Origin of the sequence: Micromonospora sp. WMMD736, from assembly GCF_049179015.1 — a bacterium.
Classification (GTDB): Bacteria; Actinomycetota; Actinomycetes; order Mycobacteriales; family Micromonosporaceae; genus Micromonospora.
Genome location: NZ_JBMHMI010000001.1, coordinates 4,135,650 through 4,190,942, shown reverse-complemented (window position 1 = coordinate 4,190,942; position 55,293 = coordinate 4,135,650). Strand labels below are relative to the sequence as shown.

Here is a 55,293-nt window from a genome sequence, read left to right as displayed (position 1 = left end):
CCAGACCGCCGACGACGACGGCGCGGCGACGCCGTCCGGCGGCACCCCGGGCCGGGTCGTCGCGCAGCCGGCGGCCAGCATCGGGGCGAGCAGCAACAGGATCGGGTACGCCGGACGCACGCGGCGACCGATCGTCGGCGAGGGCATTCGGTCATCCTGACAGACCGGTACCGTGGGGACGAGCGACGCGCGTGAGGGAGGGCAGCCGGTGAGCATCGCCCAACCCGACCCGAACCCGGGTGTGACGCGGCCGGTGTCGCGTACCCCGTCGGGGCTCTTTCCGGCCGGACCACCGACCAGGCCGACCTACCGCGAACCGCACCCGGTGACCGGCGGTGGTGTCGCCTCCGGCGGCGGTGCGGCCGCCGCCTGGCTGCTGCTGTTCGGGCTCCTCGGCACCGACGTGATCAGTTATGCGTGGTGGACGGTGGTGGCCGGGCTGCTCGCCTGGGCGACCGCCCTGGTGCTGGTGCGCTACGGCGATCGTGGAGTGGCCACCGGAGTGGCCATCGTGACCGCCGGCGGCTGGAGCATCGCCGCCGCCGTGGTGGCCGTGCGCTGGGCCACCAGCGGTGACTGGCCGCTGTGGTGAGCGAGACCAAACCGGCCCGGATCACGGCGTGGACGACTGCGCCGCGTGCCCGGTCGGCTGCGTAGCGAACGCCGTCTTGACGTGGCCGACGAGACTCGGCACTCTCGGCACTATGGCCTGGACCACCCCGCGGCAGGACCCGGATCGCAACCGCCGCCGCCTCCAGTTGCTCGCCGAGTTGGCGGGCGCACGGGCGGTACGCCAACGCAGCCGGCCGCAGCGACAGCGCACCGAGCGTCTACGCCAACTCATCGCCACCCGCCGTCGGGTAGCTGGCTGATCCCGACTTTGTCAGGTTTGGCCGGCGTCTCGGGGCGTTGACCGGTCGCCTGCCGACCCGACCGGCTAACGTGCACCCTTGACGAGTCGGCGCTGTGCCGAGGGCTTTTGGGGGAACCGTGTCGTACTTCGCTGCGGCCGTGGTGCGTGATGACAGTGGCTGGACCGCCGCCGAGGTCAACCTGCGGGGTGTCGCCGACGTCGACGAGGTCGCCGACCGGCTGCGCGACGTCGACCAGGAAGCCGACACCTCGCTGCTCTTCGTCGAGGCCGACGACGCGTACCTGGTGATCCTGCGTCTCGACGAGGGCGAGGACCTGCGGGTCTTCGGCTCGGACTCGGCGTACGCCGAGGAGTCCCAGCTGGGTCAACTGCTGGTCGGTGACCTGAAGACGTCGGTGACCGGGCTCGACGGCGACGACGAGCCGCGCCCCGCTGCCAGCGGCGACGAGGAGAGCGAGCAGCCCGCCGTCGACCCGGAGGCCGATCCGGTGGGCGACGCCGATCTGCTCGCCAACCTGGGCATCTCCGCGCAGAAGCTGCTGACGCTCTGCGGCCACGAGGGGATGTTGCCGGCGGACGTCACCGCCGAGATCTGCGAGGTGCTCGGCTGCGCCGACGAGGTCGAGGAGTTGCGTGAGGTCTGAGCCGGCCGACGCCACCGACCCCGCACTGGAGTTGATCCGGCCGGGTCAGCCGACGCCCGGCGCGGTGGGCCGAGCCGGACCGGGCGCACACGAGGGCCTGGCCGACCCCGGTGGGGTCGGGCGACGGCAGCGGCACGAGCTGTGGATGCGCCGAGCCCTGGAGGTGGCCGTCACCGACCCGGCTGTTCCCGGCGGTGGCGTCGACGACATCCCCGTGGGCGCGGTGCTCTACGGACCGGACGGCGGCGAGTTGGCGATCGGGCGCAACGAGCGGGAACTGACCGGCGACCCCACCGCCCACGCCGAGGTGCTGGCCCTGCGTCGGGGCGCCGAACGGACCGGCGAGTGGCGGCTGGACGGCTGCACGCTCGTGGTGACGCTGGAGCCGTGCACCATGTGCGCGGGAGCGCTGGTGCTGGCCCGGGTCTCCACCGTCGTCTTCGGCGCGTGGGAGCCCAAGACCGGTGCGGCCGGCTCGCTCTGGGACGTGCTGCGCGACCGCCGGCTCAACCACCGTCCCGAGGTGTACGGCGGTGTGCTGGAAGCCGAGACCGCCGCCGTGCTGCGCGCCTTCTTCCGCTGAGGCTGCCCCTTCTGCGGCTGCGGCTCAGGCCGCCGGCAGGGTGACCGTGACGACCAGGCCACCGCCCGGGCGGGGGTGCGCCTCGGCGGTGCCGCCGTGGGCCCGGGCCACCGCGCGGACGATCGACAGACCCAACCCGAAACCGCGCGTACCGGCCACCCGCTCGCGGGACAGCCGACGGAACGGCTGGAACATCGTCTCGACGTCGTAGCCGGCGATCAGCGGGCCGGTGTTGGTCACCGTGAGGGTGGGCCGCCCGTCGACCACGGCGGTGCGCACCTCGACCCATCCGTCGGCGGCCAGGTTGTGCCGCAACGCGTTCTCCACCAGGTTGAACGTCAGCCGCTCCAACAGCACCGGGTCGCCGTTCGTCGGGGCCGGCGCGAGCGACCGGTGTACGGGCAGGTCGGGCGCCTGCTTGCCGGCCTGGTCGATGACGTGCGCGCAGACCTCCGCCAGGTCGACCGCCGTACGCTCGGTCAGCTCGTTCTCCGAGTCGGCGAGGGTCAGCAACCCGTCGATGAGCCGTTCGTGCCGCTCGTTGACCGCCAGCAGCGACTCGCCCAACCGCCGGGTCTCCTCCGGCGCGTCCGGCCGGGTCACCGCCAACTCCACCAGCGCGCGGTTCAACGCCAACGGCGTACGCAGCTCGTGCGAGGCGTTCGCCACGAACCGGCGCTGCCCGTCGAAGGAACGGTCCAACCGTTCCAGCATCTCGTCGAAGGTGTCGGCGAGTTCGCGTACCTCGTCGCGGGGACCGGCGAGCGCGATCCGCTCGTGCAGCCCGCGACCGGCGGTGTCCGCCCCGGCGATCCGCCGGGCGGTGCCGGTGATCTGCTGTAGCGGCTGCAACGCCCGACCAGCGACCAACCAGCCGAACGCGATCGCCGCCGCCGACACCACGATCAGCGCGATCCCGCCCTGGGTGAGCAGTGACTCCAGCGCGTTGCGCTTCGCCTCGTCCTGCACCTCCTGTATCAAGGCGCGCAGGGTGTCGACGTTCTGCCCGCTGGGCGTGACAGGGCTGGCCTTGGGCAGGTCCCGCAGGCTCACCCCGAACGGCTGGGCCATCCGTTGGTCGACCAGCACGTACGTGACGGCGAGTAGGACCACGCCGGCCAGCAGGAAGAGCCCACCGTAGATGAGGGTGAGGCGGCCCCGGATCGTCAGCCGTTTCATCGGATCCGGTACCCCGCGCCCGGCACCGTCTCGATCACCGGTGGGTCGCCGAGCTTGCGGCGCAGCTTCACCATGGTCACCCGGACCACGTTGGTGAACGGGTCGATGTGCTCGTCCCACGCGCGTTCCAGCAGGTCCTCGGCGGAGACCACCGCGCCGTCGGCGCGCAGCAACTCGGCCAGCACCGCGAACTCCTTGCGGGACAGCGCGACGTGCCGGTCGTCGCGGCGTACCTCGTGCCGGGCCGGGTCGAGCTGGATCCCGGCCCGGCGCAACGTCGGCGGTGCGGCCGGCCGGGCGCGCCGGGTCAACGCGTGCACCCGCGCCGACAACTCCACCAGGGCGAACGGCTTGGTGAGGTAGTCGTCCGCGCCGATCGCCAGGCCCGCCACGCGCTCCCGTACCGCAGCGGCAGCGGTCAGCATCAACACCCGGGTCTCCCCGCCCGCGTCCACGATCGCCCGGCACACGTCGTCGCCGTGCACCACCGGCAGGTCCCGGTCCAGGACCACCACGGCGTACTCGTTGACGCCGAGCCGCTCCAGCGCGGCGTCCCCGTCGTACGCCACGTCGACCGCGAACGACTCGCGGCGCAGCCACTCGGCGATGGCGTCCGCCAGCACGTTCTCGTCCTCGACCACCAGCACTCTCACCCGTCCATGGTCCCCGCCCGCGGGTAACGGCGGCATAACCGTGCACGGTTACGCCCCGGATACGTCCGCTGCCGTGAACTGGGCGGCAACGTCCGGCGGTGCGCGCCGGAGGAGGAAACGGAGGCGGACACCATGCGGCGACAGATACTCGCGATCCCCGCCCTGCTCGTGCTGGCACTGGCCGGGTGCGGCCCGGCGGACGACGGCGGCGGGGTCGCGACCGCTGGCGGGGCGAAGGGCGGCGTCACGGCGAGCGCCACCCCGGCGGGCGACTCGGAACGGCGACTCGCGTTCGCCCGGTGCATGCGGGAGAACGGGGTGGACATGCCCGACCCGGAGGCGGGCGGCAAGCCGATGTTCCGGTTCGGCGAGGACGCCGACCCGCAGAAGGTCGAGGCGGCCATGGAGAAGTGCCGCGACAACCTGCCCAACGGCGGGCAGGGTCCGCAGCTCAACCCGGAGCAGGCCGAACAGATGCGCGCCATGGCGAAGTGCATGCGCGAGAACGGCGTGCCGAACTTCCCGGACCCGGACGCCGACGGGCGGATCCAGATCACCAAGGGCGACAACGGGCTCGACATCGGTGACCCGGCGCTGCGTGCCGCGATGGAGAAGTGCCGGCAGTACGCGCCGCAGTTCGGCGGTGGCCGGTGACCGGCACCGCTCGACGCGCCCGCCTACGGGCCGCCCTCGTCGGTGGAATCGTGCTGCTGGTCGCGGCCGTGGGCGTGGTCGCCGCGGTCGGCTTCGGCGGCGGGACCGGCAGGGACGCGGCCCAGGCCGGCCCCCCGGCGGCCACCGCCGCCATCACCCGGCAGACCCTCGCCGACTCCGAGACCGCCGATGGCGAACTGGGGTACGGCACGACGCGTACCGCCACGGCGAGGCTGAGCGGCACGGTCACCGGACTGCCGGCGACCGGGTCGACGGTACGCCGGGGCAAGGCGCTCTACCTGGTCGACAACGCGGAGGTGGTGCTCCTCTACGGCGGGCTGCCCGCGTACCGGACGCTCGCGCCCGGGGTGGAGGGCGCCGACGTCGCGCAGTTCGAGCGGAACCTCGCGGCGCTCGGCTACGACGGTTTCACGGTCGACGACGAGTACACGGGGGCGACCGCCGATGCCGTCAGCGAATGGCAGGACGACCTCGGCCTGGCGGAGACGGGCCGGGTCGAGCCCGGACGCGTCGTGTACGCCGACGGTGAGGTGCGGGTGGAGAGCCACCAGGTCGACGTCGGCGCGGTCACCCAGCCCGGTCAGGCGGTGCTCACCTACACCGGCACCAGCCGGGTGGTCACCGTCGAGTTGGACGTGGACGACCAGCGGCTGGCCAAGCGCGGCGCGAAGGTCAGGGTGAAGCTGCCGGACGGTCGGGCGGTGAACGGCACCGTCAGCACGGTCGAGACGGTCATCCAGACCGGTGCCGCCGGTGCCAACGGCCAGTCGTCGGAGGCGGAGACGAAGATCGAGGTGACCGTCGCCGTGGCCGACCCGAAAGCCCTCGCCGGCTTCGACCAGGCCAGCGTCGACGTCACCTTCACCGCCTCGGAACGCGCGGACGTGCTCACCGTGCCGGTGGCGGCGCTGTTGGCCCTCGCCGAGGGCGGCTACGGCGTCGAGGTCGTCGACGGCGACGCCCGCCGGATCGTGGCGGTGACCACCGGCCTGTTCGCCGACGGGCGGGTGGAGGTCACCGGTGCGGGGATCGCCGAGGGAACGACGGTGGTGGTGCCGGCGTGACCGACGACGTGATCGTGCTGGACCGGGTCAGCAAGCGGTACCCCGGCGGGGTCGTCGCGTTGGACGACGTGTCGTTGCGGATCGGCTCCGGCGAGCTGGTGGCGATCGTCGGCCCGTCCGGGTCGGGGAAGTCGACGATGCTGCACCTCATCGGCACCCTCGACCGGCCCTCCTCGGGCCGCGTCCGCATCGACGGGTACGACGCGGCGACGCTCACCGACCGGGAACTGTCCGCGCTGCGGGCCACCCGGATCGGCTTCGTCTTCCAGCAGTTCCACCTGGCCCCCGGCGTACCGGTGGTGGACAACGTGGCCGACGGGTTGCTCTACTCCGGCGTACCCCTGCGGAGGCGGCGCGACCGCGCGGAGGCCGCGCTGGTCCGGGTCGGCCTGGGCCACCGGCTCGGGCACCGGCCGCACGAACTCTCCGGCGGGGAGCGGCAGCGGGTGGCCGTGGCCCGGGCGGTGGTGGGTGAGCCGGCCGTGCTGCTCGCCGACGAGCCGACCGGCAACCTCGACTCGACGTCCGGTGCGGGAGTGCTGGACCTGCTGCACGAGCTGCACCGGGCCGGCACCACCGTCGTGGTGATCACCCATGATCGGGAGATCGCCGACAGCCTGCCCCGGCAGGTACGGATGCGGGACGGCGCGGTGCGGCACGACTCGGTCCTCGCGACGGGCGGGGTCGGCTGATGGCGGTGCTCACTCCGGCCCGGCTGGGCCCCGGGGACGTCCTGCGCGTCGGTGGCGTGGGCCTACGGACCCGACCGCTGCGGGCGTTCCTGTCGGCGCTGGGCATCGCGATCGGCATCGCCGCGATGATCGCGGTGGTCGGCATCTCGTCGTCGTCCCGGGCCGAACTGGACCGGGCGCTCGACGCGCTCGGTACCAACCTGCTCACCGTGGAGCCGGGCAACACCCTCTTCGGCGCGGATGCCCAGCTTCCCGAGGAGTCGGTGACCATGATCGGCCGAATCGGTCCGGTGACCGAGGTGTCCGCGACCGGGCAGGTCGCCGACGCCAAGGTCTACCGCTCGGACCGGATACCGGCCGCCGAGACGGGTGGGATCGGCACCCGAGCGGCCCGGCTGGACCTGCTGGGCACCGTCGGGGCGCAGGTGACCAGCGGAACGTGGCTCAACGAGGCCACCGCCCGCTACCCGGCGGTGGTCCTCGGCTCGACCGCCGCTGGTCGGCTGGGTGTCGCCGAGGCGGACCCGCAGGTGCAGGTGTGGTTGGGCGGGCGGTGGTTCACCGTGATCGGTGTCCTCGCTCCCGTGCCGCTCGCCCCGGAGCTGGACACGTCGGCGCTGGTCGGCTGGTCGGCGGCGACGGACTACCTGGGCTTCGACGGGCACCCGAGCACCGTCTACACCCGGGCCGAGGAGTCACAGGTCGAGACCGTCCGGTCGGTGCTCGGTGCGACCGCCAACCCGGAGGCGCCCAACGAGGTGGAGGTGTCCCGGCCCTCGGACGCGCTGGCCGCCGCCGAGGCGACCGACGCCGCCTTCACCGGGCTGCTGCTCGGCCTGGGCGCGGTCGCCCTGCTCGTCGGTGGCGTCGGCGTGGCCAACACGATGGTCATCTCGGTGCTGGAACGCCGGGCCGAGATCGGCCTGCGCCGGTCGCTGGGGGCCACCCGGGGTCAGGTACGCACCCAGTTCCTCGCCGAATCGCTGCTGCTCTCCGCGCTCGGCGGGGTCGGTGGAGTGCTACTGGGCATCCTGGTCACCAGTGGGTACGCGCTGTCCCAGGACTGGCCGACCGTGGTGCCGGCGTGGGCGATGCTCGGCGGGGTGGGCGCGACCCTGGTCATCGGCGGCTTCGCCGGCCTCTACCCGGCGGTCCGCGCCGCCCGGCTCTCCCCGACGGAGGCGCTCACCGCCGTCTGACCGGGCCGGCAGGCCGGCGCGGCGTGGCCCGTCTTGGGGCGGCCTGTCCCGGGCAGGCGTGGCGTGGCCCGGCGTGGCGTGGCCCGGCGTGGCGTGGCCCGGCGTGGCGTGGCCCGGCGTGGCGTGGCCCGGCGCCGCGTGGCGCGGTGCGGCGCGGTGCGGCGCGGCATGGTGCGGCGCGGCGTAAGCCGGGATAAGGCGAAAGAGCGTGATGACTGTGAGGCATCAAGATGCCTGTGAGTCATCACGCTCTTCGCGGTGTGCTGCCCCGGGAGGTCAGGCGATGATCGTGTCGAGCGCGATCTCCACCATCTGGCTGAAGGTCTGCTCCCGCTCCTCGGACGTGGTCTTCTCGCCGGTCTTGATGTGGTCGCTGACGGTCAGCACGGTCAGTGCCCGAGCCTTGAACCGGGCCGCGATCGTGTAGAGCGCCGCCGACTCCATCTCGACCGCCAGCACGCCGTAGTCGGCGAGCGTGTCGTAGAGGTCCGGCCGGTCGGTGTAGAAGGCGTCCGCCGCCAGGATCGGTCCGACGTGCATCGCGATGCCGCGCCGCTCGGCCACCTCGACCGAGGTACGCAGCAGGCCGAAGTCGGCAACCGGGGCGTAGTCGATCAGACCGTCGAAGCGCATCCGGTTCATGTTGGAGTCGGTGGACGACCCGATCGCCGCGACCACGTCACGCAGTTGCAGGTCGGTGCTGAGGGCGCCGCAGGAGCCGACCCGGATCAGCGTCTTCACGCCGTACTCGTTGATCAGCTCGTGGGCGTAGATGGAGGCGGACGGCATGCCCATGCCGGAGCCCTGGACGGAGACCTCGACGCCGTTCCAGCGGCCGGTGAAGCCCAGCATGCCCCGGACCGTCGAGTAGCAGGTCGCGCCCTCGAGGTAGGTCTCCGCGATCCACTTGGCCCGCAGGGGGTCGCCCGGCATCAGGACCCGCTCGGCGATCTCGCCCGGCTTCGCGCCGATGTGCGTACTCATGGCAAAGATCCTGCCAGGCCGGCTCGGGCGATACCGGTTCGGCGTCCGAACCGGCGGTCCTGTACCCTCGTCGGCGGTGGCGTGTCCGAGTGGCCTAAGGAGCACGCCTCGAAAGCGTGTGAGGGTTTACGCCCTCCGCGGGTTCAAATCCCGCCGCCACCGCTCGTAGCAAGCGAGGACGCCCGGTCGATCCGTGAGGATCGCACCGGGCGTTTCCGCGTCAGAGCTGCGTCTCGCCGCCGTCGACGAACAACTCGCTGCCGGTCATGAAGCTGCTCTGGTCCGAGGCGAGGAAGAGCACCGCGTTCGCGATCTCGTCGGGGTGGGCCAGTCGGCCCATCGGCACGGTGGACGCGATGCTCTTGAGCAGGGCGGGTGACTCCGCGGCGCTGGGAGCCAGGCCGGCGAGCCCGGGAGTCTCGGTGGAGCCGGGCACCAGGGTGTTGACCCGGATCTTGCGGTCCATCAGCTCGGCGGCCCAGCTGCGGCCGAACGAGCGGATGGCGGCCTTGGAGGCGGCGTAGACGCTGAACGCCGGGATGCCGCTGACGGCCGACGTCGAGCCGGTCAGCACGACCGAGGCACCCTCGTTGAGCAGGGGCAGGGCCTTCTGCACGGTGAAGATGGTGCCGTAGATGTTGGTGTCGAAGGTGTTGGCCACGTGCTCGACCGTGATCGCGTCGAGCGTCCGGAACTCGCCGCCGCCGGCGTTGGCGAACAGCACGTCGAGCCCCGCGCCGCGCTCCTCGATGGCCCGCATCACCCGGTCCAGGTCGTCGAGCTTCCCGGAATCGCTGACGATGCCTGTCGCGTTGGCGCCGATGCTGCTCACCGCTTCGTCCAGCGGGCCCTCGCGGCGACCGGTGACGAAGACGTAAGCGCCTTCGGCCGCGAAGCGGCGGGCGGCGGCCAGGCCGATGCCGGTGGTGCCCCCGGTGACGAGGGCGGTCTTGCCGTCGAGCTGTCCCACGATCGGTCTCCTTCGCAAATTGTGTACCGAGCGGTACTGATCCGACCGTAGCAACCCCTGAGCCGCGCGACAAATTTCTGTACCGATCGGTTCAACCGTGGCTAGGATGGGTGCCGGAGGTGGTGGACCGTGCCGGTACGAGGGCGCCCCCGCGGGTTCGACGTCGACGAGGCGCTGGAGCGCGCGCTTGAGGTGTTCTGGCGTCAGGGGTACGAGGGCGCCTCGATGACCGACCTCACCGCGGCGATGGGCATCAACAAGCCGAGCCTCTATGCCGCCTTCGGCAGCAAGGAGGAGCTGTTCCGCAAGGCCGTGGCCCGGTACGCCGAACAGGACATGGGGTACGCGCGGCACGCAATCGCCCAGACCACCGCGTACGAGGTCGTCGCCACTCTCCTGCGGGAGAACGTGCTCGCCGTCACCCGGCCCGACCGCCCGGCCGGCTGCCTCTCGATCCAGGGCGGCACCGCCTGCTCCAGCGAGAACGGGGGCGTCGCGGAGTTTCTCGCCGCCAGCCGGCTGGCCGGTGAGCGGGCCCTCGCCGACCGGTTCGCCCGTGCCGTCTCCGAGGGTGACCTGCCGGCCGGCGTCGACCCGGCCGCGCTCGCCCGATTCGTCATGAGCGTCACCGAGGGGCAGGCGATCCACGCCGCCGCAGGGGTTCCTCGCGAGGAGCTGCGGCAGACCGCTGAGATCGCGCTCGGTGGGTTCGCCGCCGTGTCCGGCGCGCGGCCGCCCGCGCACGTCCACGACTCAGCCTGAGCGCGCACCGCCCGAGAAGGAGCAGGCGGGCCGGCCCTCCGATCAGTGGAGGGCCGGCCCGCCTCGTGTCACGCGGTTGGGGCGTTGCCGTCCCGGTGGGTCAACCGGTACGAGGCGTCGACGGCATCCGTCTCCAGGATCACCGTGACCGGACCGGCGGGCAGGGTGCAGGTGACGGTCCGCTCGACGGCCGGGCTGGTCGGGCCGCAGTATCGGATGCCCTGGCTGTCGAAGACCGACAGGCGGGCGTCACCCGAGCCGGCGGTACGCGTCCAGGTGAAGCTCTCCCGGCTGGCGTGCTGATCGGCCGGGACGGTGTAACAGGCCGCGAAGTGGTCGGCCCCGGTGGTTGCCGTGGCACCCGCCGTGTCCGCCGGTAGGACCGGGCAGGCCGGCGGCCCGTCGGTCCGCGCGAAGGCCAGGGCGTACGAGGAGATCGGTTCCCCCTCGTCCGCGGTGAGCAGTACGGAGAAGGGCGCCTCGCCGGTCAGCTCGCAGCTGTACTGACGCAGCGAGGAGTAGTCACACACCTGATCGCCGGCGGCGTTCACCAAGCTGATCTCCGGTGAGTTCGTGTCTCCGGCCACCAACTCGGCGACGTGGGCCCCCGACGGGCTGGGCAACTGGAGGCAGTTGTGCTGCCCAGCGGCGGTGAAGCTGCCCCGGTGCGGGGCGTCCTGCCAGCCGGTGTCCGACACGGGCGTGCAGTCCGACGGCTTCCACGGCAGCAACGCGACGGCATACTGGAAGTCGTTGTCGATCACCGAGGTGCTGACGCCCCCGTTGAGGACCATCGTGTACCTACCCGCCGCAGGGACCTCGCACCGGGTTCCGTTGCAGACCTTGAGTCCGGCGGAGTCGTAGACGGTGGCGTACGCCCGGTAGTTCTCGTCGTCCACCGCCGTGACCCGGTACGCGCCGGCGCTGGGAAGGTCCAGGGTCCGGCAGCGGATGCCACCGAGGCCACCGCTCGGCGTCGAGTTGTACGTGCCCGGGGTGATGGTCGGGCAGCCCACCGCGTCGGAGAGACGACGGACCTGGACCTTGTAGGTGAGGTCCGTGGCGTCGGCGGGCCAGGTCCCCAGGTAGGAGACGACGCGGTAGGTCCCCGTGGCGGGCAGTACGCACCCGTCCTGCTCCGACCAGTCGGTACAGAGCACGGCACCCTGGGTGTCGACGATCGAGGAGAAGACGTCGTTGTACTGGTCCGGGGACCGGTAGACCATGATCCGCTCGCCGGCTTCGCCGTGGAACGGTTGGCAATTGGTCTGGACCGGCGAGGTCTGGTGCACCGTCAGAGCCGCCTGGTCCCAGTTGAGCCCGGTGGAGGCGGCACAACCTGCGGCGCGGTCGAGGCGCGTTGCCGCCACCCGATAGGTGACCGGCTCCCAGTTCCAGTTCTGCGCCAGGAGCGTGTACGCGCCGGTCGTCGGCACCGCACAGGACCGCCAGGAGTCGTACTCCGTGCACACCACCTGTCCGGCGGGGTCGTACAGCCGCCAGTCGAGGTACTGGTTCGCGTACTGGTCCATCCGGATGATCAGCCGACCCGGGTTGTTGACGCGCACCGACTGACAGCCGATTCCCTGGTACGGCTCCACGGTTCCGGTCCCGACCGCCGTGCCCGGGTCGCCGAACGTGCTCAGGGGCAGGGCCGGGCAGCCGGCCGACTGCGAGATCCGGGGCATCTTCAGGGTGTAGGTGGTCTTGTTGCCGTACATCTCCTGTAGGAAGAGCCGGTACGGTCCCGGCTCGCGGAGGGTGCACTCCGTCGTGTCCCCCACGGGGCAGATCGGCTGGAACTGGGCGTCCAGGATGTTGCCCCGGACGTCCCCGGCGCCGCCCGGGTCGGCGAGATGCAGGACCGCGCCGGTGGGCTGCGTGAAGGTGAAGCAGCGGGCGGCGAGGCCGGCGGGCAGGGTGCCGCTGCGCCCGGCGGAGGCGAAGGAGAAGAAGCCGGCGGGCAGGTTGACGCAGGCGGACGGGGTCCGCGTCGACTCCGCCGACAGCGAGTAGGCGCCCTTGCCGGTTCCGTAGTAGAGCTTCACCGTGATCGTGTAGGTGCCGGCCGCGCCGAGCTTGCACTCGTTGAGGTACGAGCTGACGTAGCAGAGGGTGCCGCCGTCGCTGCCCTTGACCTGTGCGCTGACTCCGTCACCGGAGACCTCGCGGAGTCGGACGAGCAGGGTGTCCTGGTCGACCGTCGAGGTGACCGTCCAGTTGTGCTGTGCGGCCCCGGTGATCGACGCGCAGTTCTTGACCGTGCCCGTCGGGAGGTCGCCGCCGCAGGCGGCGGCGAGGCCGACGACGGACTTCGTGTCCGAGGTGGCGCGGCCCGAGGCCGGAGTCGTGGTCGTCGACTTCGGGGGCGTGGTCGCGGTGGACGGTTGCTCGGTGGTCAGCGCCGGTCGCGGCGACGGCTCAGCCGTCGGGGCGGCGGTGGCGGGACCGGCCAGCAGGCCCGTACCCGTGAGGCTCAGGGCCGCTACCGCGGCCCATCTGGACAGATGTTTCCACAGTGGACTGAGCGCGGATGGACGCACGATGTCTTCCCCCGTTTCTGTCGCGCGATCTGCGCGGGCGACGGGATACTTTCACGGCGATCCATCCCGGACAATCAGCTTGCCGTCTCGACCGGGAAAGCCGGTCAGCAGGGGCCGGCGCCCTCGTCGAAGAGGCGGCGCGCCCACTCGGCGTACCCGGCGATGGTTTTCTGGACCGTGCGCCCGTCGTGCAGGAACAGGTACGCGCGGTCGCCGCTGCGGGCGAGCAGCCCGTCGAGCCGGTGTGTCCCCTGTGGAGCGGGTAGCCGGGTGACCGACGGGTAGCGGTCCCAGACCTCCTCGACCGGTGAGCCGGCCGTTATGCCCTCCGGTGTCCGCATCGGGTCGCCGACCCAGAGCAGCACCAATTTGTCCTCGACGAAGACGGGGCTGGTGGTGTCGTGGCCGGCGAGGACCGGTCCGCAGGCGTCCAGGTCGGTACGCAGGACGCCCCGGCGGCTCAGCTCGGTCTCGGTGTCGCCGAACTCGATGCCGCGCAGGCCGTTCAGGTCGACGATCTCGACGTTGCCGGCAGGCCGGTTCGCCGGCATCGGTCCGGCGGACGGCGGACCGCTGCCCGCGATCGAGGCAGCAGTCAGCAGCATGGCAATAAAAGCAAATTGTCGCAATTTCATGGAATCCCCCAGTCCCCAACGGACCGGAGCCGTTCAGGTTGCTGCCCGCTGGCGGATTACTGGTTTTCCCATTGTTCGATCAGGTCGTCCCAGTGGTCGGCGCTGAGTCGACGCCGCCCGTGCGCCAACCACCCAGCGGTGTTCCGTTCCAGATGCAACCCCAGCTCGGCGAACGGATCGATCCACGAACCCCGCTCCACGCCGAGGCGGCTGAGCGCCGCGTTGATCGGCCACTCCTCGCGTGGGGCTTCCAGGGCATCGTCGAAACGCGGACCCCAGGACAGTTCCCCGCCGAGCCACACCGCCGCCGACTGGTGGCCGACGCCGCCGCCGAACTCCGCCTCCAGGTACGCCACCGGTCCGGTACGCGACCACACGGCCAGCAGCTCGACCAGCGGCGGCGACAAAACGAGGTCGAACGGCTGGTCGGCGCTGCGGTCGTCCGCCGCGTAGTCCGGTAGCGACCCGGTCAGCTCCCCCACCAACTGCGGGGTGACCGGCAGTAGCGCGAAGTCCTGGCGCAGCTCGCCGAGGACGGCGTGGTCCAGCTCGGCGGTGTGCTCGCGGAGTAGATCCGCGTCCGCGACCACCGCGCTGAGCTGGTACGCCATTCCACCCTCCGCCGTCCACAACCTGTGGATAGAACATGTGTACGACGGTCCCGACCGCCGCTCGTGCCTGGCACGGTACGCGGCGCTCCGAGACCCAGCGACCCGGCGCTGCGTGGTCGGGGGAGTCAGGCTCGGTCGGCGAGGTGGGCGACGAACGCGCGCCAGGCCGTCGGCGTGAAGGCGAGCGCCGGGCCGGTCGGATCCTTGGAATCCCGTACGCCGACCACGCCGGGCAGGTTGTCGGCGACCTCGACACAGGCGCCGCCGTTGCCGCTGCTGCGGGTGCTCTTGCGCCACCGCGCGCCGTTCAACTCCATGATTCCGCCACTTCCGTCATCAGCTCGACCGACTGCGAGTGCGACAGCGCCTCGCCGCGCACGTTCTCCCATGCCGCCATCATGGCCGCGATGTCGTCCGGGTCGCTAGCCACTTGTCCCTGGAGTTGGTTGTCCAGATAACCGGCGACCCGATGGTCGTGGCTGTGCGCGATCACGAACGGCCCGTTCAGCCCGGCGTACGCGCCGACCGTCGCCGGCACCACGTGCACCCGGATGTGTGGCTCGGCGCAGGCTGCGACGAGGGCCAACATCTGCTCGCGCATGGTCGCCCGGCCGCCCACCGGCCGGCGCAGGATCGCCTCGTCGACGACAGCCGTGAACTGCGGCGGGTCGTCCCGCTTGAGCACGCCCTGCCGGTTGAGCCGGACGCTGAGGTGCCGCTCGATCTCGCTGCGGGGGATCAGGCCCGCGCCGCCGAGGACCGCGCGGGCGTACGCCTCGGTCTGAATAAGTCCCGGCAGAACGGTCGACTCGTACCAGCGCAGCGACATCGCCTCGCGCTCGATTTCCTGCCAGGGACGAAACCAAATGGGGTCACGACGTCTCGCAGTGTCCGGCCAGATGTCCGACACGTCCTTCTGGAGGGCTTCTGCTGCCGCCAGGCGGTGCCGAGGATGCGGGATGCGACCCTCGGTCAACCAGCGCGCAACGGTCTTCGGGTCGACGCCGACGGTCTCGGCGAGGGATTCGGTGGTGTGCCCGGTGTCGTTGAGCGCCACCCGCAACGCGTCGTTCACGGCCCCTCCATCGGATGTCTCGAATATCTGAAAACCATATAGCTACGCCCTGTATCTGCCCGATGACGCGCCGCACTGTGGTCCACAGAAGACGGCGTGGCCGGTGGAGGCGCAGCAGCCCGGCGGTCGGCGTCACTCGCGGGGTCACCCCGACGCGGAGGCGGGGTGACCCCCTTCCACCAGGAGAGGAGGCTCGCCCATGCCGCGCGGTCGCCACCGGAACCACCTGCCGACCCGACCCACCTGGCGATGTCAGGCGTGCGGCATCGCCTGGCCCTGCTCGGCGGCGAAGCTCCGATTACTCGGCGAGTACCGGGGCGATCGGGTGGCGTTGACCGTCTACCTGGCGACGCTCCTGACCGAGGCCAGCGAACACCTCCGGGACGTGGACCCGGCCCGACTCACCGACCGCTTCCTCTCCTGGGCCCGCGCCCGAGGATGAGGGGTTCTAGGCCGCGGTTGGGGGGTCCGGGCCCGTCCCGGAGGGCTGAGTGGTCCGCGCCGGTCGAGGCGATCGTCAGGGTCGCCAGATCACGATGCCCACGTCGCGCCGGCGCTCGGCGAACAGGCCGTCCCGCGCCGTCGTCGTCAAGAGATCGCGCAGGTCCGCCTCGAAGGCGGGTAGCCGCTCTCCGAAGAGGTGCGGCGCCGAACTGGACAGCGAGAACACCGCCGACGTCACCTCGTCCACCGACCGTTCCACGATCATCCCCTGCTCGACGGTCAGTCGGGTGGGGCCGGAGAAGCCCGCCGCGAGCATGATCTCCCCCTCGCCGCTGGGCGTGCCGCTGGGCAGCGAGCCCTGACCGGCCCGGCGGATCGGTCCCAGATAGCTTGCGACCAGCTCGTCGATCCGCGACCAGGGCGGCCGGGGATACGGCAGCGGGTCGTCGCCAGCCACGCCCTGGGTGGTGTTCGCGCTGACGTGGACCCAGGCCCCGTCGGGCGCGAGCATGTCGCGGACCCGCCGGGCCACCAGCGGTCGATCCATCCAGTGGTACGACTGCGCGAACGTGACCACCCGGAACGTACCCAGGTCGGCCGGCAGTTCCTCGGCGCGTAGGTGCCGCCACTCGACGTTGGTGACTCCGACGTCGCTGGCCCGCCGCTGCGCCTCGGTGAGCATGTCCCGGTCGGCGTCCACCCCGACCGCCGTCTCGAACTCAGGCGCGAGCAGCAGCGTCAACGAACCCGGGGCCGCAGCCCACGTCCAGGAGTCGGCCGGTGCCGTCCAGGTCGAGCGCGGTGCCGACGGCCTCGGCGATCGCGGGTGGATACGGCCACCGGCCGATGCTGTAGTGCCGGGCGCTGCCCGCGTACAAGGTCTCGTCCCACTGCCAGGTCGAGTCAGCCACGGCATCGATGAGACCACAACGACGACGCCCGGCCGACCTGTTATCGGTCTGCCGGGCGTCGATCATGCTCCGCGAGCGGAGGATACGAGATTCGAACTCGTGAGGGTGTAAACCCAACACGCTTTCCAAGCGTGCGCCCTAGGCCTCTAGGCGAATCCTCCGCGAGCCAGGATACAGGCCGCCGTGAACGGGGACACCCCACCACCCCCTGAAGATCGACGAGCCGTCGGGTAGGGTTGGCGTCACCTCCCGTGCGGCGGTATCTCGTGAACCTCCCCAGGGCCGGAAGGCAGCAAGGATAAGCGAGCTCTGCCGGGTGCACGGGAGGCCTTTCTGTCTCCGGGGCCTTGATCCACTCGACATCCGTGATGTCGGGGCATCCCGGGCATGCGGACACCCCGATTTCCAGGAAGCCGAGTCGATCAAGGCGCGAGGCCGAGCTGGCCGGCGGGGTGGGTGGTCACCCGCGCCCGACCGGCGCAGAATGGCTCGGTCGAGAGGAGGCGGGACGAGTGACGCTGGCGCTGTACCGCAAGTACCGGCCACGTACCTTCGCCGAGGTCATCGGGCAGGAGCACGTCACCGAGCCGTTGTCGCAGGCGCTGCGCAGCGGCCGGCTCAACCACGCCTACCTCTTCTCCGGCCCACGCGGCTGCGGCAAGACCACCAGCGCCCGGATCATGGCCCGCTCGCTCAACTGTGAGCAGGGCCCCACTCCCGAACCGTGCGGCAAGTGTGCGTCCTGCCGCTCGCTGGCCGCCGACGGCACCGGCTCCATCGACGTGATCGAGATCGACGCGGCCAGCCACGGTGGTGTCGACGACGCCCGCGAGTTGCGGGAGCGCGCCTTCTTCGCGCCGGCCAACAGCCGCTTCAAGATCTACATCATCGACGAGGCGCACATGGTCTCGACCCAGGGCTTCAACGCCCTGCTCAAGCTGGTCGAGGAGCCCCCGGAGTACGTCAAGTTCATCTTCGCCACCACCGAGCCGGAGAAGGTCCTCGGCACGATCCGCTCGCGGACCCACCACTACCCGTTCCGGCTCTTCCCACCGAAGGTGGTTCGGCCGTACCTGGAGCAGCTCACCCAGGCCGAGGGCGTCGCCGTCGAGCCGGCGGTCTTTCCGCTGGTGGTGCGCGCCGGTGGCGGCAGCATGCGGGACAGCCTCTCCGTGCTCGACCAGCTCATCGCGGGCGCCGGCCCGGAGGGCGTCAGCTACGCCCGGGCCGTCTCCCTGCTCGGGGTCACCGACTCCGCGTTGATCGACGAGATGTGCGACGCGTTGGCCGCCGGGGACGGCGCGGCCGCGTACGCCACCGTCGACCGGGTCGCCGAGGCCGGGCACGACATGCGCCGGTTCGCCTCCGACCTGCTGGAGCGGCTCCGCGACCTGATCGTGATCCAGCAGGTGCCGGACGCCGCCGCGAAGGGTCTCATCGACGGCCCGGGCGACCAGATCGAGCGGATGGCCGCCCAGGCTTCGCAACTCGGCTCGGCCACGCTCTCGCGCTGCGCCGACATCGTCCACGACGGCCTGGTCGAGATGCGCGGCACCACCGCGCCCCGGCTGCTGCTGGAGCTGATCTGCGCCCGGATGCTGCTGCCCGGCGTGGACGACTCCACCAGCGGCCTGCTCCAGCGCCTCGAACGCATGGAACGCCGGCTCACCCTCGCCGGCACCGACGCGCCGCCGGCCGCCGCCGGCTTCGCGCCCGCCACGACCCCAGGGGTACGCCCACAGTCGGCTCCCCCCGTACCGGCTGCCGCAAGCCCCACACCCGCCGCCGCCCCGACCTCCGCACCGCCGTGGGACGTCGACCCGACGGCGTCCCCGCAGACCGCGGGCGCTGGGGGTACCACCGCCGCGACCGCTGCCGGCTCGGGTGCCGCCCGCGCCGCCGCCCTGGGTGCAGCCCGCGCTGCCGCTGCCGGCGCTGCCGGTGCTGCCGCTGTCGGTGCTGCCGCCTCGGCCGCTACCGATCCGGGCAGCCGAGGGGGGTACGCGCCCTCGGCGGCGGACTCCCCGATTCCGGCGTCGCCCGGCGTGACGCCCGCTGACCGGGCCGTCCCCGTCTCGCCCGCCGGACCGGGTACCGGCTCGCCGGCCCCGCGTCGGGCGGTGCCGCCGTCGGCCGTCCTGCCCGATCCGGCTACGCCCGCACCGCCCCGACCGGGCACGCCGGCCCCGGCGCTGGACGCGGTCGCGGTACGTCGGGTCTGGCCCGACGTGGTCGGCAAGGTCAACCGGACCAACAAGCGGATCGCCGCCCTGATGCGCGACGCGGTGGTCCGCGAACTCGACGGCGACATGCTGGTGTTGACCGTGAAGTCCTCCGTGCTGGCCAAGATGATGGCCGACCACGCGGCGGTGCTCACCGACGCGCTCTACGAGGAGTTGGGCGGGCGCTGGCAGATCCGCTGCGAGGTGGCCGGCGAACGGGGTGGCACGTCGTTGTCCGGCCCGCCACGCTCCCAGTCGACCGCACCGGCCCGCCCCGCCACACCGAACGCGGCCGCCGCCAGTCCGACGAGCGCACCGCCCGTCGAACCCGGCCCGAGCGTCGCGCCTACTGCGGCAGCCGCTCCCGGCCCGACGAGCGCGCCGCCCGCAGCACCCCGTCCGGCCGTCGCGCCGACTGCGGCTCCCGCTCCTAGCCCACCGGTCGCGCCGACCTCGACCACCGTCGCCAGCTCGGAGGAGGACTGGCCGGAGGCGGCCCGCCCCGGTGGCGGCGCTGCCGAGGCGACGGACGACGACGAGTGGCCGGAGGCCGCCCGCCCCGGCGGTGTCCCGGCCGGACCGGACCCGGGTTCCGCGTCCGCCCGCAACGACGGTGGAACGAGCGGCGGCGGCCCGGCCGCGAACGGCACCCACGCGAACGGTGTCACCCCGAACGGCGGCCCCGCGAACGGCGGCCCCGCGAACGGCGGCCCCGCGAACGGCGTCACCTCGAACGGTGGCGCCCCGGTGAGCAGCGCCATCGCCGCGGCTCGCGCGGCGGCGGCGGGGCGCGGTGCGCGTACCCCATCGGCGGGCCGGCCCACCGCGGACGCGGAATGGGCGGGCGAACCTCCCTACGACCCGGACTACGACGGACCGGTGCGCGGCGGACGGCCGGGCGGCGCGGCCCCGGCGGCGAAGCCCACCTACGAGGGGTTCGATCCGGGCGACGAGCCGTTGGACGAGGTCATCGACGAGAAGACGGCCCGGGAGTCGAGCGAGGAGCAGGCGGTACGGCTGCTGCGGGAGACCTTCGGCGCTGAGAAGATCGACGAGGTGGACGCGCGGTAGCGGGCGCTTCGCCCAGCAGGACGCCGAGGCAGCAGGCCCACAGGGGGAAGGGCAGTACGGCGACGCGTTCCATGCCGCCCACCCCGATGCCGGTGCCCTGTTGGGCGACGAACAGGACGGTCCCGGCCAGCGCGGTGAGCCCGGCGGCGAGGGAGATGCGTCGCCACCGGCCGAGCACCGTGGAGTCGGGCGCGAAGCCGGCGAGCAGCAGGCCGACGTTGCCCACGCCCATGATCAGGAAGGCGCCGAGGACGTGCCGGTTCTCGTCGATGTCGGCGGGATACAGGGCGACCAGGGCGTACCCGCCGGTCGCCAGTAGCAGCAGGATCTGTGCCGAGCGCACCACGCCGCCCCGGCCGAGGAGCCGCCAGGTCAGCAGCAGTCCGGTGGCGAGCAGGACGGCGGTGGCCAGCATCGCGGCGTTCATCAGCGGATGCCAGGGCGAGCAGACGAATCGGGGTCGGGTGGTGTCCCAGATCCCGCAGTGGGCGTTGCCGAGGTCGCTGATGTTGTGGGTGGCCCAACTGTAGGTCGGCTCGCGCCAACGCAGGCCGGTGACCAGACTGGCCACCAGGAAGACCGGTGCGGCCACCGCCCAGCACAGCGCGGCGGCGCGTTGACTGCGGGTGAGGTTCATACCCACGAGCAGACCAGTGCGGGGGCGCCCGGCGCACTACCGCCAGACTGCCGGTTCGCGGTAGTGGTAGCCGTACCTCCGACGCCCGGCGTGGGCGGACGCACCGGGCACGGCGACGTCGGCCCCAGCGGCTAGGCTGGTCGGCGGCCGAGCAGACGAGTGCGAGAAGGAGCCATCCGTGCGCCCAGGTGGACAGCCGAACATGCAGCAGATGCTGAAGCAGGCGCAGAAGATGCAGCAGCAGATCGCCGCCGCTCAGGCCGAGCTGGCCGAGGCCGAGCTGACCGGCACGGCCGGCGGTGGACTGGTCACCGCGACCGTGTCCGGCGCCGGCGAGCTCAAGGCCATCAAGATCGACCCGAAGGCCGTCGACCCGGACGACGTGGAGACGCTGGAAGACCTGGTGGTGGCGGCCGTGCACAACGCCGCCGAGGCGGCGCGTGAGTTGACCGAGCGCAAGATGGGCCCGGTCGCCGGTGGCATGGGCGGCCTCGGCCTGCCCGGTTTCTGAGCCGGCAGATGTACGAAGGCGCCATCCAGGATCTGATCGACGAGCTGGGGCGACTGCCGGGCGTGGGCCCGAAGAGCGCCCAGCGGATCGCGTTCCACGTCCTCTCGGCCGACCCGGCCGACGTCAACCGGCTGGCCGGCGCGCTGCGCAAGGTCAAGGAGCTGGTGCGTTTCTGCACGACCTGTTACAACGTGGCCGAGTCCGAGCAGTGCCGGATCTGCCGCGACCCGCGCCGCACCGACGAGGTGCTGTGCGTGGTGGAGGAGCCGAAGGACGTCGTAGCCATCGAGCGGACCGGTGAGTTCCGGGGCCGCTACCACGTGCTCGGTGGAGCGATCAATCCGCTCGAAGGGATCGGTCCGGACAATCTGCGCATCCGGGAGCTGTTGACCCGGTTGAGCGGCGGCGCGGTACGGGAGCTGATCCTCGCCACCGACCCCAACACCGAGGGCGAGGCGACCGCCACCTACCTGGCGCTGATGGTGAAACCGATGGGGATCGCGGTGACCCGGCTGGCCAGCGGTCTGCCGGTCGGCGGCGACCTCGAGTACGCCGACGAGATCACCCTTGGCCGTGCCTTCGAGGGCCGCCGGGCTGTCTGACTCCCTCCCCACAGATCGTCACTCGTGGGTTACAACTGAGTGGGTCCGCGCGACGAGCGCGGGCCCACTGGCGTACCCGGGGAGGTGGCGGGTGGCGATGCGGCGTTCGGACGGGCGGTCCTGGGCCCCGGCGGTGCTGGTGGCCGTGGTGGCGCTGGCCTTCGCCGGTTTTTTCGTGGCGATCGAGGTGGCAAGCCGGCGAGCGGCCGCGGACACCAGCGCCCAGGAGGCCGAGGCCGAAGCCGCGGTGACCCGGAACGCCCAGGCGTACGCCGCTGCGGTGGTCGCCATCGGCGACCCGACGCCGACCGACGAACGGTTGGCGGCGGTCGCGGAGGGCGCCCAGGTCGAGGTGCGGGAGGTCCGCCGGGTGCCTGACCTGGTGCTGACCGTGTACGGTTCTGCCCCTTTCGGCGTGGTGTTCGGAGTGAGCCACGTGAACGCCTGCCATCGCGTGACGTTCCACGACCTGGGCACGGCCCGGGCAGGTTCGGACGTCGAGCGGCTGGCGGCCTGCCCCACCCCCGCACCCTGATCGACGCCTCCGGATACCCTTCGTGGCCTGCGAATCCGGTGGCCGGCGGCGACTGCGTCGTGCCCCAGAGCAACACGATCCATGTGTCGCTCGATGTATTCGCCGTGTCGTCGACTGTCAGACGTCTGCGCAAGGTGTCGGCTTGGTAGCGATTGCCGTACGGCCGTTCCGCTGCCGGTGTTACATGTCATAGCCTCCCGCACACGGACCGAGCCACAGCTCGGCGTGGTCATGCGCATGACAGAGGTGAGAGATGCAGGCGAGAAGGCTCAAATCGGCTGTGGCCATCGCGGCCGTTGCCGCTCTGGCGGTCGGCGCGGCCGGCTGCGCGGAGAGCGAGCGCGGTAGCGACAGTGGCGAGGCCAAGACTGGCGGCACCTTCATCTTCGCGGGTGCCGGTGACCCGAAGAACTTCGATCCGATCTTCAACGACGACGGTGAGTCGTTCCGGCCGGTCCGGCAGATGTTCGACACCCTGGTGAGCCACAAGCCGGGCACGGCCGAGCTGACCGGTGGTCTGGCCGAGAGCTGGGAGCACGACCCGACCGGCAAGGTCTGGACCTTCAAGCTGCGGCAGGGCGTGAAGTTCCACGACGGCACCCCCTTCAACGCGGCGGCGGTCTGCTACAACTTCGACCGCTGGTACAACATGCAGGGCGCCGCGGCCCAGGCGAACATGATCTATTACATGGACGTCTTCGGCGGCTTCGCGAAGAACGAGGCCGAGGGCGCCGGCGAGTCGATCTACGACAAGTGCGAGGCCAAGGACGACGGCACCGCCGTCCTCTCGCTCAAGAAGTACAAGGGTGCCTTCCCCGGCGCCTTCGCGCTGACCTCGCTCTCGATCGCGAGCCCCGAGGCGCTGAAGAAGTACGACGCCAACACGGTGAAGCAGAACGGCGACTCGTTCGAGTACAGCGCGTTCGCCAACGAGCACCCGGTCGGCACCGGCCCGTTCACCTTCGGTGGCTGGGACAAGACCAAGGGTGAGATCACCCTCAACCGGAACCCGGACTACTTCGGGGACAAGGCCAAGGTCGACAAGATGATCATCAAGATCATCAAGGACGAGAACACCCGCAAGCAGGAACTGCGCGCCGGTACCGTCCACGGCATCGACTTCCCGGCCCCGGCCGACACCAAGGCGCTCGGCGACGAGGGCTTCCAGGTCGTGGCCCGCCCGGCGTTCAACATCCTCTACCTGGGCCTCAACCAGAAGAACCCGAAGCTGAAGGACCTGCGGGTGCGGCAGGCGATCGCCTACGCGCTCAACCGCCAGCAGCTCGCGCAGACCAAGGGCCCGACCGGCGCCAAGGTCGCCGACGAGTTCATGCCGGACACCGTGCTCGGCTACGCCCCGGACGTGCAGAAGTACGAGTACAACCCGGACAAGGCCAAGCAGCTCCTCAAGGAGGCCGGCGCCGAGGGTCTGACGCTGAACTTCTACTACCCGCCGGACGTCTCCCGGCCGTACATGCCGAACCCGCAGGAGATCTTCACCATCCTCGCCAACGACCTCCAGGCCGTCGGCATCAAGGTCAATGGTGTGCCTCGCCCGTGGAACGGCGGCTTCAAGGACGACGTGCAGACCTTCGGTAAGCACGACCTGCACATCCTCGGCTGGACCGGTGACTACAACGACCCGGGCAACTTCGTCGGCACGTTCTTCGGCCGGGGCAAGGCCGAGTTCGGCGACCAGGGCATGACCGAGATGTTCGACGCGATCGCCAAGGCCGACGGCACCGTCGACGACGCCGGCAAGAAGGCCGCCTGGGAGCAGGTCAACCGGGACATCGCCGCCAAGTGGCTGCCGGCCGTGCCGGTCTGGCACGCGCCGCCGGCGATCGTCGTCACCAAGGACGTCGAGGGCCTGAAGGCCAGCCCGCTGACTGACGAGCGGTTCAACACCGTCAGCCTCAAGAAGTGACGCCAATCGGCTGACGCCGTAGGCGGAATCGGCCCGGGTTGGGGGTTTTCCCTCCGCCCGGGCCGATTCCGCGACCATCGAGACTCTGGTGTGTGAGAGATGTTGCGAGTGATAGTCCGCCGCCTGCTACAGCTGGTGGTGACGCTGATAGCCCTGTCAGCGCTGATCTTCGTCTGGTTGCGGAACCTGCCCGGTGGCCCGGTCGACGCGCTGCTCGGTGAACGGGCGACCCCCGAGACCCGTGCTCTGCTGACCAAGGCGCTCGGTTACGACCAGCCGATCCTCGTGCAGTACGGCAAGTTCATGCAGCGGATCCTCACCGGCGACTTCGGCAACTCGATCCGTACCGGTGACCCGGTCACCGAGGTCATCGGCCGGGCCTTCCCGGCCACCGTGGAGCTCGCCCTCGCGGCGATGCTCATCGCGGTCGGGCTGGGCGTTCCGCTCGGCTATCTCGCCGCCCGCTGGCGTGGCCGGCTCCTCGACCACCTGACGGTGGTGGGCACGCTGCTCGGCATCTCGATCCCGATCTTCTTCCTGGGCTACCTGCTCAAGGACGTCTTCACCCAGAACATCCACTGGTTCCCGCCGTCCGGCCGGGTCAGCATCGGGTTGGACAACACCAACATCACCGGCTTCTTCGTCCTGGACAGCCTGCTCACCCGGGAGTTCGACGCCACCGCCGACGCGCTCTGGCACCTCGTCCTGCCGGCGGTCACGCTCGCCACGATCCCGCTGGCGGTCATCGTCCGGATGACCCGGGCCAGCGTGCTGGACGTGCTCAACGAGGACTACGTCCGCACCGCCGAGGCCAAGGGCCTGCGGCAGCGCACCGTCCGGGGCCGGCACATCCTGCGCAACGCGCTCCTGCCGGTGGTCACCACCATCGGTCTCCAGACCGGCGCGCTCCTGTCCGGCGCGGTCCTCACCGAGAAGGTCTACAACTGGGGTGGCCTCGGCACGCTGATCACCGACTCGATCACGGGCAGCCGCGACTACCCGATCCTCCAGGCGCTGATCCTGCTGTCCGCACTGGTCTTCGTGGTGGTCAATCTGCTGGTGGACCTCTCCTACGCCTTCATCGACCCGAGGGTGCGTGTGCGATGACCGAACCAACCACGCAGGCCGGCACCCCGGCTCCGCGCACAGGGGACGAGCAGGCGACCGGCGCGGGCCGCAGCCGCCTCGGTGACCGTAAGAAGGCTCGCCTGGACGAGCTGGCCCAGGCCACCGCCGCCCCCGGCGGCGTGAGCCTGTTCCGCGACGCATTCCGTCGGCTGCGCCGCAACCCGGCAGCGATCGTGGGTGCCGCCATCATCGTGCTCTTCGTGCTGGTGGCGATCTTCGCCCCGCTGATCGCCCCGCACGACCCGGTGCGGCGCTTCGACGAGCTGACCGACCTCCTCACGCCCAACAACATCGCCGGACCCATGGACGGCTTCCCGCTCGGCTCCGACGAATTGGGCCGGGACCTGCTGTCCCGCCTGGTCTACGGCAGCCGGCAGACACTCTTCGTCGGCGTCCTCGCCACCCTCATCGGGCTCGCCATCGGCGTGCTGTTCGGCGCGATCGCCGGCGCAGTCGGCGGTTGGGTGGACAACATCCTCATGCGGATCACCGACGTGATGTTGGCCCTGCCCGCCCTGCTGCTGGCGATCACCCTGGTCGCCCTGGCCAGTAAGTCGAGCCAGTGGACGGTCATCATGGCGGTGGCCATCGTCAACGTGCCCATCTTCGCCCGGCTGCTGCGCGGCTCGATGCTCGCCCAGCGGGAGAGCGACCACGTGCTGGCCGCGCGAGCGCTGGGCGTCAAGCAGCGCAGCATCGTGCTGCGGCACATGCTGCCCAACGCCATGACCGCGGTGATCGTGCAGGCGACGCTGACGCTCTCCGTCGCGATCATCGAGGCCGCGTCGCTCTCGTTCCTCGGCCTCGGTGACCCCGATCGGGACCGGGCCGAGTGGGGCGCGATGCTCGGCGACGCCGGCGTCCGCTACTTCGAGGTACGCCCGGAACTGGCCTACTACCCGGCGCTCGCGATCATCGTGGTCGCGCTCGGCTTCACCCTGTTCGGTGAGGCGATGCGCGAGGCCATCGACCCGAAGAACCGGCGGTGACCGTCGTGTGCGCATCGCGAGCGATGAACCACAGCAGTGAGGAAGTGACCCGATGAGCCTGCTCGACGTGCGTGACCTGAGCGTCGTGTTCCAGCGGCGGGGCGAGCGGCCGTTCACCGCCGTCGACAACGTCAGCTTCACGGTGGAACCCGGTCAGACCGTTGGCCTGGTCGGCGAGTCCGGCTGCGGCAAGAGCGTGACCAGCCTCGCCATCATGGGTCTGCTGCCCAAGCGCGGCAACAAGGTCAGCGGCGAGGTGCTGTTCGACGGCGCCGACCTGCTGAAGCTGCGCCCGGGCGACATGCGTGACCGGCGCGGCCGGGAGATCGGCATGATCTTCCAGGACCCGCTGTCGTCGTTGAACCCGGTCATCCCGATCGGTGTGCAGGTGGCCGAGGTGCTGGAACGCCACCAGGGCCGGGACCGCAAGCAGGCGCTGCGGGAGGCACGGGACCTGCTCGACGCGGTCGGCATCCCCGACCCGCAGCGGCGACTCAGCGAGTACCCGCACCAGATCTCCGGCGGTATGCGCCAGCGCGCGCTGATCGCCATCGCGCTGGCCTGCAAGCCCCGGCTGCTGATCGCCGACGAGCCGACGACCGCGCTCGACGTGACCATCCAGGCGCAGATCCTCACCCTGCTCAAGCAGTTGGTCGACGAGACCGGCACGGCGCTGATCATGATCACCCACGACCTGGGTGTGGTCGCCGGACTCTGCGACACGGTGAACGTGCTCTACGGCGGCAAGGTGATCGAGCGGGCGCGGCGGCACGAGCTGTTCGCGCAGGCTCGGCACCCGTACACCCACGGGCTGCTCAATTCGGTGCCGCGGCTGGACTCCCCGCGCGGCGAGCGGCTGCACGCGATCCGCGGGTCGGTCGCCGACAACATCCCGTGGTCCGAGGGGTGCGCGTTCGCGCCGCGCTGCGACAACGTCGTGGACGCGTGCCTGGACGGACCCCCACCCCTCGAACCCACCGCCACCGGCGGCGACCTCCGCTGCAACAACCCCGTCTCCGAGGAGGTGGCGGTCCGATGACCGACGAGACCACCGCGCTGATCGAGCTGCGCGACGTCAAGGTCCACTTCCCGATCAAGAGTGGCCTGCTCTTCGACCGGACCGTCGGGTACGTCTACGCGGTCGACGGTGTGTCGCTGAGCATCCGCAAGGGCGAGACGTACGGGCTGGTCGGCGAGTCCGGCTGCGGCAAGTCGACACTGGGCCGCGGCCTGCTGCGGCTCGTCGAGCCCACCGACGGTGAGATCGTGTTCGACGGCACCGACGTGCGCGCGCTCAAGGGCGAGGCGATGCGGCAGGCCCGCCGCCGGATGCAGATGATCTTCCAGGACCCGCTCTCCAGCCTCGACCCGCGCCAGTCGGTGGAGTCGCTGCTGGTGGAGGGCCTGAAGGCGCACGGGCTGGCCGGCGACAAGGCCGAGACCAGCCGGCGACTGCGCGAGACGCTGGAGGCGGTCGGCCTGCCCGCGTCCGCCCTCAGCAAGTACCCGCACGAGTTCTCCGGCGGTCAGCGCCAGCGGATCGGCATCGCCCGGGCGCTGGTGCTCAACCCGGACCTGATCGTCGCCGACGAGCCGGTCTCCGCGCTCGACGTGTCGATCCAGGCCCAGGTGCTCAACCTGCTGGAGGACCTCCAGAACGAGCGCGGTCTGACGTACCTGATCATCGCGCACGACCTGGCGGTGGTCCGGCACATCGCCGACACGGTGGGCGTGATGTACCTCGGCGGTCTGGTCGAGGAGGCGTCCAGCGACGACCTGTACCGCGAGCCGATGCACCCGTACACCAAGGCGCTGATGTCCGCGGTGCCGGTGCCCGACCCGGTCGTCGAGGACCGCCGCGAGCGCATCCTGCTCGCCGGCGACCTGCCGTCGCCCAGCAACCCGCCGTCGGGCTGCCGGTTCCACACCCGGTGCCCCTGGGCCCAGCCGACCCGCTGTGCGAGCGAGCGGCCGGAGCTGCGCGACGTCGTCGGCGGACACCGGGTGGCCTGCCACTTCGCCGAGGACATCGCCGAAGGTCGGATCCGGCCGCACGAGGTCGAGGTCGAGTTGGTCCGCCCGACCGACGGCACCGGCCCGGTCGACCCGCCGGGCGAGCTGATCCCCACCCCGTGATGTGGTCGGGGGCCGTCCGCCACGGACGGCCCCCGACCACGTACGGGGTTGTCAGCCCTCCGGGCGGTTCAGCAGTCCGACGGCGACGCTGTGCACCGCGTCCAGCCCCGCCGGATCGGCCAGCGCGGCCGATCCGCCGGTCACCGCGTACCACTCGTCCGCGTCCTTGTACTGCACCCGCAGCGTGACCTTGCCGTCCGCGTACTCGGTGCGCAGGGTCAGGTCACCCGTGACGACGCCGACCTCGTCGGTCATCACCCCACCCGGGCCGGGCACGATGTCGGCGGTACGACTCTGCGGCGCACTCGCGCCGGTCGAGTCCGCGACCATGCCGGCGCCCGGCACGGCGGCCGGTGTGTCGCCGGTGCCGTCGGCGGTCATCCCGGCGGCGGACGGGGCCGTTTCCGCGTCCGCCTTGGCGTCTGTCGCCGGTTCCTCGCTCATCAACAGCCCTCCAGCATGTCGGTCAGCGCGGATTTCTCGGCACTGGTCACCGTCAGCTTCCAGTAGTGCTTCACCGTCACCCAGTCCTTGGCGTACTGGCACCAGTACGACCGGTTCGCCGGCTTCCACTGGGACGGATCCTGGTCACCCTTTGCCCGATTGGAGGACGCGGAAACCGCGATGAGCTGTGGACGTGTCGTGTCGTTGGCGAAGTCACCGCGCTTGGCGTTGTCCCACTCGTCGGCGCCCGAGCGCCACGCGTTGGCCAACGGCACCGTGTGGTCGATGTCCACGTCGGAGGGGTCGGTCGCGCTGCGGCCGTCGTACACGCTCTCCCAGCGACCACCGACCACGTTGCAGCCGGAGAGCTTCACGTCCTTACCGTCGCGTTGCAGGATGGTGTCCCGCACGTCGCAGTTCTTGCCGGTGTCCCGCCAGTGCGGGAAGCGCTCCCGGCTGTAGCCCTTCATCGAGCCAGCGGTGGCGACGGTCAACTGGCCCAACTGCTCGACGGCGTTACCGCCGCCGCCACCCGGCGTCGGCGTGGTCCCCGCCTCCTCGGGCGGAACGCAGCCGGCCATGACGAGCGCCAGCGCCGCGACGAGCGCGGCCATCGACGCACGCGATCCTGATCTGGTACGCACAGACGACACCTCTCCAGCTTGCGGGCTCCCGGCGCTTGCGCACAGTACCCGGGCACGGTTTCGGCGTTTCGTGGCGTCTCCCACAATGTGCAAGCAAGATTGGTGGGATGACCACCTCACCGCCGCCCGCACTGCGGATGGGCACCGCCGCCGGCAGGGGAACCCTGCTCGCCGCGGTGCTCGCCTCGGGCATGGTCTTCCTGGACACCACGGTCGTCAACGTGGCGCTGCCGAAGCTCGGTCAGGACCTCGGGGCCAACGTCGCCGATCTCCAGTGGACCATCAACGGGTACCTGTTGACGCTCGCGGCGTTCGTCCTGCTCGGCGGGTCGCTCGGAGACCGCTTCGGCCGGCGGCGGGTGTTCCTCATCGGGGTGCTCTGGTTCACCGCCGCGTCGGTGCTGTGCGGGCTGGCCCAGGGCACCGGCTCGCTCATCGCGGCCCGTGTCGTGCAGGGCGCGGGCGGAGCGCTCCTCACGCCCGGCTCGCTCTCGGTGCTCCAGGCCAGCTTCCACCCCGACGACCGGGGCCGGGCGATCGGCGCGTGGGCCGGACTGTCCGGAGTGTCCACGGCGTTGGGGCCGTTCATCGGCGGCTGGCTGATCGACGCGCTCTCCTGGCGGTGGATCTTCTTCCTCAACCTGCCGATCGCCGTACTGGTCGTGCTGGCCGCGCTGCGCTGGGTGCCGGAGAGCCGCGACGAGAACGCCTCCCGCACCCACGGGCCGGGCCGTACGCGTCGCCGCTTCGACGTGGCCGGGGCGGTGCTCGGCGCACTGGCGCTCGCCGGTATCACGTACGCCCTGATCGACGCTCCCGCGCGGGGCTTCGCCTCGGCGCCGGTGCTGATCGCCGCGCTGGTCGGTGTGGTGGCGACGGTGGCCTTCGTGCTGCTCGAACGGCGGCGCGGGGACACCGCGATGCTGCCCACCGGGCTGTTCAGCAGCCGGCTCTTCTCCGTCCTGAACATCTTCACCGTGGTGGTCTACGCGGCGCTGGGCGGGTTCACCTTCTTCTTCGCCGTCTACCTGCAGAACGTCGTCGAGTGGTCCGCGTTCCGCACCGGGATCGCGCTGCTGCCGATGACGGTGCTGCTGCTCGTCGGCTCGGCCCGGGCCGGTGCGATGTCGGCGCGGATCGGCCCCCGACTGCCGCTGGCCGTGGGGCCGGTGATCGCCGCCGTCGGCCTGCTGCTGCTGCGCGGCGTCGGCCCCGGCGCGTCCTACTGGACCGACGTGCTGCCCGGAGTGCTGCTCTTCGGCCTCGGACTGACCCTGGTGGTGGCGCCGCTGACCGCGTCGGTGCTCGCGGCCGTGCAGGACCGGTTCTCCGGGGTCGCCAGCGGCTTCAACAACGCCGCGTCCCGGGCCGGCAGCCTGCTCGCGGTGGCCGCGCTGCCGCTGCTGGTGGGGCTGTCCGGCGGCGGCTACGAGCTGAAGACCGAGCTCACCGACGCGTTCCGGGGGGCGCTGGCCTGGTGCGCGGGGCTGCTGCTGGCCGGCGCGGTGCTGGCCCTCGTGCTGGTGCACCGGCCACCCCGCGAGGCACCGCCGTCGCAGCCCTGCCACTCGATGCCCGCCGCCACGCCCCCGAAGGAGAACCGCCCTTCGGGAGCGTGACCCGGGCGTCAGCGACGGGCGCGGTTGACGGCGCTGGTGACCGCCTTGATCGAGGCCGTCACGATGTTGGCGTCGGTGCCGACACCCCAGACCGTCCGACCGTCCACCTCGCACTCCACGTACGCGGCGGCCTGCGCGTCACCGCCGGAGGACAGCGCGTGCTCGTGGTAGTCGAGCACCCGGACGCCCACGCCGACCGCCTGGAGCGCGTTGACGTACGCGTCGATGGGACCGTTGCCGACCGCGGCGAGGGACCGCTGCTCGCCGCCCACGCCCACCTGGGCCTCGATCTCGACCTTGCCGTCGGCGGTGCCGATCGTGTAGCCGGCCAACCGGACCACCGGGTCCGGCTGGTGGTCGAGCAGGTAGTGCGTCGCGAAGATCTCCCACATGGCTGCCGGGTCGACCTCGCCGCCGTCGTGGTCGGTGACCTGCTGTACGACGCCGGAGAACTCGATCTGGAGCCGGCGCGGCAGGTCGAGCTGGTGCTCGCTCTTCATGATGTACGCGACGCCGCCCTTGCCGGACTGCGAGTTGACCCGGATGACCGCCTCGTAGGTGCGGCCCAGGTCCTTCGGGTCAATCGGCAGGTACGGAACGGCCCAGGTGTGCTCGTCGACCGGTACGCCGGCCGCCTTCGCATCGGCGGCCAGGGCGTCGAAGCCCTTCTTGATCGCGTCCTGGTGGGAGCCGGAGAAGGCGGTGTAGACCAGGTCGCCCGCGTACGGGTGGCGCTCGTGCACCGGCAGTTGGTTGCAGTACTCGACGGCCCGGCGGATCTCGTCGATGTTCGAGAAGTCGATCATCGGGTCGATGCCCTGGGAGAAGATGTTGAGCCCCAGCGTCACCAGGTCGACGTTTCCGGTGCGCTCACCGTTGCCGAACAGGCAGCCCTCGATGCGGTCCGCGCCCGCCAGCAGGCCCAGCTCGGCGGCGGCCACGCCGGTGCCCCGGTCGTTGTGCGGGTGCAGGCTCAGCACCACGCTGTCGCGGCGCGGCAGGTGCCGGTGCATCCACTCGATCGAGTCCGCGTACACGTTCGGGGTGGCCATCTCGACGGTGGCCGGCAGGTTGATGATCAGCGGGCGGTCGGGCGTCGGGTCGATCACGTCGATGACCTTGCTGCACACCTCCAGCGCGTACTCCAGCTCGGTGCCCGTGTACGACTCCGGCGAGTACTCGTAGAAGATCTCGGTGTCCGGGGTGTGGATCTCCGCGTACTTCTGGCAGAGCCGCGCGCCCGTGGTGGCGATGTCGGCGATGCCGTCGCGGTCCAGACCGAAGACCACCCGACGCTGGAGCGTCGAGGTCGAGTTGTAGAAGTGCACGATCGCCCGCTTCGCGCCGCGCAGCGACTCGAAGGTCCGGTCGATCAGGTGCTCCCGGCACTGCGTCAGCACCTGGATGGTGACGTCGTCCGGGATCATGTCCTGCTCGATGAGCTGCCGGACGAAGTCGAAGTCGGTCTGGCTGGCCGACGGGAAGCCGACCTCGATCTCCTTGTAGCCCATCTGCACCAGCAGCTGGAACATCCGGCGCTTGCGCTCGGGGGACATCGGGTCGATCAGGGCCTGGTTGCCGTCGCGCAGGTCCACCGCGCACCAGCGCGGCGCGGCCTCGACGGTGCGGGTGGGCCAGGTGCGGTCCGGCAGGTCGACCCGGAACTGCTCCTGGTACGGCTGGTAGCGGTGGTACGGCATCCGGCTCGGGCGTTGCCGGGCGATCGGATCGGATTCGGCGTCGGTGACAGGTTGAGCCATCTCGGAGTGCTCCCTGGGAACATGTGGCGTCAGCAGATCGGAAGGTGTCGGCGGATTGCCGGGCGACGATGCGCGGCGGTGCCGAGAGGAAACTCAGATGTGCTGGACGGCGCGATGCGACTCCGCGACGAGGTGCCGGCCGGTCAGGCCTCGTCGCGGCGGCTAAGGAGAAGAAGCGCCTGCCACATGACCAGGTCACCCTACGTGATGGAACGGTGGGTGCAAAGGCTGGTCCGGACTATGGGATCGATGTCATGGTCGGCTCCGGGGCCTGGGAACCCAGCCTCGGCGTCCGTTCGGTCCAGGCCACGGCGGGCACGATCGCCGCCGCGAGCAGCACGAAGATCGCTGCCGTCGGTAACCAACCCCAGCCGCCGGTGCTCACCCCGAGCGCGGTCAACCCGGCCGGGGCGATCAGGTACTGCACCTGCTCACCGAGCCGTAGCGCCCCGACGTACGCGCCGCGCTGCTCGTCCGGCGGAAGGGTGGCGGTGAACCCCCAGGCGCCCGCCGACTGGATCAGCTCGGCCAGGACCAGCAGCGTCGCGGCGGCCACCAGCACCACGACGGTGAGTGGGCCCCGGGTGAGCCCGGAGATCGGCAGGACCAGACAGGCCAGGGCGATCAGCAGGCCGCCACGCAGGGAGGCCCGCGCCGCGCCCGAGGCGGTGTCCGCGCCTCGGCTGACGCGTACCTGGAGCAGCACGATCAGGACCGTGTTGAGCAGCACCAGGGCGGCGATCACCGTCTTCGGGGCATCGGTGTGGGTGAGGATCCAGAGCGGCAGGACCGTCAGGTAGAGCACCCCGTGCGCGGTGAGCAGCCCGGACAGCAGGGCCACCACCATGAACGGACGGTCCCGCAGCACGGCGAGCCGGCTCATCGGCTCCGCCGCCCTCGTCACCTGCGGCAGCCGGGGCAGTCGCCGCACGAACAGCGCCGTCACCAGGATCACCGCCGCGATGAACCACACCATCGCGCGGTACGCCCCGATCGTGTCCACCGCCAGCACCACTCCGCTGATGACCGCGCCCAGCCCGAAGCCCACGTTCAGTGACGAGCGCTGGTACGCCAGTGCGGTGACCCGTTCGGCCGGGGGTAGCGCGTTGATCGAGTAGACCTGCCGCGCCACACCCGTCGACGCGTCCACCGCCGCCAACGCCACCACCACGGCGAGGAAGCCCGCGAAGCCGCCCACGAACGGGTAAGACGCGAAGAGCGCCCCGTCCAGCACCAGCCCCACCACCCACACCCGCTGTGGCCCGTACCGGTCGGTCAGCCCGCCCAGCGGCACGGTGCCCAGCAGTGATACCCCCGCCGCGATGGACAGGCCCAGCCCGACCTGGGCGGCGCTGAGCCCCAGCGCCCGGGTGAAGAAGACGGCGCTGCCGGCGTGGAACAGGCCGCTGCCGACGGCGTAGACCATGGCCTGCACGGCCAGCGCGCGGGTCAGGCCGGCCGGCGGTACGACGTTCGCGACAGCGGTACGAATGCTCTCTCTGGCCCCCATGGCAGGGGAGTGAACCGTGCCCCCACGAGCGCGGTCGAGCCTTTTAGGCTGGACCGAATCCTGCTTACGGGGGTGCTTGTGTCCGAGTTGCGTTTCAGCCTCGCTGACGTGGCGGGCGTGCGGCTCGCCGTGTCGCCGGCCAACGAGACGGTCATGAGCATGTGGGCGCTGGCGAGCCCGGTCCACCACGCGGTGCACCTGCCCTGGATCGACCGCGCCCGGGTGACGTTGCGTCGTCCCGAGGTTGCCGAGCGGGTCCGACCGCTGGTGGAGCTGACCTGGCGGGGTTGCCCGCTGCCCGACTTCATCACCCCGGCGGCCCGGCCGAACGTGGAGATGGTCGACCAGCTCGACCAGATCGCGGCGACGCCGTCGGCCGTGGTCGTCCAGGATCTGCTGTCGACCACCGCGCGTCGGCCACTGAGCCCGTTCGGGCGCGCGCTGCTCGCCGACCCCCGTGGGCTGTTGCCGCAGCTCGTCGACGCGATGCGGGTCTGGTACGACGAGGCGATCGCCCCGGACTGGCCACGGATGCGGGCGTTGCTCGACGCCGACGTGGCGTACCGCGCCGCCCAGCTCGCCGAGAACGGCGCCGGGCGGTTCTTCGAGCAGCTCCACCCGAGCCTGCGCTGGCTCGGCGACCGGGTGGTCAGCGACGACCCGTTCGAGCGGGACTTCGACCTGCGGGACCGTGGGTTGGCGCTGAACCCGACGGTCTTCAGCCACCGGCGGGTGCTGTGGAACCTGCTGGAGGACTCGCTGCCGGCCGCCGCGTACCCGGTCCGGGCGGTCGGGACGCTCTGGGAGACGGCCGCGCCACCACCCGGCGACCCGTTGGCCCGGGTGGTCGGCTCCGGCCGGGCGGCGCTGCTGTACCTGCTCGACACCGCGACCACCACCACCGATCTGGCCCGACGCACCGGGATGTCGGCCGGGAACGTCTCGGCGCACCTGACCGCGCTGCACGCCGCCGGCCTGGTCGACCGCGCTCGACAGGGTCGGCACGTCCTCTACCGCAACACCGACGCGGCGGCGGTGCTGCTGAGCGCCAGTCGGGGCGGCTGAGTTCTCAGGCGAGCAACAGCTCGGCGACCGGGCGGCGGTGCCGTAGGCCGGTCTCGCTGGCGCGCAGCTCGGCCGGCAGGGCGAACGGGTCGCCGAGTCGCCCGACCGCGGCGACCACCAGCGGTCGGATGCCGCCGGGCAGGTCGAGTTCGGTGGCCAGGCCGGCCCGGTCGAACCGGGTGAGCTGGCGCACGTGCAGGCCGAGTGCGGTGGCCTGGAGGGTCAGATGGGCGATCGCCTGACCGAGGTCGTACGCGGCCCGCTCGGCGTCGCCGCCGGTGTGCGCGCCGACGACAAGCGTCGCGGCGTGCCGGGCCCAGCACTGGTCGCCGTCCGGGAGGTTGATCAGGATGCGCTTGAAGTTCTCGTCGTCCCGGTGCCCGAGGGCGAACCGCCAGGGCTGCCCGTTGTCCGTCGACGGCGCCCACCGCGCGGCCTCCAGCAGCGACGCCGCCTCCGGCGGCGACAGGGTGGCGCTCGGGTCGAAGGCCCTGGGGCTCCAGCGGAAGGCGAGCAGCGGAGTCAGGTCAGCCATGGCGGTAATCGTCCCGTATGGGCGATTAGTGATTGAAAGTGGGCGGCGGAGATGTGGGCAAGAGCACCCGTAACGGTACGAAGATCAGGACGTTCCCGCGCTCGGGCTGAGTGCCGGGTCCGGAGTCGGCGGAGCCGCCGTGTCCAGCGGTTCCGCATCCACCACCGGCCCGGCCAACTGCACGGCGGCGGGCGCCGCGCCCGGCGGTGCCGCCAGCCGCAGCGTTCCGGAGTCGGTCCGGACACCGGTCGGCGTGCCGTCCGGGTCGTAGCAGTAGATGCCGACGTCCAACGGCGCGTTGAGCGAGGCGGAGGTGGACTCCACCGAGTAGCAGGTGCCGGCGAGGCCCTTCGGCGTGGCGGCCTCGGCCACCGCGAGCGGCGCGCGCCGGTCCGTCAGCACGTCCAACCAGTCGGTGAGCGGATGCTGGATCCGCGGGTCCAGCCGGCGCGGGATGGCGTCGTCGCGGTCGCCGAGGCGTACGCAGCGCGCCGGCTCCGGGTGGCCCGTCGAGGGCAGGGCGCACTGGAACAGCCCGTCGGAGGTGGCGGCCAGCGAGACGTCGGCCGTGCCGCCGAGCGCCCCACCCGGCACGTCGACCCGCCAACTGCCGTCGTTCGCGCTGGTGAACACGATGGTTCGGTCGGGCTGACCACTGCGGCTGAACACGTACTGCGCCACCAGGTGGCGATCCTGCGCGGCGGCGGCCAGGGCGGCCAACTCGTCACGGGTGCCGTCCACCTGAACCGGCCCGGGATCGGCCGGCGGCGGGGGCGGGGGCTGGGCGCTGTCGCAGGCGACCAGGGCTACCGGCAGGGCGAGCACGAGCGGTCCGAGCACGCGGCCGGCCGGGCGGGAGAGGACGGGCACCGGCCCATTCTGGTGGGTGCGGGGCACCTGCGGGCAACGGCGCACAGCGGCCGCCTCCCGGCGTGTCGGGGGAGTTTGTCCGCGTACCCCTGGCCCCTCGCGGACCTGGCCAAGCGCGTCGGCCGGACGGCCGCGCGGGCCGGATGGTGGGATCACCCGACCCGTCGCCGTGACCCGCCGGATACCCTCAAGGGGTTTGACACGCGCCGCCGGCCCCGGTTCCGGCGGCGTCGGCACGCTCAGGGTCGCTGGGAGGGAGTGCACCGTCGTGGCACTCGTGGTGCAGAAGTACGGCGGGTCCTCCGTCGCCAACGCCGAGCGGATCAAGCGGGTGGCGGAGCGCATCGTCGCCGCCCGCAAGGCCGGCGACGACGTGGTGGTGGTGGTCTCCGCGATGGGTGACACCACCGACGAGCTGCTCGACCTGGCCAACCAGGTCAGCCCGCTGCCGCCGGGCCGCGAGCTGGACATGCTGCTCACCGCCGGGGAGCGGATCTCCATGGCCCTGCTGGCCATGGCCATCCACAACCTGGGGTACGAGGCCCGCTCGTTCACCGGCTCGCAGGCCGGCGTCATCACCACCTCGGTGCACGGCCGTGCCCGGATCATCGACGTCACCCCGGGGCGGCTCAAGGGCGCGCTCGACGAGGGCTCGGTGGTCATCGTGGCCGGCTTCCAGGGCGTCTCGCAGGACACCAAGGACGTCACCACGCTGGGCCGGGGCGGTTCGGACACCACCGCCGTGGCGCTCGCCGCCGCCCTGCACGCCGACGTCTGCGAGATCTACACCGACGTGGACGGCATCTTCACCGCCGACCCGCGGATCGTGCCCAACGCCCGGCACATAAGGGACATCACCTACGAGGAGATGTTGGAGCTGGCCGCGTGCGGCGCGAAGGTGCTGCACCTGCGTAGCGTGGAATACGCCCGCCGGGCGGGGTTGCCGATCCACGTCCGTTCGTCATACTCGACCAACACCGGCACGATGGTCACCGGATCGATGGAGGACCTTTCCATGGAGCAGGCACTGATCACCGGGGTCGCGCACGACCGCAGCGAGGCCAAGATCACGATCGTCGGCGTACCCGACGAGCCGGGTGCCGCCGCGCGGATCTTCGACACCGTCGCCGGCGCCGAGATCAACATCGACATGATCGTGCAGAACGTCTCCACCGAGGGCACCGGCCGCACGGACATCTCGTTCACCCTGCCCAAGGCCGACGGCCCGACCGCGATGGCCGCGCTCAGCAAGATCCAGGAGCCGGTCAAGTTCAAGGGCCTGCTCTACGACGACCACGTCGGCAAGGTCTCGCTGATCGGCGCCGGCATGCGCTCGCACCCCGGCGTGGCCGCCGGTTTCTTCGCCGCGCTCGGTGCCGCCGGGGTCAACATCGAGATGATCTCCACCTCCGAGATCCGGGTCTCCGTGGTCTGCCGGGACACCGACCTCGACGCCGCCGTCCGCGCCATCCACGACCAGTTCGAGCTGGGTGGCGACACCGAAGCCGTGGTCTACGCCGGGACGGGTAGGTAGCGCCGATGACGGCGCTGCCCACCCTCGCCGTGGTCGGAGCGACAGGTGCCGTCGGCACCGTGATGTGCGAGCTGCTCACCGGGCGTCGCAACGTCTGGGGCGAGATCCGGCTCATCGCCTCCGAGCGGTCGGTCGGCAAACGGGTGCGCTGCCGGGGCGAGGAGATCGTCGTCCAGGCGCTGACCCCGGAGGCGTTCGCCGGGGTCGACGTGGCCATGTTCGACGTGCCGGACGAGGTCTCCGCCGAGTGGGCGCCGATCGCCGTCGCGCGGGGCGCGATCGCCGTCGACAACTCCGGCGCCTTCCGGATGGACCGGGACGTCCCGCTGGTCGTTCCGGAGATCAACCCCGAACAGGTCCGCAACCGACCCCGGGGCATCATCGCCAACGCCAACTGCACCACCCTCGCGATGATCATCGCGGTCGCGCCGCTGCACCGCGAGTACGGCCTGCGGGAGCTGGTGCTCGCCTCCTACCAGGCGGTCTCCGGGGCCGGCCAGGCCGGCGTGGACATCCTGCACGACCAGCTCGCCAAGGTCGCCGGCGATCGGGCGCTCGGCTCGCGCACCGGCGACGTCCGCCAGGCGGTCGGCGACGACCTCGGCCCGTTCCCGGCGCCGCTGGCGCTCAACGTGGTGCCGTGGGCGGGCTCGTCGGCCGACGTCGGCTGGTCGTCGGAGGAAATGAAGATCCGCAACGAGTCGCGGAAGATCCTCGGCCTGCCCGACCTCAAGGTCAGCGCCACCTGCGTCCGGGTGCCGGTGGTCACCGCCCACTCGGTGGCCGTACACGCCGTCTTCGCCACCGAGGTCGACGCCGAGGGCGCCCGCGAGGCACTGCGTAACGCGCCGGGCGTGATCGTGGTCGACGACCCCGCAGCAGGCGAGTTCCCGATGCCGATCGACGCGGTCGGCACCGACCCGTCCTGGGTCGGCCGGATCCGCCGCGCCCTGGACGACCCCCGCGCCCTCGACTTCTTCGTCACCGGCGACAACCTCCGCAAGGGCGCAGCCCTCAACACCGCCCAGATCGCCGAACTCCTGGCAAAGGAACTCCGCACCCCCTAACCCCGCCGCCTCCTCGCCGCGTCGATCTTGCACTTTCTGTCGCCACATAAGGTGTGAAGGCGACAAAACGACGTCCGAAAGTGCAAGATCGACGCGGTCCAAGGGCGCGGGTGGGGCGGGTTAGGCGGCGGAGAGGTGGACTCCGTCTCGGCCTTGGCGTTTGACCGCGTAGAGGGCCTGGTCGGCTCGCTTGAGGGTGCGGTCGGGGGTTTCGCCCGGCCGCGGTAGCGCGACGCCCACGCTGATCGTGCGGCCGGTACGGCGGGCCGCCTCGGCCAGCCGTTCGGCGATCCGGACCGCCTCCTCCGGGCGACTCACCTCGATCACCGCGACGAACTCGTCACCGCCGATCCGGTACAGCTCGTCGCCGTGCCGCAGCGCGCCCTCCAGCGCCCGCGCCAACCCGACCAGCACCTGGTCGCCGGCCTGGTGCCCGTACGTGTCGTTGACCGTCTTGAAGCCGTCCACGTCGATCGCCAGCAGGGCCGTACGCCCCGGGGTGGCCGCCGCGATCCGCTGCCCGAACGGGCCGGTGTGCCGCAGCCCGGTGAGCGGGTCCGAGCTGGCCTGCTCCCGCAGTCGGGCGAGCGTACGCAGCCGGTCCAGGCTGGTCCACGCCTGCCCGGCCAGCAGCTCCATGAGGCTGACCGTGGTGGGGTCCGGGTGCAGGGCGCGGCCGTCGGCGACCAGCAGCACGCCGTCGGCGTCCGTCGGCCCGAACGGCACGGCGACGAGCGTGCGTACCCCCGCCCGGGTCAGCGGTCGATAGTCCTCGGTCGGGGGATGTCCGGACTCGCCCAGCGTGTATCCGGCGCCGTACCGGTGTGCCCGGTCGATCATCCTCGCCAGGGCGGCGGGGCCCGCGCCGGCCAGCTCGGCACGGATCAGGGTCTCCAGGTCACCCGGCGTCGCCGGGGACGGGCCGAGCTGACCGCCGATCACCAACACCGCGGTGGAGAGGGTGGACACCTCCCGAGCGGCCTCGGTCGCCGCGCTGATCACCGCCGCCTCGGTGGGGGCGGCGGACAGTGCCGCGGCGTGCCGGAGCAGCTTCTCGCTGCGGCTCTCGGACGGCGGGCCGCCCAGCGCGGAGATCCGCGCGCCGAGCCGGGCCGCCAGCCGCTGCGCGGTCTCCCGCCAGGGCCGCAGGTCGACCGGGTCACTCCATTGCAGGTCGAGTACGCCGATCACCCGGCCGCCCGGATCGCGTACCGGAACGCACAGCTCGGTCGTGACGTCGGCGCGTACCGGTAGGTAGTCCGGGTCGACGGTGACGTCCGGGACCACGGCGGCGGTGCCGGTGGCGTACACCCGGCCGACGATCCCGGTGCGCGCCGGTACGGTCGCGAAGACCTGCCACGCGCCGGTCGCCGCCACACAGCGCAGCCGGTCGTGGGCCTCGAGCAACACCGAGATGGTGGCCGGAGTGTGCTGGGACAGTGCGCTGACCGTCCACCGACAGGCTTCCGGCACGCTGGACGCCATCGACAGGCGGACGGTGACGTCACGGATGACTCGCTGATGATCCACTCGCACGTCGTTCCAGGTAGGGGAGGGGCTGGAGCAAGCGTACTCACGTTCCGCAGACGGTCTTCCATCTTCGTACACATGTGCTATCCACAGGCTGTGGACGGGCCTGTGGGAAAGGGTGCCGGGCGATAGCGTGGGATCACCGACGCCATGGAGGCAAGCCCATGCTCATCGCGCACATCAGCGACCCGCACCTGACCACCGGGCTGCTCGCCGCCGAGCCGGCCGCCGGGCTGCACCGGGCGCTCGGCCGGGTGCTCGCCCTGCGCCCGCGACCGGACTGCGTGGTCATCACCGGCGACCTGGCCGACCACGGCCGACCGGACGAGTACGCGGCGCTGCGCGAGCTGATCGGGCGGTTCCCACTGCCGATCTACCTGACCACCGGCAACCACGACGACCGCGAGTCGCTGCTCGACGCGTTCGGCGGCACGCCCTGGCTCGGGGGCGGCTTCTCCGCCTACTACCACGTCGACCACGAGGCGGCGACGATCGTCGTGCTCGACTCCCTCGTCCCGGGCAGCGACGCCGGCCAACTCGGCGAGGAGCAGCTCAGCTGGCTCGACGGGGTCCTCGCGGGCCGTCCGGAGGTACCCGCCATCCTCTGCCTGCACCACCCGCCGGTCGCGGTCGGCATCCCCGCGGCCGACGCCATCCGGCTCGCCGACGGGCCCGCGCTGGCCGAGGTGATCGGCCGGCACCGGCACGTCGTGCGGGTCGCCGCCGGGCACCTGCACCGCACGGTCACCACGGGGTACGCGGGCACCGTGCTCACCGTGGCGCCCAGCACCTGGAAGCAGAGCACCCTCACCATGGCCACGGACGAGGTGATCGGTTGGGTCGCCGAGCCGACCACCTTCCTGCTGCACCGGATCGAGCCGGACGGCTGCGTGACCCACTCGGTGCAGGTCAGCCACTCGGCCGGCCAGACCTGCGGCTTCTGACGTCGTGCCCGTCTGGTACGTCGCGTACGGGTCGAACATGCACGCGGCCCGGCTGGCCTGGTACATCGGCGGCGGCTGTCCACCCGGCGGCCGACGGACGTACCCGGGTTGCCGCGACACCCGCCCACCGCGCCGGTCGGCTCCCGTGTGGATGCCCGGTGGGATCTACTTCGCCGGCGAGTCCGGCGCGTGGACCGGCGGCATGGCGTTCTACGACCCGGGGCTGCCGGGCGAGGCCGCCGCGCGGGCCTACCTGGTGACCATCGACCAGTTCACCGACATCGCCGCCCAGGAGATGTACCGCCCGCCGGGCGACACCGCCGAACTGCTCCCGGCGACGGGCGCGGCCATCGACGCGGCCGTCGCCCACGGGCGGGCGACGCTCGGTCCGGGGCGCTACGAGACCCTGGTGTGCCCCGGTCGGCGTGCCGGCATTCCGATGCTCACCTTCACCGCGCCGGGGCCGGCGTCCGCCGTGCCAAACCGGCCACCCGCACCCGCCTACCTGGCCATGATCGCCCGTGGGCTGCGCGAGTCGCACGGCTGGCCGGCCGAGCGGATCGTCGACTACCTGGCGCAGCGCCCCGGAGTCGCGGGCGGATGGCCGCCCCACGCCGTCACGACACTGGTCCGCGACGCGCTCCTCTGAAGTCCTGGACGCTGCGGGGCGGCGACGTCCGCCTCGCCGCCCCGGGACGAGCGTCCACATCCACACTGGAAAGGGCCGGAACACCGAGCGGGCGGACGCCGCCGGTCGACCGGCCGGCGGCGTCAGTCGTGGTGTCGATCGAGCTGGCTGGTGACCGTCGCTGGACCAATCGGTGTACTCGCAGCTCTGCGATGCTGCCCGGCTCGACGGGTGAGCGTCCGGATGAGAGGCTGGCCGGGCGGGCGACGGCCCAACCGCCGTCAAGCGTGATCGATCCTTCCGACGGCGTCGACAGGCGGCCGTCCGACCCACCGGCCGCACCGTACGCGCCGATTCTCACGAGGAGTTTCATGTCCATTCCCGGGATGCGTCGGGCCGCTGTCGGCCTGACCGCGCTCGCGGTGGCAGCGCTCGGCGCGGTCGCCACCACCGGAGAGCAGGCCGACGCGCGACCGAAGCCGGTCGACGTCACCCTGCTGGCCCTCAACGACTTCCACGGCAACCTCGAACCGCCGAGCGGCTCCAGCGGCACCATCGCCGGGCAGAGCGCGGGCGGCGTCGAATACCTTGCGACCCACCTGGCCGAGCTGCGCGCGGCCGCGAAGAAGAAGAACACCATCACCGTCGCCGCCGGCGACCTGATCGGCGCGTCACCGCTGCTCTCCGCCGCGTTCCACGACGAGCCGACCATCGAGGCGCTGAGCATGGCCGGTCTGGACTACGCCAGCGTCGGCAACCACGAGTTCGACGAGGGCGCCGCCGAGCTGCTGCGCATCCAGAACGGCGGCTGCCACCCGGTGGACGGCTGCGCCGACGGCACCCCCTACCGGGGCGCCGGCTTCAAGTACCTCTCCGCCAACGCCTTCAAGACGGCGACCGGCAAGCCGCTGATGGCTCCGTACGCGATCCACAAGGTGCAGGGCGTCAAGGTCGGCTTCATCGGGATGACCCTGGAGGGCACCCCGCAGATCGTCAGCCAGCAGGGCGTCGCCGGTCTCACCTTCACCGACGAGGCGGAGACCGCCAACCGGTACGCCCGCGAGCTGCGTCGCAAGGGCGTACAGGCCATCGTCGTGCTCCTGCACGAGGGGGGCACCCAGGCGGCTACCGGTGGCATCAACGACTGCGTCGGCATGACCGGGCCCATCGTGGACATCGCCAACCGGATGGACCCGTCGATCGACGTGGTGGTCAGCGGTCACACCCACCAGGCGTACAACTGCAACATCAACGGCAAGCTGGTCACCAGCGCCAGCTCCTTCGGCCGCCTCGTCACCGACATCGACCTCAAGATCGACCGGCGCAGTGGTGACGTGATCTCCGCCGCCGCGAACAACGTCGTCGTCACCCGGGACGTCGCCAAGGACCCGAAGCAGACGGCCCTGATCGACCGGTACAAGACCGTGCTCGGCCCGGTCGCCGACCGCCAGGTCGGCGTGACCACCGAGGCCATCACCAAGACCCAGGAAACCCTCTTCGGTACGACCCTGGGCGAATCCCCGCTGGGCAACCTGGTCGCCGACGCGCAGCTCGCCGCCACCGACGACGAACAGAACGCGGTCGCCGCCTTCATGAACCCCGGTGGTGTCCGGGCCGACCTCAACGCCGGCCCGGTCACCTACGAGGAGGCGTTCACGGTGCAGCCGTTCGCCAACAACCTGGTGACCCTCGACCTGACCGGGGCGCAGCTCTACTGCGTACTGGAGCAGCAGTTCGTCACCGGCCGGACGCTGTACCCGTCGTCGACCGTCGGCTACGTGGTCGACCCGGCCGGCACCACCGGCACCACGGCCGACCCGTGCGTCGGCACCCGCGTGGTCCGGGGCAGCCTCACCATCGGCGGCACCGCCGTCGACCCGGCCGCCACCTACCGGGTGACGGTGAACAACTTCCTGGCCGGCGGCGGTGACGGCTTCAGCGCCCTCACCGCCGGCACCAACCAGGTCACCGGCCTGATCGACCTGGACGCGTTCGTGGCGTACCTGACCGCGCAGTCGCCGGTCTCCGCGCCGGCGCTGGACCGCATCCGCACCACCGCCGAGGTCCCCGCCGCCTGACGGCCGACCCCGCGACGTCGGGCCCCGGAGCGCCTGCTCCGGGGCCCGACCCGTTCCCGCAGCCGCCTCGCCCTGTTCCCGCCTCGCCTGCTCCTGTCGGTCACCTGATCACGCTGCTACCTGGAAGTAGTGGCCTCAGGGGCGTGCCGATGCCACTCGATCCAGGATCGAGCGCGATCGCGCGGGAATCGGTAGATCCGCAAGCAAGATCCGCACAACATCGGGGATGTTGCTGCCTCCCGCGCGCTGGAGACAGCAATATCGGTGAACTTGCGCGGATCTTGGGTGCGGGGTGCGGGGTGCGGGGTGCGGGGTGCGGGGGTGCTGCGTGTCGGCCACGTCGCGGCGCAGCAGGGTGTCTATGCCGCGCCGGTGGCGCGTGTTGGGTGTCGGGTCGGGCGCCTCGGGTGCCGGGGAGTCAGGCGGGGGTGGGGGTCGGGTCGAGGGAGGTGGGGATCAGCGTGGTCCGGCCGTCCTGGTCGGCGCTGAGCAGTCGGCGCAGCGAGAGCGCGACCAGGGAGGCGACCAGGCAGCCGCCGACCACCGTCGCCACCCAGACCTTCCCGTCAGCGGCACCGATCAGCGGGCCGGCGGTCACCGGACCGATGACACCGCTGATTCCGAAGATCATCGAACTCATCGCGTTGTAGCGGCCGCGTAGCTCGTCGGTGGCCAGCGCGTTGGTCAACGCGGGCATGACCGGTGACAGCATCGTCTCGCCGAAGCCGAAGATCGCCGAGCAGGCCACCACGCACACCGCGGCCAGCAGGGCGTTCGTACCGCTGATCAGGCCAGCCGCGCCGAGCACCAGCCAGGCGGTGGCGAACACGGCGCCCACCACGGCCAGGGCCCGGGTACGGCTGCGTCCGTCCATCCGGCGGATCACCACCAGTTGGGCGAGCACGATCATCACGGTGTTGGCGGCGAGCGCCCACGCCACTACCCGGGTGTGCACCTCGGCGACCCGCACCGCGTACGCGGCGAAGCCCACCTCGATCTGTGCGTATCCGCAGGTGGTGAGGATGAGGCCGAAGATCACCAGCCGTCGGAAGGGGCGGTCGCGGAGCACTGTGAGGTAACCGCCGGGCGAGGGTTCGTCGACGCCCCGCCGGCTGCCGAGCCGGTGACCCACCCCGGGCAGGGTGAGCAGGATGATCGCCGGCAGCAGGTAGGTCACCGCGTCCAGCAGGTAGATCGTCTGGAAGGTGCCGGGACGGGCGGTGTCGACGATCGCGCCGGACGTCATGCCGCCGATGCCGATACCCAGGTTGAGCAGGGCGAAGTTCAGCCCGAAGACGCGTTGCCGTTCGCCGTCGTCGGTCAGCGAGGCGAGGATCGTGTTCTGCCCGGACCAGATCGCCGAGCTGCCGACGGCGATGACGGTCATCACCAGCAGGGCCGACCCGGCCGAGTCGACAAGCGCCAGCGAGCCGGTGCCGACCGCCTCGATCAGCAGGCACGGCAGGACGATCCGACGTGCGCCGAACCGGTCGATCAGCGTCCCGCCCAGCGGCGACAGGGCCAGGGTGACCGCGCCGTACCAGCCGATCACGAGCCCGGCCCGGGCATCGGTGAGTCCGCGTACGTCCGTCAGGTAGATGAACAGGAACGGCAACGTCAGGCCGCGCCCGATCGCCGACAGCAGGGTGCCGACGAGGATCCGGCGGGCTTCCGAACGGCGGGGTAGGGCACGGCGCAGCATGTCCGGCATTCTGTGCGGTGGGTGTGACGTCAGGCGAACCGTTTTGGACGAAGCTCGGGTTCGCGGTGACCAACGCCACGACGGCAGCCGGTGTCGGCCCGGTCTGCGATGCTGGCCCGATGACCGGCACCTGGCGACACCTACCTGCTTCCGCCCGCGCCATCGCGGTGACCGCCACGGCAGCCGTCGCCGCCGCCCAGGCCCGTGACGATGAGGCGTACGACGACGCGGTCGCCGACCTGGCGGCTGACGAGCGGTCCGGTCTGGTGCTCGGGACGGTGGTCCGGCTCCTGCTGGAGGAGGGCCACCCGGACGGGTTGGACGGTGACGACATCCGGCAGGTACTGGCGCGCTGCGTGCAGGACGCGATGCGCTGGCGGTCGGATGTCGACCCGCACGTGGTGCTCGTCCTGTTGGCCGGCGCGCTGGGCGTGTACGACCCCGAGGGTGACGACGCGCCCCCGGACGCGTCCGCCCTGGCCCGGCACGCTCCGCTGCTCATGGCCGACCTGCTGGCGGTGACGGGTGCGCCGTTGGACGGCTACCTGTCCGTCGCGTTCGCCGAGATCGAACGCACCGAACGGCACGACTGACGAAAAGGGGGCGGCCACACCCGTCTGTGGCCGCCCCCGGGTCCAACAGGTCAGGAGGCGGAGTCCGCAACGTCGAACCAGTACCAGTTGGGGTAGTCGCTGAGCGTGCCGTCGGCGCGGACGGCGTAGACGGTCAGATCCTGGAACCCACTGGTGGTCGGCGTCCAGCTGATCGTGGCGCGGCCGTTCGCGTCGGCCGCCACTTCGGTCGGCTCGGTGCCGTTGAAGCTGTACTGGTACGCCCTGGTGTCCGTCCAGCCCGGCGGCGGGGAAAAGGTGAAGGTGCCCTCGATCCCCACCCCGCCGACGGCCGAACCATCGGTCGGGTGGTAGACGTCGGACTTCACCCCGGGGCCGGGATCGAAGTACACCGACCACTGGCCCGCCGCCGAGACGAACCCGTTGTCGCTGTGGCTGCGGACCGTGACGTTGTGTCCGTCCGTCCTGGTGGCGAAGAAGCTGAAGTAGCCGGTCCCGTCCTCCTGGGCGGGCCGCACCTCCGGATCCCTTCCGTCGAGGGTGATCTCGTACTCGCGGACGCCGGTGACTCCGGGTGCCGGGACGAACTTCAACACCACCTCCTGGCCCCACTCGGGAGCACCGCTCTCCACCCGCACCGCCGGCTCACTCGGCGCTACCAGAGTGCTGTACGTCACGGTGTCGGAGACGTTGCCCGCGAGGTCAACCGAACGGACGCTCAGGCGCTGCGGCCCGGAACGGGGCGGGTTGAGCGTCACGGTCGCCGAGCCGCCCGGGGTGTTCACCCGCACCGATCCGGGCAGGTCGAGCGGGTCGTGGCACTCCCATTGACCGTAGTCGCCGCTTGCCGAGCAGCCGTGGACGCCGAGGCTGTTCCAGGAGTACTCGAAACCGGCGACGTCCTTGTTGCCGTTGCCGGAGAAGGTGAAGATCCCCGGCACGCCCGGCGGCCCCCACTCGCCGGTGGTGTCCGACGGGTAGTTGGCGGAGGTGACGGTGGGCTTGCCAGGGCTGGTGCGGTCGTACGTGAAGAAGCACTTCTGCGACCAGGGCGAGTAGTCGGCGCCGTCGGTGACCCGGGCCTGCCAGACGTACGTCTTGCCGTCCACCAGGAAGGTGTCGGGCAGGGTGACCTTGTTGGCCCGGCCGGAGAGACCGTGCTCACCGGTGAACACCTGACGGGCGTCCGGGTCGGGCTTCGGCCAGATGGCGACCTCGGTCTTCACCCCACGCACGTCGTACTCGTCGGCGTCGGTGCCGACCGCCTCCAGGATCTTGGCGAACCCGCCGATGCGCGGGTACGGCGCGAGCTGGGTGCAGGGAAGCCCGCCGTTGTACAGGTGAGCTTTGTCGATCTGCGGGACCGAGTTGAACTGGACGCTCAGATCGACGTGGCGGTACGGGTGCAGCCCTCGGCCGTAGGACGCGTCACTCTCGTACTGCTCGGGCACCCGGACCTCGAACGTGATGTACCGCTGGCGGTGTGCGACCGCGTCCTGCACGGCCGCGCCCACGTCGAACGTGATGCTCGCTCCCGGGCAGAACTGCACCGGGGTGAGGACCTCGCCGAGCTTGGCGAGTGGTTCGGGTGCCCGGTTCCAGGTCGGCGACGCGGTGACCGGCTTCGTCCGCCAGATCTCCACCGCGCGCTTGCTGCAGTCGGCGACGGTCCGCTCCTCGACGAACACCTTGCCGCCGTAGATCTTCTTGCCCTCGTAGGCCGAGAGATCGAAGGTGGCGTACACCCGTGAGGTGTGGCTCTTGCCTGCGGCGTCCTGCCAGGTGCCGATCGGGACGTTCGTGTTGTCGTCCGCCGGGTACGCCTTCTTCGGCGTCGCCGAGTCGGTCCACCCGACCTGCACCGACGGCGGATCGTCGTAGTGCGGTGCCGCGACGGCGGCGCTCTCGGTGGCGATGAGGGTCAGCCCGCCGACCGCCATCGCCAGTGTGAGTGCGCCGACGAGGGCACGGGTTGGCCTTGATCTGAGCACTGTGGAATTTTCCTCCCCGTGTGCCATCCGTTCCGCTGAACGGATGATCAGGCGCATCGAACCGCAGGCGGCCGACGGACGACAACCCCCGTTCGGGCCGGCGGGGAGCCGCCCGAACGGATTGATGATCTTCCGGAGGGGCGTGCCAGGAAAGCGAAGAGGGCACATCCGATCGATCGGATGTGCCCTCTTACCTCTGGTCGGGGTGGCCGGATTCGAACCGACGACCTCTTCGTCCCGAACGAAGCGCGCTACCAAGCTGCGCCACACCCCGAGGCGTGCCGACAAATAGTAGCCCACCCGCCCCGATGGTCAAACTCGGTACCCCCCGCCGCCCGATCCGGCCAAACCGCGCTCGCGGGCGCTCCAAGATCCGCACAACTTCCGCGATGTTGCTGCCTCCCGGCCGTCCGAAGCAGCAACATCCCCGATACTGCGCGGATCTTGGAGCGCGCCCGCGAGCGCCGCCCGAGCGGGCGCGAGCGGGCGCCGGGTCGATCACGCCTAGCGGGGGATGAGCGTCAGGATGCTCGCCTCGGGTGGGCAGGCGAAGCGGACCGGGGCCGTCGGGTGGGTACCGAGGCCGGCGGAGACGTGCAACCACGAGTCCGAGCCCGGCCACCGGTGCAGGCCGCGCGCCATCGAGCGGGGCAGGCCGCAGTTGGTCACCAGCGCCCCGTAGCCCGGGACGCAGACCTGCCCCCCGTGGGTGTGCCCGGCCAGCAGGAGGCCGAAGCCGTCGGCGGCCATCTGGTCGAGCACCCGAGGCTCGGGGGAGTGCGTCACGGCGATGGACAGGTCGGCGGAGGACGCCACCCGGCCCGACACGGACGGGTAGTCGTCCCGGTCGATGTGGGGGTCGTCGACGCCGACGAGGTCCAGCTCCCGGCCGCCGGCCTTGAGGCTGGTCCGGGCGTTGTTCAGGTCCGCCCAGCCGGCGCCGGTGAAGACCTGGCGCAGCTCCTCGTAGGGCAGTTCGACGCCCTCGGTGTACTCCCGGTCCGGCAGGAAGTAGCTGAACGGGTTCTTCAGCACCGGCCCGGTGTAGTCGTTGGAGCCGAACACGAACGCGCCCGGGAAGTCCAGCAGCGGTTGTAGCGCCCGCAGCACGCCCGGGACCGCCCCGGGGTGCGCCATGTTGTCGCCGGTCACCACCACCAGGTCGGGATCCAGGGCGGCCAGCGACGCCACCCAGCGCTGTTTGCGGGCCTGGTTGGGCATCATGTGCAGATCCGACAGGTGCAGCACGCGTAGCGGCTCCGCGTCGGCCGGCAGCATCGGCACGTCGTACCGCCGCAGGGTGAACAGGTTGCGTTCGACGAGCGACGCGTACGCGAGGGTGGTCGCTCCGACCGCTGCGGTTCCGGCGGCGAGGCGGAATAGTGTGCGCTTTCGCATGGCGTTCAGGGTAGTTTGACCGTCCATGAGCACGCTGAAGGACCGCCTCACCGCCGACATGCGTTCCGCGCTCAAGGCGCGCGACGAGCTGACCACCTCCACGCTGCGGATGGCCCTGGCCGCCGTCGGCACCGCCGAGGTGGCCGGCAAGGCCAAGCGCGAGCTCACCGACGACGAGGTGCTCGCGGTGTTGACCAAGGAGGCCAAGAAGCGTCGGGAGGCGGCCACCGCCTTCGCCGACGCGGGCCGCGACGAGCAGGCCGCCAAGGAGACCGCCGAGGGCGAGGTGCTGGACCGCTACCTGCCCAAGCAGCTCTCGGATGCCGAGCTGACCGACCTGGTCGCGGGGGCGCTCGCCGCGGGCGGCTTCACCGGGAAGGCCCAGATGGGCCCGGCCATGAAGGCGGCCCAGGCCGCGGTGGCCGGCCAGGCCGAGGGGGGTCGGGTGGCCGCCGAGGTACGGCGACAGCTCGGCCTCTGACCCATCCACGCGGCTCCGGTTCGACACAACGGAACGGGCGGGCACCCCCGAGAGGGTGCCCGCCCGTTCGCGTGTGTCGTCGCTGCCTCAGCCGCCCGGACGGTTACCGGGTCGGCCGGGCGGGTTGCCGGGCTGCCCCGGCTTGTTGCTGTCCGGCGGCGTACCACCGCCGGCACCGGTGCTGACCTGGATGGTGACCACACCGCCCTTGATGGTGCGCCCGTCCGGGCTGGTGCCGGCGGCGGTGCCCGCCGGGCAGCTGGACGCCACCTTCGCCTCGGAGACGACCGGCTCGAAGCCCGCGCCCTTGATCCGGGACTTCGCGGTGTCCACCGGCTGACACTTCACGTCGGGGATGCTGCGCTGGTCACCCTCGGAGATCTTCTGGCCCGGCGGGGTGAAGTTGACGCGGTCCTTGCCCTTCATGGCGTCACGCAGCGTCTCGTACACCGGCGGGTTGATGCCGTCCTTCTCAGCGTGCTTCATCTTGACGTTCGTCTGCGGCCAGTCCGGGTCGGCCATGATGCCGGCCACCGCGTACTGCTTGGTCATCGCGACCAGGGCGGCGGTCTTCTCCGAGTCGGTGGTGCCGGACTTTCCGGCCACCGGCGCGTCGACGATGCCCTTCACCGGGCCGGCCGTACGGCTGCTGCCGCACTTGCTGGTCGTGGAGTTGTCGCCGACCGGGCAGCGGGCGGCGTCGACGGCGGCGCGGGCCACCTCGGTGCTGAACCGCTTCTCGCAGCGCGGGTTGGCGATGTCCAGCTTCTTGCCCTCCGGGTCGCGGATCTCCTGCACCGGGATCGGCTCACAGTACTTGCCGTCCGCCGCGAGAGTCGCGTACGCGTTGGCCAGGTCCAGCGGCGTGGTGGCGGAGACGCCCAGGGTGAAGGCGCCCCACTGGTGGGCCGATTCCTTGGTGGAGGCGAAGTCCGCGTCCTTGCTGGCCCGGAACTGGATGCCGGCCCGCTTGGCCACGTCGACCACGTTCTCCGCGCCGACCTGCTGCTGCAGCGGCACGAAGTAGGTGTTGACCGACTGGGCGAACGCGGTCCACATGTTCTGCACGCCGCCGGCCTTCTTGCCGGAGTTGGTCGGGCAGTAGAAGTGGGTGCCGGGGCAGGCCGCGGGACTGCTGCTGTCGATGATGTACTCCGACTTGAACTGCTGCGGGGCGTTCATCGAGTAGCTGAGCGGGATGCCCTTCTCCAGGGCGGCCACGATCGTGAAGATCTTGAAGGTCGAGCCCGCCTGGTAGCCGGCGATGCCGTCGCCGCCGGTGAGCAGCGGGTTCACCGTCGCCGGGTAGTTGCCCTTGATGCCCCGCTTGCTCTTCGCCGGATCGCTGGAGAGCTTGTTCTTCGGGTTCTTCGGGTCGTCCAGCTTGAACTGCCGGTTCACCGCCAGCGCCCGCACCCGGCCGGTGCCCGGCTCGACCACGGCGACCATCGCGGCTTCCTTGCTGTTCACGCTCTTGGCCTTGCGGACCGCCTTGTCGGCGCCCCGCTGTGCCTGGACGTCGATCGACGTGACGACGGTGTAACCGCCGCTCTTGAGCCGCCGCTCACGGTCGTACGACGTCGAGCCGAACGTCGGCTGCTGCATCCACCAGCGGTAGAAGTAGTCGCAGAAGAAGCCCCACTCGTTGACGTTGGTCGCGACGCAGCCGTTCGGGGTGCGCTTGTCCTGCACCTTCAGCTTGACCGCCTTGGCGGCGTCGGCCTCCTGCTGGGTGATCGCCTTGGTGTCGACCATGTTCTGGATGACGTAGTTACGACGGTCCAGCGCCAGCGGGTAACCGCTCTTGGTGGTCGGGTCGTTCGTCGTCGGGGCCTTGACCATGCCGGCCAGCAGCGCCGCTTCCTCGATCTTCAGCTTGCTCGGCGGCTTGCCGAAGTAGACCTGGCTGGCCGCGTAGATGCCGTACGCGCCATTGCCGAACGAGGCGAGGTTGAGGTAGCGGGTCAGGATCTCGTCCTTGGAGAACTCCTTGTCGACCTGCAGGGCGAGGCGCATCTCGCGGAGCTTGCGGGCGCTGGTGTCCTCGGTCGCCGCGACCACGTCGGCCGGGTGGGTGGCCGAGTAGGCGATGGCCAGCCGGACGTACTGCATGGTCAGCGTCGAGGCGCCCTGGCGGCCGGCGCCCTCGTTCTGGTTGTTGACGAACGCGCGGGCGACACCGTTGATGTCGACGCCGTTGTGCTTGTAGAAGTCGTGGTCCTCGGCCGCGATGATGGCCTTGATCATGAATGGCGAGATGTCGCCGTACTTCACGTCGCGGCGGTTCTCGTCGTACATGGTCGCGAGCGGCGTCTTACCGTCCGACGCCAACAGGTAGCTGATCTGCGGCGCGCGGGCCACCGTCAGTTCCGTGGGCAGGTTGCCGAATGTCTCGGCGCCCGCCTTCGCGGCCAGTCCGGACATCGCCACCGCGGGGAAGGCCGCCGCAGCGACCACCACGCCGGCCAACAGGCCACATATGAGCAGCGATGCGGCGTTGGTCAGCACATTGTGGTCACGTTTCCGCATCCAGGTCACCTCGGCATGGTACGCGAGTAGGGAACGAGGGGCGCCTGGGCGTCTTTCCCCATTTCCTGCGCGCGCTGCCCTCGTTGTGCTAAACGCATGACCCCCGGTACGAGGTTGCGTGTGATCGGCGTGAGTCTCCTCCGTTCGGTGGAGGCGGCGCAGCGTTTTCGTGGACCTCGGTGGGGTAACCGGCGGTCTAGCGCCCGGGAAGCCGGGAGTGTCCGGAATGATGGATTTCGCCGACAACGTTGCGTAATCGGTCGACTACAGAGCATGATGATGGCGGCGACAGCGCCACATGTCGTCCGCGCCGCCTTGGGGAAGGCGAGCCGGGCGATCGGGGGGAATTGCCGGCTGCCGTGCGACGAGGTCGGTAGGTACTGCAAGGGGGGACGAGTACACATGGGCATGATCACTGACTGGCCGTCGCTGGCGGCGTGTCAGAACGGGGACCCAGACGCGTTGTTCGTACAGGGCGCCGAACAGAACGTGGCCAAGCGGATCTGCCGGAGCTGCCCAGTTCGGTACGAGTGCCTGGCCGACGCGCTGGACAACCGGATCGAGTTCGGTGTGTGGGGCGGTATGACCGAACGGGAACGCCGAGCGTTGCTGCGTCGTCACCCCCAGGTGACGAGCTGGCGCAAGATGTTCGAGGCAGCGATGAAGAAGAACAGCAAGGACAAGACCGGCAAGGACAAGATCCTGGTCACCGCGGCAACCTGACGCCGCTCACGACCGGCTGATCGCCGCGCCGATCGTCCGTAGCCCGTCGACGTCGTGCACGTCGGCGGGCTGCGCCGTCACCGACACCGCCGGCACCGCCGGGAACGCCTCGGTGAACCGGGCGGCGACCTGCTGCTCGCGTACCGCCTGACGCGCCAGCGCCGCGTGCGCCCGCAGCACGTCGGCGGTGCCCTCGTGCCCACCCAGCTCGGCCAGCCGCTCCGCGGCGACGCGACTCCGCTCGGCGTCCAGCTCCGGAACCACCGGACGGTGCACCCGGTTGAGCACCAGGCCGGCCAGCGGCATCTTCTCCTCGCGCAGCCGACCCGCGAAGTAGGCGGCCTCCCGGACCGCGTCCGGCTCCGGCGTCGCGACCAGCACGAAGGCCGTCTCCCGTGCCTGGAGGATGCGGTACGTCTGCTCGGCCCGCTGCCGGAAACCACCGAACATCGAATCCAGTGCGGCCACGAAGCCGGACAGGTCGGTGAGCAGCTGCGCGCCGAGCACCTTCTGCACCACCTTCGAGAACATCCCGAACGAGGCCGTGACCAGGCTGAACATGCTCCGGCCGCCGCTGCGCGCCGGGGCCAGGAGCAGGCGCAGCATCCGGCCGTCGAGGAAACGGGAGAGCCGGGCCGGCGCGTCCAGGAAATCGAGTGCCGAGCGGGACGGTGGTGTGTCGACCACGATCAGGTCCCACTCGCCCCGGGCATGCAGCTGGCCCAGCTTCTCCATCGCCATGTATTCCTGCGTGCCGGCGAAGGTCGAGCTCATGGCCTGGTAGAACGGGTTCGCGAAGATCTCCGCGGCCTTCGTCGGGTCGGTGTGCTGCAGCACCACGTCGTCGAAGGTGCGCTTCATGTCCAGCATCATGGCGTGCAGCTCACCGCCGCTGGCCTCGACGTCGATGCCCTTGACCTGCCGGGGCGTGTTGTCCAGCTCGGTCAGGCCCAGCGACTGAGCGAGCCGGCGGGCCGGGTCGATGGTGAGCACCACCGTGCGGCGGCCGTGCTGCTCGGCGGCCCGCAGCGCCAGAGCGGCGGCCGTGGTCGTCTTTCCCACTCCGCCGGCACCGCAGCACACGACGATCCGCACGCCCGGGTCGGCGAGGATCTGGTCGACGTCCAGCTGCGGCGCCGCGTCTTCGGAAGGCACCAATCGAGCGTATCGGGCCGCGTCGGTCCATGCGCCCGTGCTGAGCTCAGGTGTGAGTCAATCGGCGTGGACGAGGGCCTGGGCCAGGGTCGCGAGGCCGTTGCGGTCCACCCCGTCCGGCAGCAACGGCAGCTCGACCATCGGCAGCCCCAACTCCACCAGGTCGGCGCGGAGGGAATCCTCCAGTTCGCGCCGGATGAGCTGGTCCCGCGCCTCATCGTGCAATCCGGCCACGATGTCCTGATCGGCCGGCAGCCC

General features: G+C 71.2%; 55 protein-coding genes, 3 tRNA genes and 1 other RNA gene (2 of these 59 running past the window's edge). 31 read left to right on the top strand and 28 right to left on the bottom strand.

Translation table 11 applies throughout. The features are described 5' to 3' along the window. A protein-coding gene (locus tag ACN269_RS18720) for a M23 family metallopeptidase (RefSeq protein ID WP_421473646.1) crosses the window boundary here: on the bottom strand, positions 1–147 show its 5' end (the start). The gene continues 621 nt to the left of window position 1, outside the view; 147 of the gene's 768 nt are visible here — the first part of the coding sequence; its start codon is at positions 145–147; the stop codon falls past the left edge of the window. Positions 148–208: 61 nt separating this feature from the next. Between ACN269_RS18720 and ACN269_RS18715 the strand changes: the two genes are divergently transcribed. The 4 genes from ACN269_RS18715 to ACN269_RS18700 all read left to right on the top strand — a co-directional run bounded on the left by ACN269_RS18715 (position 209) and on the right by ACN269_RS18700 (position 2,101). Then, the gene (locus ACN269_RS18715) at positions 209–592 is read left to right on the top strand and encodes a hypothetical protein (RefSeq protein ID WP_421473645.1); all 384 of its coding nucleotides are present in this window, start codon (positions 209–211) and stop codon (positions 590–592) included. Positions 593–704: 112 nt separating this feature from the next. Next, on the top strand, positions 705–872 hold the full coding sequence (locus ACN269_RS18710) for a hypothetical protein (protein ID WP_167626078.1): 168 nt from the start codon (positions 705–707) through the stop codon (positions 870–872). 118 nt (positions 873–990) lie between these two features. Beyond that, a complete protein-coding gene (locus ACN269_RS18705) occupies positions 991–1,518 on the top strand; it encodes a tRNA adenosine deaminase-associated protein (RefSeq protein WP_421473644.1) in 528 nt (175 codons plus the stop codon). Positions 1,519–1,552: 34 nt separating this feature from the next. Beyond that, positions 1,553–2,101 (top strand): nucleoside deaminase, encoded by a 549-nt coding sequence (locus tag ACN269_RS18700; RefSeq protein WP_421476416.1) that lies wholly within the window; start codon positions 1,553–1,555, stop codon positions 2,099–2,101. Between the two features lie 24 nt (positions 2,102–2,125). Here ACN269_RS18700 and ACN269_RS18695 read toward each other — a convergent pair whose 3' ends face one another. Continuing rightward, a complete protein-coding gene (locus ACN269_RS18695) occupies positions 2,126–3,280 on the bottom strand; it encodes a sensor histidine kinase (protein ID WP_421473643.1) in 1,155 nt (384 codons plus the stop codon). Next, entirely contained in the window at positions 3,277–3,933 is a 657-nt protein-coding gene (locus tag ACN269_RS18690) for a response regulator transcription factor (RefSeq protein WP_421473642.1), read from the bottom strand. The genes ACN269_RS18695 and ACN269_RS18690 overlap by 4 nt, the downstream gene beginning before the upstream one ends. Before the next feature lie 132 nt (positions 3,934–4,065). On the opposite strand from ACN269_RS18690, the gene ACN269_RS18685 reads away from it, so the two are divergent. The 4 genes from ACN269_RS18685 to ACN269_RS18670 are packed head-to-tail and all read left to right on the top strand — an operon-like array spanning position 4,066 to position 7,563. Then, positions 4,066–4,587, top strand: coding sequence for a hypothetical protein (locus ACN269_RS18685; RefSeq protein ID WP_421473641.1), 522 nt, complete (start codon positions 4,066–4,068; stop codon positions 4,585–4,587). Further along, positions 4,584–5,672 (top strand): efflux RND transporter periplasmic adaptor subunit, encoded by a 1,089-nt coding sequence (locus tag ACN269_RS18680; protein ID WP_421473640.1) that lies wholly within the window; start codon positions 4,584–4,586, stop codon positions 5,670–5,672. Before ACN269_RS18685 ends, ACN269_RS18680 begins: the two co-directional genes overlap by 4 nt. An 8-nt stretch (positions 5,673–5,680) precedes the next feature. Beyond that, a complete protein-coding gene (locus ACN269_RS18675; RefSeq protein ID WP_421476411.1) occupies positions 5,681–6,364 on the top strand; it encodes an ABC transporter ATP-binding protein in 684 nt (227 codons plus the stop codon). After that, positions 6,364–7,563 carry an ABC transporter permease gene (locus tag ACN269_RS18670; protein WP_421473639.1) on the top strand — a complete coding sequence of 400 codons (1,200 nt, stop codon included), beginning with the start codon at positions 6,364–6,366 and terminating at the stop codon, positions 7,561–7,563. Before ACN269_RS18675 ends, ACN269_RS18670 begins: the two co-directional genes overlap by 1 nt. Positions 7,564–7,839: 276 nt before the next feature. On the opposite strand, the gene deoD is transcribed toward ACN269_RS18670, so the two are convergent. Then, positions 7,840–8,547: a purine-nucleoside phosphorylase gene (deoD, locus tag ACN269_RS18665; protein WP_151491018.1), complete on the bottom strand. Its 708-nt coding sequence runs from the start codon at positions 8,545–8,547 to the stop codon at positions 7,840–7,842. Positions 8,548–8,622: 75 nt separating this feature from the next. Between deoD and ACN269_RS18660 the strand changes: the two genes are divergently transcribed. Beyond that, positions 8,623–8,709 (top strand) — tRNA-Ser (locus ACN269_RS18660). A 58-nt stretch (positions 8,710–8,767) separates the two neighbouring features. On the opposite strand, the gene ACN269_RS18655 is transcribed toward ACN269_RS18660, so the two are convergent. Next, on the bottom strand, positions 8,768–9,517 hold the full coding sequence (locus ACN269_RS18655) for an SDR family oxidoreductase (protein ID WP_421473638.1): 750 nt from the start codon (positions 9,515–9,517) through the stop codon (positions 8,768–8,770). Between the two features lie 129 nt (positions 9,518–9,646). Here ACN269_RS18655 and ACN269_RS18650 point away from each other — a divergent pair, with 129 nt between their 5' ends. Continuing rightward, positions 9,647–10,279, top strand: a complete 633-nt coding sequence (locus ACN269_RS18650; protein WP_421473637.1) for a TetR/AcrR family transcriptional regulator — start codon at positions 9,647–9,649, stop codon at positions 10,277–10,279. A 68-nt stretch (positions 10,280–10,347) separates the two neighbouring features. Here the strand turns inward: ACN269_RS18650 and ACN269_RS18645 are convergent, their stop codons facing one another. The 5 genes from ACN269_RS18645 to ACN269_RS18625 all read right to left on the bottom strand — a co-directional run bounded on the left by ACN269_RS18645 (position 10,348) and on the right by ACN269_RS18625 (position 15,143). Next, positions 10,348–12,822 carry a hypothetical protein gene (locus ACN269_RS18645; RefSeq protein ID WP_421473636.1) on the bottom strand — a complete coding sequence of 825 codons (2,475 nt, stop codon included), beginning with the start codon at positions 12,820–12,822 and terminating at the stop codon, positions 10,348–10,350. Between the two features lie 104 nt (positions 12,823–12,926). Then, positions 12,927–13,421, bottom strand: a complete 495-nt coding sequence (locus tag ACN269_RS18640; protein WP_421476410.1) for a hypothetical protein — start codon at positions 13,419–13,421, stop codon at positions 12,927–12,929. A gap of 92 nt (positions 13,422–13,513) precedes the next feature. After that, on the bottom strand, positions 13,514–14,068 hold the full coding sequence (locus ACN269_RS18635) for a hypothetical protein (protein ID WP_421473635.1): 555 nt from the start codon (positions 14,066–14,068) through the stop codon (positions 13,514–13,516). 125 nt (positions 14,069–14,193) lie between these two features. Further along, positions 14,194–14,385: a DUF397 domain-containing protein gene (locus ACN269_RS18630; RefSeq protein WP_355052567.1), complete on the bottom strand. Its 192-nt coding sequence runs from the start codon at positions 14,383–14,385 to the stop codon at positions 14,194–14,196. Next, a complete protein-coding gene (locus ACN269_RS18625) occupies positions 14,376–15,143 on the bottom strand; it encodes a helix-turn-helix domain-containing protein (protein WP_421473634.1) in 768 nt (255 codons plus the stop codon). The genes ACN269_RS18630 and ACN269_RS18625 overlap by 10 nt, the downstream gene beginning before the upstream one ends. A gap of 199 nt (positions 15,144–15,342) precedes the next feature. Here ACN269_RS18625 and ACN269_RS18620 point away from each other — a divergent pair, with 199 nt between their 5' ends. Then, positions 15,343–15,585, top strand: a complete 243-nt coding sequence (locus ACN269_RS18620; RefSeq protein WP_421473633.1) for a flavin reductase — start codon at positions 15,343–15,345, stop codon at positions 15,583–15,585. Positions 15,586–15,660: 75 nt separating this feature from the next. Here ACN269_RS18620 and ACN269_RS18615 read toward each other — a convergent pair whose 3' ends face one another. The 3 genes from ACN269_RS18615 to ACN269_RS18605 all read right to left on the bottom strand — a co-directional run bounded on the left by ACN269_RS18615 (position 15,661) and on the right by ACN269_RS18605 (position 16,659). Next, on the bottom strand, positions 15,661–16,329 hold the full coding sequence (locus ACN269_RS18615) for a class I SAM-dependent methyltransferase (RefSeq protein ID WP_421473632.1): 669 nt from the start codon (positions 16,327–16,329) through the stop codon (positions 15,661–15,663). Continuing rightward, positions 16,307–16,498, bottom strand: coding sequence for a hypothetical protein (locus ACN269_RS18610; RefSeq protein ID WP_421473631.1), 192 nt, complete (start codon positions 16,496–16,498; stop codon positions 16,307–16,309). Before ACN269_RS18610 ends, ACN269_RS18615 begins: the two co-directional genes overlap by 23 nt. A 76-nt stretch (positions 16,499–16,574) precedes the next feature. Further along, positions 16,575–16,659, bottom strand: a tRNA-Ser gene (locus ACN269_RS18605). 82 nt (positions 16,660–16,741) lie between these two features. On the opposite strand from ACN269_RS18605, the gene ffs reads away from it, so the two are divergent. After that, positions 16,742–16,831: signal recognition particle sRNA small type (ffs, locus tag ACN269_RS18600), an RNA gene on the top strand. Positions 16,832–17,010: 179 nt separating this feature from the next. Beyond that, on the top strand, positions 17,011–19,791 hold the full coding sequence (locus tag ACN269_RS18595) for a DNA polymerase III subunit gamma and tau (protein ID WP_421473630.1): 2,781 nt from the start codon (positions 17,011–17,013) through the stop codon (positions 19,789–19,791). Here the strand turns inward: ACN269_RS18595 and ACN269_RS18590 are convergent. Beyond that, complete coding sequence (locus tag ACN269_RS18590; RefSeq protein WP_421473629.1) at positions 19,688–20,428, bottom strand: DUF998 domain-containing protein; 741 nt, start codon at positions 20,426–20,428, stop codon at positions 19,688–19,690. The two genes, ACN269_RS18595 and ACN269_RS18590, sit on opposite strands and share 104 nt — an antisense overlap. 202 nt (positions 20,429–20,630) lie before the next feature. Here ACN269_RS18590 and ACN269_RS18585 point away from each other — a divergent pair, with 202 nt between their 5' ends. From ACN269_RS18585 to ACN269_RS18550, 8 genes are all read left to right on the top strand, one after another. Beyond that, positions 20,631–20,939: a YbaB/EbfC family nucleoid-associated protein gene (locus ACN269_RS18585; protein WP_238433593.1), complete on the top strand. Its 309-nt coding sequence runs from the start codon at positions 20,631–20,633 to the stop codon at positions 20,937–20,939. An 8-nt stretch (positions 20,940–20,947) separates the two neighbouring features. Next, the gene (gene recR, locus ACN269_RS18580; protein ID WP_355052561.1) at positions 20,948–21,541 is read left to right on the top strand and encodes a recombination mediator RecR; all 594 of its coding nucleotides are present in this window, start codon (positions 20,948–20,950) and stop codon (positions 21,539–21,541) included. A gap of 97 nt (positions 21,542–21,638) precedes the next feature. Next, positions 21,639–22,076 (top strand): hypothetical protein, encoded by a 438-nt coding sequence (locus tag ACN269_RS18575; RefSeq protein ID WP_421473628.1) that lies wholly within the window; start codon positions 21,639–21,641, stop codon positions 22,074–22,076. Positions 22,077–22,329: 253 nt separating this feature from the next. Then, positions 22,330–24,003 (top strand): ABC transporter substrate-binding protein, encoded by a 1,674-nt coding sequence (locus ACN269_RS18570; RefSeq protein WP_421473627.1) that lies wholly within the window; start codon positions 22,330–22,332, stop codon positions 24,001–24,003. Between the two features lie 99 nt (positions 24,004–24,102). Next, complete coding sequence (locus tag ACN269_RS18565; RefSeq protein WP_421473626.1) at positions 24,103–25,110, top strand: ABC transporter permease; 1,008 nt, start codon at positions 24,103–24,105, stop codon at positions 25,108–25,110. Further along, entirely contained in the window at positions 25,107–26,120 is a 1,014-nt protein-coding gene (locus tag ACN269_RS18560; protein ID WP_421473625.1) for an ABC transporter permease, read from the top strand. Before ACN269_RS18565 ends, ACN269_RS18560 begins: the two co-directional genes overlap by 4 nt. Positions 26,121–26,172: 52 nt before the next feature. Beyond that, complete coding sequence (locus ACN269_RS18555; protein WP_421473624.1) at positions 26,173–27,159, top strand: ABC transporter ATP-binding protein; 987 nt, start codon at positions 26,173–26,175, stop codon at positions 27,157–27,159. Next, entirely contained in the window at positions 27,156–28,256 is a 1,101-nt protein-coding gene (locus tag ACN269_RS18550; protein WP_421473623.1) for an ABC transporter ATP-binding protein, read from the top strand. The genes ACN269_RS18555 and ACN269_RS18550 overlap by 4 nt, the downstream gene beginning before the upstream one ends. 51 nt (positions 28,257–28,307) lie before the next feature. Here ACN269_RS18550 and ACN269_RS18545 read toward each other — a convergent pair whose 3' ends face one another. Continuing rightward, on the bottom strand, positions 28,308–28,700 hold the full coding sequence (locus ACN269_RS18545; RefSeq protein ID WP_421473622.1) for a hypothetical protein: 393 nt from the start codon (positions 28,698–28,700) through the stop codon (positions 28,308–28,310). Continuing rightward, the gene (locus ACN269_RS18540; RefSeq protein WP_421476408.1) at positions 28,700–29,314 is read right to left on the bottom strand and encodes an HNH endonuclease family protein; all 615 of its coding nucleotides are present in this window, start codon (positions 29,312–29,314) and stop codon (positions 28,700–28,702) included. The genes ACN269_RS18545 and ACN269_RS18540 overlap by 1 nt, the downstream gene beginning before the upstream one ends. Positions 29,315–29,451: 137 nt before the next feature. Here ACN269_RS18540 and ACN269_RS18535 point away from each other — a divergent pair, with 137 nt between their 5' ends. Beyond that, positions 29,452–30,963, top strand: coding sequence for an MFS transporter (locus ACN269_RS18535; RefSeq protein WP_421473621.1), 1,512 nt, complete (start codon positions 29,452–29,454; stop codon positions 30,961–30,963). A gap of 8 nt (positions 30,964–30,971) precedes the next feature. Here the strand turns inward: ACN269_RS18535 and leuA are convergent, their stop codons facing one another. Beyond that, positions 30,972–32,723 (bottom strand): 2-isopropylmalate synthase, encoded by a 1,752-nt coding sequence (leuA, locus tag ACN269_RS18530; protein ID WP_421473620.1) that lies wholly within the window; start codon positions 32,721–32,723, stop codon positions 30,972–30,974. A 238-nt stretch (positions 32,724–32,961) separates the two neighbouring features. Then, complete coding sequence (locus ACN269_RS18525) at positions 32,962–34,233, bottom strand: MFS transporter (protein WP_421473619.1); 1,272 nt, start codon at positions 34,231–34,233, stop codon at positions 32,962–32,964. Between the two features lie 108 nt (positions 34,234–34,341). Between ACN269_RS18525 and ACN269_RS18520 the strand changes: the two genes are divergently transcribed. After that, positions 34,342–35,298: a DUF5937 family protein gene (locus ACN269_RS18520; RefSeq protein WP_421473618.1), complete on the top strand. Its 957-nt coding sequence runs from the start codon at positions 34,342–34,344 to the stop codon at positions 35,296–35,298. A 4-nt stretch (positions 35,299–35,302) separates the two neighbouring features. Here ACN269_RS18520 and ACN269_RS18515 read toward each other — a convergent pair whose 3' ends face one another. Then, the gene (locus ACN269_RS18515; RefSeq protein ID WP_421473617.1) at positions 35,303–35,833 is read right to left on the bottom strand and encodes a nitroreductase family protein; all 531 of its coding nucleotides are present in this window, start codon (positions 35,831–35,833) and stop codon (positions 35,303–35,305) included. 84 nt (positions 35,834–35,917) lie between these two features. Further along, the gene (locus ACN269_RS18510) at positions 35,918–36,703 is read right to left on the bottom strand and encodes a hypothetical protein (RefSeq protein WP_421473616.1); all 786 of its coding nucleotides are present in this window, start codon (positions 36,701–36,703) and stop codon (positions 35,918–35,920) included. A gap of 268 nt (positions 36,704–36,971) precedes the next feature. On the opposite strand from ACN269_RS18510, the gene ACN269_RS18505 reads away from it, so the two are divergent. After that, entirely contained in the window at positions 36,972–38,237 is a 1,266-nt protein-coding gene (locus ACN269_RS18505; RefSeq protein ID WP_421473615.1) for an aspartate kinase, read from the top strand. Between the two features lie 5 nt (positions 38,238–38,242). Next, positions 38,243–39,304, top strand: a complete 1,062-nt coding sequence (locus ACN269_RS18500; protein ID WP_421473614.1) for an aspartate-semialdehyde dehydrogenase — start codon at positions 38,243–38,245, stop codon at positions 39,302–39,304. Positions 39,305–39,424: 120 nt separating this feature from the next. Here ACN269_RS18500 and ACN269_RS18495 read toward each other — a convergent pair whose 3' ends face one another. After that, entirely contained in the window at positions 39,425–40,789 is a 1,365-nt protein-coding gene (locus ACN269_RS18495) for a diguanylate cyclase (RefSeq protein WP_421476406.1), read from the bottom strand. 209 nt (positions 40,790–40,998) lie between these two features. Between ACN269_RS18495 and ACN269_RS18490 the strand changes: the two genes are divergently transcribed. The 3 genes from ACN269_RS18490 to ACN269_RS18480 all read left to right on the top strand — a co-directional run bounded on the left by ACN269_RS18490 (position 40,999) and on the right by ACN269_RS18480 (position 44,484). Then, positions 40,999–41,778, top strand: coding sequence for a phosphodiesterase (locus ACN269_RS18490; RefSeq protein ID WP_421473613.1), 780 nt, complete (start codon positions 40,999–41,001; stop codon positions 41,776–41,778). Positions 41,779–41,782: 4 nt separating this feature from the next. Next, on the top strand, positions 41,783–42,427 hold the full coding sequence (locus ACN269_RS18485; RefSeq protein ID WP_421473612.1) for a histone deacetylase: 645 nt from the start codon (positions 41,783–41,785) through the stop codon (positions 42,425–42,427). A gap of 350 nt (positions 42,428–42,777) precedes the next feature. Next, a complete protein-coding gene (locus ACN269_RS18480) occupies positions 42,778–44,484 on the top strand; it encodes a bifunctional metallophosphatase/5'-nucleotidase (RefSeq protein ID WP_421473611.1) in 1,707 nt (568 codons plus the stop codon). A gap of 418 nt (positions 44,485–44,902) precedes the next feature. On the opposite strand, the gene ACN269_RS18475 is transcribed toward ACN269_RS18480, so the two are convergent. Further along, complete coding sequence (locus ACN269_RS18475) at positions 44,903–46,186, bottom strand: MFS transporter (protein WP_421473610.1); 1,284 nt, start codon at positions 46,184–46,186, stop codon at positions 44,903–44,905. 119 nt (positions 46,187–46,305) lie between these two features. Here ACN269_RS18475 and ACN269_RS18470 point away from each other — a divergent pair, with 119 nt between their 5' ends. Next, complete coding sequence (locus tag ACN269_RS18470) at positions 46,306–46,779, top strand: hypothetical protein (RefSeq protein WP_421473609.1); 474 nt, start codon at positions 46,306–46,308, stop codon at positions 46,777–46,779. 50 nt (positions 46,780–46,829) lie between these two features. Here the strand turns inward: ACN269_RS18470 and ACN269_RS18465 are convergent, their stop codons facing one another. The 3 genes from ACN269_RS18465 to ACN269_RS18455 form a co-directional block, all read right to left on the bottom strand. Beyond that, positions 46,830–48,698 (bottom strand): hypothetical protein, encoded by a 1,869-nt coding sequence (locus ACN269_RS18465; RefSeq protein WP_421473608.1) that lies wholly within the window; start codon positions 48,696–48,698, stop codon positions 46,830–46,832. Positions 48,699–48,946: 248 nt separating this feature from the next. Then, positions 48,947–49,023 (bottom strand) — tRNA-Pro (locus ACN269_RS18460). A 230-nt stretch (positions 49,024–49,253) separates the two neighbouring features. Further along, the gene (locus ACN269_RS18455) at positions 49,254–50,147 is read right to left on the bottom strand and encodes a metallophosphoesterase (RefSeq protein WP_421473607.1); all 894 of its coding nucleotides are present in this window, start codon (positions 50,145–50,147) and stop codon (positions 49,254–49,256) included. Between the two features lie 25 nt (positions 50,148–50,172). On the opposite strand from ACN269_RS18455, the gene ACN269_RS18450 reads away from it, so the two are divergent. Then, complete coding sequence (locus ACN269_RS18450; protein ID WP_421473606.1) at positions 50,173–50,628, top strand: GatB/YqeY domain-containing protein; 456 nt, start codon at positions 50,173–50,175, stop codon at positions 50,626–50,628. An 87-nt stretch (positions 50,629–50,715) separates the two neighbouring features. Here the strand turns inward: ACN269_RS18450 and ACN269_RS18445 are convergent, their stop codons facing one another. After that, entirely contained in the window at positions 50,716–53,157 is a 2,442-nt protein-coding gene (locus tag ACN269_RS18445; protein ID WP_421473605.1) for a transglycosylase domain-containing protein, read from the bottom strand. A 402-nt stretch (positions 53,158–53,559) separates the two neighbouring features. Between ACN269_RS18445 and ACN269_RS18440 the strand changes: the two genes are divergently transcribed. Further along, the gene (locus ACN269_RS18440; RefSeq protein ID WP_421473604.1) at positions 53,560–53,880 is read left to right on the top strand and encodes a WhiB family transcriptional regulator; all 321 of its coding nucleotides are present in this window, start codon (positions 53,560–53,562) and stop codon (positions 53,878–53,880) included. A 6-nt stretch (positions 53,881–53,886) separates the two neighbouring features. Here the strand turns inward: ACN269_RS18440 and ACN269_RS18435 are convergent, their stop codons facing one another. Continuing rightward, a complete protein-coding gene (locus ACN269_RS18435; protein WP_421473603.1) occupies positions 53,887–55,038 on the bottom strand; it encodes an ArsA family ATPase in 1,152 nt (383 codons plus the stop codon). Between the two features lie 54 nt (positions 55,039–55,092). Next, positions 55,093–55,293, bottom strand: the 3' portion of a protein-coding gene (locus ACN269_RS18430) for an ArsA-related P-loop ATPase (RefSeq protein ID WP_421473602.1). The gene runs 777 nt beyond the window's last position; only the last 201 of its 978 coding nucleotides appear in the window; its start codon lies beyond the right edge, outside the window; its stop codon occupies positions 55,093–55,095.

What these genes read in the sequence shown, in the direction of transcription:
- ACN269_RS18710 (WP_167626078.1), top strand. Translation starts at nt 705, where the DNA reads ATGGCCTGGACCACCCCGCGGCAGGACCCGGATCGCAACCGCCGCCGC.
- ACN269_RS18695 (WP_421473643.1), bottom strand. Translation starts at nt 3,280, where the DNA reads ATGAAACGGCTGACGATCCGGGGCCGCCTCACCCTCATCTACGGTGGG.
- ACN269_RS18685 (WP_421473641.1), top strand. Translation starts at nt 4,066, where the DNA reads ATGCGGCGACAGATACTCGCGATCCCCGCCCTGCTCGTGCTGGCACTG.
- ACN269_RS18670 (WP_421473639.1), top strand. Translation starts at nt 6,364, where the DNA reads ATGGCGGTGCTCACTCCGGCCCGGCTGGGCCCCGGGGACGTCCTGCGC.
- deoD (WP_151491018.1), bottom strand. Translation starts at nt 8,547, where the DNA reads ATGAGTACGCACATCGGCGCGAAGCCGGGCGAGATCGCCGAGCGGGTC.
- ACN269_RS18635 (WP_421473635.1), bottom strand. Translation starts at nt 14,068, where the DNA reads ATGGCGTACCAGCTCAGCGCGGTGGTCGCGGACGCGGATCTACTCCGC.
- ACN269_RS18630 (WP_355052567.1), bottom strand. Translation starts at nt 14,385, where the DNA reads ATGGAGTTGAACGGCGCGCGGTGGCGCAAGAGCACCCGCAGCAGCGGC.
- ACN269_RS18620 (WP_421473633.1), top strand. Translation starts at nt 15,343, where the DNA reads ATGCCGCGCGGTCGCCACCGGAACCACCTGCCGACCCGACCCACCTGG.
- ACN269_RS18590 (WP_421473629.1), bottom strand. Translation starts at nt 20,428, where the DNA reads ATGAACCTCACCCGCAGTCAACGCGCCGCCGCGCTGTGCTGGGCGGTG.
- ACN269_RS18585 (WP_238433593.1), top strand. Translation starts at nt 20,631, where the DNA reads ATGCAGCAGATGCTGAAGCAGGCGCAGAAGATGCAGCAGCAGATCGCC.
- recR (WP_355052561.1), top strand. Translation starts at nt 20,948, where the DNA reads ATGTACGAAGGCGCCATCCAGGATCTGATCGACGAGCTGGGGCGACTG.
- ACN269_RS18575 (WP_421473628.1), top strand. Translation starts at nt 21,639, where the DNA reads ATGCGGCGTTCGGACGGGCGGTCCTGGGCCCCGGCGGTGCTGGTGGCC.
- ACN269_RS18570 (WP_421473627.1), top strand. Translation starts at nt 22,330, where the DNA reads ATGCAGGCGAGAAGGCTCAAATCGGCTGTGGCCATCGCGGCCGTTGCC.
- ACN269_RS18565 (WP_421473626.1), top strand. Translation starts at nt 24,103, where the DNA reads ATGTTGCGAGTGATAGTCCGCCGCCTGCTACAGCTGGTGGTGACGCTG.
- ACN269_RS18560 (WP_421473625.1), top strand. Translation starts at nt 25,107, where the DNA reads ATGACCGAACCAACCACGCAGGCCGGCACCCCGGCTCCGCGCACAGGG.
- ACN269_RS18555 (WP_421473624.1), top strand. Translation starts at nt 26,173, where the DNA reads ATGAGCCTGCTCGACGTGCGTGACCTGAGCGTCGTGTTCCAGCGGCGG.
- ACN269_RS18550 (WP_421473623.1), top strand. Translation starts at nt 27,156, where the DNA reads ATGACCGACGAGACCACCGCGCTGATCGAGCTGCGCGACGTCAAGGTC.
- ACN269_RS18545 (WP_421473622.1), bottom strand. Translation starts at nt 28,700, where the DNA reads ATGAGCGAGGAACCGGCGACAGACGCCAAGGCGGACGCGGAAACGGCC.
- ACN269_RS18540 (WP_421476408.1), bottom strand. Translation starts at nt 29,314, where the DNA reads ATGGCCGCGCTCGTCGCGGCGCTGGCGCTCGTCATGGCCGGCTGCGTT.
- ACN269_RS18535 (WP_421473621.1), top strand. Translation starts at nt 29,452, where the DNA reads ATGACCACCTCACCGCCGCCCGCACTGCGGATGGGCACCGCCGCCGGC.
- leuA (WP_421473620.1), bottom strand. Translation starts at nt 32,723, where the DNA reads ATGGCTCAACCTGTCACCGACGCCGAATCCGATCCGATCGCCCGGCAA.
- ACN269_RS18525 (WP_421473619.1), bottom strand. Translation starts at nt 34,233, where the DNA reads ATGGGGGCCAGAGAGAGCATTCGTACCGCTGTCGCGAACGTCGTACCG.
- ACN269_RS18515 (WP_421473617.1), bottom strand. Translation starts at nt 35,833, where the DNA reads ATGGCTGACCTGACTCCGCTGCTCGCCTTCCGCTGGAGCCCCAGGGCC.
- ACN269_RS18500 (WP_421473614.1), top strand. Translation starts at nt 38,243, where the DNA reads ATGACGGCGCTGCCCACCCTCGCCGTGGTCGGAGCGACAGGTGCCGTC.
- ACN269_RS18495 (WP_421476406.1), bottom strand. Translation starts at nt 40,789, where the DNA reads ATGGCGTCCAGCGTGCCGGAAGCCTGTCGGTGGACGGTCAGCGCACTG.
- ACN269_RS18490 (WP_421473613.1), top strand. Translation starts at nt 40,999, where the DNA reads ATGCTCATCGCGCACATCAGCGACCCGCACCTGACCACCGGGCTGCTC.
- ACN269_RS18480 (WP_421473611.1), top strand. Translation starts at nt 42,778, where the DNA reads ATGTCCATTCCCGGGATGCGTCGGGCCGCTGTCGGCCTGACCGCGCTC.
- ACN269_RS18475 (WP_421473610.1), bottom strand. Translation starts at nt 46,186, where the DNA reads ATGCTGCGCCGTGCCCTACCCCGCCGTTCGGAAGCCCGCCGGATCCTC.
- ACN269_RS18470 (WP_421473609.1), top strand. Translation starts at nt 46,306, where the DNA reads ATGACCGGCACCTGGCGACACCTACCTGCTTCCGCCCGCGCCATCGCG.
- ACN269_RS18465 (WP_421473608.1), bottom strand. Translation starts at nt 48,698, where the DNA reads ATGGCGGTCGGCGGGCTGACCCTCATCGCCACCGAGAGCGCCGCCGTC.
- ACN269_RS18455 (WP_421473607.1), bottom strand. Translation starts at nt 50,147, where the DNA reads ATGCGAAAGCGCACACTATTCCGCCTCGCCGCCGGAACCGCAGCGGTC.
- ACN269_RS18450 (WP_421473606.1), top strand. Translation starts at nt 50,173, where the DNA reads ATGAGCACGCTGAAGGACCGCCTCACCGCCGACATGCGTTCCGCGCTC.
- ACN269_RS18445 (WP_421473605.1), bottom strand. Translation starts at nt 53,157, where the DNA reads ATGCGGAAACGTGACCACAATGTGCTGACCAACGCCGCATCGCTGCTC.
- ACN269_RS18440 (WP_421473604.1), top strand. Translation starts at nt 53,560, where the DNA reads ATGGGCATGATCACTGACTGGCCGTCGCTGGCGGCGTGTCAGAACGGG.